This is a genomic window from Pseudomonas sp. SJZ077, from assembly GCF_007993905.1.
Lineage (GTDB): Bacteria > Pseudomonadota > Gammaproteobacteria > Pseudomonadales > Pseudomonadaceae > Aquipseudomonas > Aquipseudomonas mandelii.
The window spans coordinates 57,672-114,370 of the sequence record NZ_VIUJ01000017.1 but is presented as its reverse complement, the minus strand read 5'-3'; the positions used below and the strand labels follow the sequence as shown (position 1 = coordinate 114,370).

Sequence of the window (56,699 nt, the reverse complement as noted above, 5' to 3'; positions counted from 1 at the left end):
GACGCGTTCCTGCAATTGCTGGTTACCCAGCTGAAGAACCAGAACCCGCTCGAGCCGCAGGACAATGGTGACTTCGTGGCTCAGTTGGCACAGTTCAGTAGCCTGGAAGGTATCACCACGCTGAACGATACGGTCAGCGGCATTGCCGGCAACTACAACTCGTCGCAAGCGCTGCAAGCATCTTCGCTGGTGGGCCGCTCGGTGGTCGCGCAGACCGACACAGCGGTGGTCGATACCTCCAAGAGCTTCAACGGCACGGCCGTGGTTCCGGCATCGGTGGATCCGGTGACGATCAAGATCACCGACGCCGATGGCAAAGTGATTCGCACCATCGACATGGGCAGCCAGCAGGCCGGCAACGCCAGCTTCATCTGGGACGGCAAGAACGATGCGGGCGAAGTGGCCAAGGCGGGCACGTACAAATTTGCCGCCACCGCGACTTACGACAGTAAGGCGACCGCGCTGGTGACCTACCTGCCGGCCACCGTCAACAGCGTGACCATCAGCCAGACCGGCGGTGAGTTGATGCTGAACCTCGCAGGCCTGGGCAGTATCGCCCTGTCCAAAGTACAGACCATTGGTATATAGAGCCGACTAACACGGCACAAAGGAGTGGAATATGTCTTTCAATATCGGCCTTAGCGGTCTCTATGCAGCCAACAAACAACTGGACGTGACCGGCAACAACATCGCCAACGTCGCGACCACCGGTTTCAAATCGTCCCGTGCAGAATTCGAAGACGTGTACTCGGCCACTCGCCTGGGTACCGGCAGCAAGACCGTCGGCAACGGCGTGCGTCTGGCCAACGTTTCCCAGCAGTTCGGCCAGGGCGACGTGAACAACACCGGCAACGTGCTGGACATGGGCATCCAGGGCAGCGGTTTCTTCATCCTCAGCGACAACGGTTCCCTGAGCTACACCCGTGCCGGTGCGTTCAAGACTGACGCCGAAAACTACGTGGTCGACAACAACGGCAACCGCCTGCAAGGTTACGGCGTTGATGACAACGGCAAGATCATCAATGGCGTGCTGACCGACCTGAAAATCGACACCTCGAGCCTGTCGCCCAAGGCCACCACTCGCGTCGACCAGACGATTAACCTGAACTCCTCGGAAACCCTGCCGACCGTTACGCCGTTCAACCCGGCCGAGCCATTGAGCTACAACAAGCCGATCTCCACGCATATCTATGACAGCCAGGGTAACCAGCACAACCTGGACCAGTACTACGTGAAAACCGGTACCAACGACTGGACCGTGTACACCTACGTGGACGGTCGTTCGCCTTCCAATCCGGCCGCCGAGCCACCGGTGCCAGTGACGGCCAACGTGACCTTCAACTCTGACGGTACTGTCAACACCATGACCGGCAGTCCTGGCTTTGCTGTGACCGGTAAAGTCTTCCAGTTGACCGGTTGGGTGCCGGGCGTGGTGACCAATGCCAGCGTGACGCCGAAAGTCTGGGGGCCTAACGGTTCGGTTGCGGCCACTGGCGGCCTGTCCTTCGACATGACCAAGACCACCTCTTACAATTCGCCGACTGCTCGTACCCAGCAATTTCAGGACGGCTACGCCACTGGCCAGATTTCCAGCCTGACCATCGACGAAACCGGTGTCATGACAGCTAACTTCAGCAACCAGCAAACCAAGGCCATCGGCCAGGTGGCGGTCGCGAGCTTCGCCAACGAGCAAGGCCTGCAGCCCATCGGTGGTACGCGCTGGAAAGAAACCTTCGCCTCGGGCGAGGCGGGTGTCGATGCTCCGAAAACCGGTACGCTGGGTGCGGTGGTGTCCAACTCCCTGGAAGAGTCCAACGTCAACCTGACCAACGAACTGGTCGATTTGATCAAGGCGCAGAGCAACTACCAGGCAAACGCCAAGACCATCTCCACTCAGAGCACCATCATGCAGACCATCATTCAGATGACCTGATGCTGGTTCGCGCTGAATAAAGAGCCCCTCGTGAGAGGGGCTTTTTTTATGGGCGGGATTTGTCTCAGGCACTGGCATTCTGGTTGTCTGTGCTGGCCTCATCGCGAGCAGGCTCGCTCCTACAAAGGATCTTCAGTGCGGCGCCTGTCCAGTTCAGGAGCGAGCCTGCTCGCGAAGGCGTCAGCCCGGTCACCACTTTCCTTGGGGCAAAAGAAAACCCCCGACAATCCAGAGGACTGATCGGGGGTTATCCAGACGAGCGCCTTGCGGCGCTCACCGGCTCAGCTTATTGGCAAGCTTCGCAATCCGGCTCGTCGATGGCGCAAGCCTTCGGCACTGGAGCAGGGCCGGCTGGCGCTGCCAGGACCGAATCTTCACCGTGGTTGCCGCCGCTGGAAACAGCGTTCAGCTTGCCGGTGTTGATGGTCGACTTCTCGGTGCTGGTTGCGGCCAGGGCACGGAGGTAGTAAGTGGTTTTCAGACCACGGTACCAGGCCATGCGGTAGGTCACGTCCAGCTTCTTGCCCGAAGCGCCAGCGATGTACAGGTTCAGCGACTGAGCCTGGTCGATCCACTTCTGACGACGGCTTGCCGCGTCAACGATCCACTTGGTGTCCACTTCGAACGCGGTCGCGTAGAGCTCTTTGAGTTCTTGCGGGATGCGCTCGATCTGTTGCACCGAACCGTCGTAGTACTTCAGGTCGTTGATCATGACCGAGTCCCACAGACCGCGAGCCTTCAGGTCGCGAACCAGGTACGGGTTGATCACGGTGAATTCGCCCGACAGGTTCGATTTCACGTAGAGGTTCTGGTAGGTCGGTTCGATCGACTGCGATACGCCGGTGATGTTGGCGATGGTCGCGGTCGGTGCGATGGCCATGATGTTGGAGTTACGAATGCCTTTCTGCACACGGGCACGAACCGGTGCCCAGTCCAGGGATTCGTTCAGGTCAACGTCGATGTACTTCTGGCCTCGTTGCTCGATCAGGATCTGTTGCGAATCCAGCGGCAGGATGCCTTTGGACCACAGCGAACCCTGGAACGTCTCGTAGGCGCCGCGCTCGTCGGCCAGGTCGCAGGAAGCCTGGATCGCGTAGTAGCTGACCGCTTCCATCGACTTGTCGGCGAATTCGACGGCCGCGTCGGAACCGTAAGGAATGTGCTGCAGGTACAAAGCGTCCTGGAAGCCCATGATGCCCAGTCCGACCGGACGGTGCTTGAAGTTGGAGTTCTTCGCTTGTGGCACCGAGTAGTAGTTGATGTCGATTACGTTATCGAGCATGCGAACGGCGGTGTTCACGGTGCGTTCCAGCTTGGCGGTGTCCAGCTTGCCGTTGACGATGTGGTTCGGCAGGTTGATCGAGCCCAGGTTGCAAACGGCGATCTCGTCCTTGTTGGTGTTCAAGGTGATCTCGGTGCACAGGTTCGAGCTGTGAACCACGCCGACGTGCTGCTGCGGGCTGCGCAGATTGCACGGGTCTTTGAAGGTCAGCCATGGGTGGCCGGTTTCAAACAGCATGGACAGCATTTTGCGCCACAGGTCTTTGGCCTGGATGGTCTTGAACAGCTTGACCTTGCCCGGGTACTCGGTCAGGGCTTCGTAGTACTCGTAACGCTCTTCGAAAGCCTTGCCGGTCAGGTCGTGCAGGTCCGGTACTTCGGACGGCGAGAACAGGGTCCACTTGCCGTCATCGAAGACGCGCTTCATGAACAGGTCAGGGATCCAGTTGGCGGTGTTCATGTCGTGGGTACGACGACGATCATCACCGGTGTTCTTGCGCAGCTCGATGAACTCTTCGATGTCCATGTGCCAGGTTTCCAGGTAGGCACAGACAGCGCCTTTGCGCTTGCCACCCTGGTTAACGGCAACGGCAGTGTCGTTCACGACTTTCAGGAACGGGACAACGCCCTGGGATTTGCCGTTGGTGCCCTTGATGTACGAGCCCAATGCACGAACCGGCGTCCAGTCGTTGCCCAGGCCGCCTGCGAATTTCGACAACATGGCGTTGTCGTGGATCGCGTGGTAGATGCCCGACAGGTCATCCGGCACGGTGGTCAGGTAGCAGCTGGACAGCTGTGGACGCAGGGTACCGGCGTTGAACAGGGTCGGGGTCGACGACATGTAGTCGAAGGACGACAGCAGGTTGTAGAACTCGATGGCACGGTCTTCTTTCTGCTTCTCTTCAATCGCCAGGCCCATGGCCACGCGCATGAAGAAGATTTGCGGCAGTTCGAAGCGGATACCGTCCTTGTGGATGAAGTAACGGTCGTACAGGGTTTGCAGGCCCAGGTAAGTGAACTGCTGATCGCGCTCGTGGTTGATCGCCTTGCCGAGTTTTTCCAGGTCAAAGGTGGCCAGGACCGGGTTCAGCAATTCGAATTCGATACCCTTGGCGATGTACGCAGGCAAGGCCTTGGCGTACAGGTCGACCATCTCGTGGTGGGTCGCGCTTTCGGCGACTTCCAGGAAGCTCAGGCCTTCGGCACGCAGGGTGTCCATCAGCAGGCGAGCGGTCACGAACGAGTAGTTCGGCTCACGCTCGACCAGGGTACGGGCGGTCATCACCAGGGCGGTGTTGACGTCGGTCAGGGCCACGCCGTCGTACAGGTTCTTCAGGGTTTCGCGCTGGATCAGGTCGCCGTCGACTTCTTCCAGGCCTTCGCACGCTTCGGTGACGATGGTGTTCAGGCGGCCCATGTCCAGAGGCGCAAATGAGCCATCGGCGCGGGTGATGCGGATCGACGGGTGAGCGTTGACCGCTTCTTCGGCCGGTGCGTGGGCAGCGCGTTCTTTCGAACGACCGTCACGGTAGATCACGTAGTCGCGGGCCACTTTCTGCTCGCCGGCACGCATCAGGGCCAGTTCGACCTGGTCCTGGATTTCTTCGATGTGGATGGTGCCGCCCGAAGGCATGCGACGCTTGAAGGTTGCGGTGACTTGTTCGGTCAGGCGCGCAACGGTGTCATGGATTCGCGACGAGGCGGCAGCGGTGCCGCCCTCAACTGCGAGAAACGCTTTGGTGATCGCGACGGTGATCTTGTCATCGGTATAAGGAACGACAGTGCCGTTACGCTTGATCACGCGCAGTTGGCCAGGCGCGGTGGCGGACAGATCCGAAGTCGAATCAGCGGCCTGCGGCAAGGTGCCCTGCGGGTTCTCGCGAGTTGTGTCGGTTTGCATGGGGGAGTGTCTCCACATTCTCTATGTTTGTTTGAGCACCTTCATGGTGCCCACCGTTCTGTCCTGAAGCACTACAACCGAGGGGCCTCGGGCATAACAACTTCGGGACAGTAGGAAAAGGCTAATGATGCCGCTTCCTTGCCGAAGTCTTTGGTCTCGAGCCAGGGCCCGAAACCGGATTCCATTCAGGGTGACAGTAATGACTGCAACACCCGTACCGTTCCGGCTGTTCTGGCCTCAAAAAACGGTGCCATCCGCAGGTGCGGTTTGGGCTTTCAAATTCACGCTTGGTTCAACCGGAAACAGCAATAAAGCGCTTGAGTTTCTGGTCTGAAATGTGGTTAGGCTTTTTATGCCAAAACCCTACATGTAGGGTTTTTTTGGCGCCGGGCTACAAGATAATGCGTTTTGGAGGGTGTTGCAACGTACTACCTGTGGATAAACCTGTGCGTAAATTGTGTGTGAAAGAAGGAACAGGCGTGTAGGCCGCGACCTAGCGGGAGCGAACCGTTTTTCACTGATTTTCAGCGATTGAAAACAGTCATTCGGATTTTTAAGGGCGCGAACCCTATCACAAAAATCCGGGTTGTCCGAACGCATTTGCCGGCTTGTGTTCTCGGCGTTCGGCGTTTATACAATCGGCCAGTGTGTATGCATTCTTATCCTCCCCAATCATTACAAAAAGACGGGCGGATCCTTCCTTATAAGTGTTGTTGGCAAGCAGAGGTCACCGTGGAGCAAGAAGCCTGGCAGATATTGATTGTGGAGGACGACCAGCGTCTGGCCGAACTGACCCGCGATTACCTGGAAGCCAATGGCCTGCGCGTATCGATCGAGGGCAATGGCGCCCTGGCCGCGGCCCGCATCATTAATGAAAAGCCGGACCTGGTGATCCTCGACCTGATGCTGCCGGGCGAAGATGGCCTGAGCATCTGCCGCAAGGTCCGCAATAAATATGACGGCCCGATCCTGATGCTCACCGCCCGCACCGACGATACCGATCAGATTCTTGGCCTGGACCTGGGGGCCGACGATTACGTGTGCAAGCCAGTGCGTCCGCGCCTGCTGCTGGCGCGCATCCAGGCGCTGTTGCGCCGCAGTGAAGCCCCTGAGGTGGCCCCGGAAAAACAACGACGCCTGCAGTTCGGCCCGCTGGTGGTGGACAACGCATTGCGCGAGGCCTGGCTGAATGACAACGGCATCGAGCTGACCAGCGCCGAATTCGATCTGCTGTGGCTGCTGGTGGCCAACGCCGGGCGCATCCTGTCCCGGGAAGAAATTTTCACCGCCCTGCGCGGCATCGGCTATGACGGCCAGGATCGCTCCATCGACGTGCGCATCTCGCGCATCCGTCCCAAAATCGGCGACGATCCGGAGCATCCACGACTGATCAAGACCATCCGCAGCAAAGGGTATCTGTTCGTTCCGGAAGCCTGCACCCTGTGAACTCGATCTTCCTGCGCATCTACGGCGGCATGTGTGCGGCGCTGATTCTGGTCGCGGTGCTCGGCGTACTGGCCTTGCACCTGCTCAACCAGGTGCGCAGTGAGCAATACCGCGAACGCCTGGCCCACGGCACCTTCTCGCTGATGGCCGACAACCTGCAACCGATGAACGAAACCGAACGCCACCGGGCCTTGCTGGTGTGGGAGCGTTTGCTGGGGATTCCGTTGGCGCTGAAGACCTTCGCCCAGACCGACCTCGACCTGACGCAGCGTACCCGCGTGCTGCGCGGCCAGGCGCTGGTGGAACAGACCGGTCCGCATGCAGCGAAGGTGTATCGGCTGGTCAGCGACAAGGAGCAGTTGGTTTTGACGGGAGAAGTCCAGCAGATCAGCGAGCAACTGGCGCGAGCGACTATCTATCTGCTGGCCGACGAACTGGTGCGCGTGCCGGTGGCTGAGCAGCCCAAGCGCCTGGCGCAATTGAAACAAGACAAAGGCTTCGGTTTCGACTTGCGCCTGGTCACCGTCGACCAGGCGGACATGGACGAGGACCAGAGCCGCCGGATCTCCGAAGGCGACACGGTGATGGCATTGGGCAAGGGCGGTGACTCGATCCGAGTGTTTGCCGGCATGGTCGGCACGCCGTGGGTCCTGGAAATTGGCCCGCTGTACCAGATGAATCCTTATCCGCCCGAATGGTTGGTGCTGATCGCGGCCCTTGGTTTGAGCCTGATCGGCTTGATCGTCTATCTATTGGTGCGACAACTTGAGCGTCGCTTGCGTGGTCTCGAAGCCGCTGCCACGCGTATTGCCAAGGGCAGCCTGGAAACCCGCGTGCCGGCGCGCGGCGCGGATTCGGTGGGGCGGCTGGCCTCGGCGTTCAATGGCATGGCCGAGCACTTGCAACAGTTGTTGGCGATCCAGCGTGAACTGGTGCGCGCGGTGTCCCACGAATTGCGCACCCCGGTGGCGCGCCTGCGTTTTGGCCTGGAGATGATCGGCTCGGCCACCACGCCACAGGCCCTGGAGAAATACCGCGAAGGCATGGACCACGACATCGAGGACCTCGACAAGCTGGTGGACGAAATGCTGACCTACGCGCGTTTGGAGCAGGGCTCGCCCGCGTTGAATTTCCAGCGGATCGATCTGGATGCGTTGGTCAATCAAGTGATCGAGGAATTGGCACCGCTACGCGCCGACGTCACCGTGCAGCGCGGGTTGTGCCTGTCCGCCGCCGATTGCGACGATGCCTGGGTCGAGGCCGAGCCGCGCTATTTACACCGGGCGATCCAGAACCTGGTGAGCAATGCCATGCGCCATGCCTCGTCGCGGGTGACGGTCAGTTATCAGGTGGGGCAGCAGCGTTGCCGGGTGGACATCGAAGATGACGGGCCGGGCGTGCCAGAGTCGGCGTGGGAAAAAATCTTCACGCCGTTCCTGCGCCTTGATGACAGCCGTACCCGGGCATCGGGCGGGCATGGCTTGGGACTGTCCATTGTGCGGCGGATTATCCATTGGCATGACGGGCGGGCGTTGATCAGCAAGAGCAAGAGTCTGGGCGGGGCGTGCTTCAGCCTGAGTTGGCCGAGGAATCAGGAGAAGCGGTGAGATTTGCGGCGTCTGTACTGGCCTCATCGTCGGAACGCCGCCCGGAGCAGGCTCACTCCTACAATGGATCTGTGCGACACCGAAGATCCTCTGTAGGAGTGAGCCTGCTCGCGATGAGGCCCGAGCCAACACCAAAAATCCTCAGGCCTTGATGCTGACCAGACTCAACAACTGCCCATCCACCACCCCAAACTGCGCATCCAGCTCAGTGCCATTGCGCCACTCGCTGGACAGATCTGTCAGCAATCGCAGCCGCACCTCACCGCTCTCGCTCCACTCCAGCACTTCCGCATGTTCAAAATAAAACCGCTGCTGAACAATCGGATACAGCGCCTTGAACAGACTCTCCTTCACCGAAAACGTCAGCGTGACCAGCATCGCCAACTGATCACGATGGCCTGCGGCCATGCGCTGCAATTCCGCCGGGGTAAGGATTTCCCCGGCCAGGCGTTCGGCACGTTCAGGGTTTAGCAGGTTTTCCAGGTCCATCCCCAATCCACGCCAGTGGGTCTTGTTCGCGACAATCGCCGCGGCCCGGCCGGTGCTGTGGGTGATTGAGCCGCTGATATGCGCAGGCCAGACCGGCGCCCGGTCTTCACCGATGGCCGGGCTGAAACTCAGCCCTTCCAGCTTCTGCAACGCCGCCCGGGCACAGACCCGACCGGCCAGAAACTCGGCCTGACGCTTGGCAACCGAGCGCTGGATGCTCGCTGGCGGCTCGATGGCGCTGCGCTTGAAATCATCGAGGGCCAGTTGCGAGGTATCGAAGTGCGTGCTCAACAGCACCGTATCAGGCAGCACAAACGGCAGCGGCCAATGGGCATCGAGCGGGGTGCAGCAGACGGGCAGGGCGGGGGTGGAATTCATGTCGCGCATTTTGCCGGGTTGCCTTCGGGCTGGGTAGCCCTGACGTAGACCGCGTTTTCGTTCTTCGCGGGCAAGCCTCGCTCCTACAGGTTTGAGCCGATCACGAAATGGCGGAACGACACAAGCCCTGTAGGAGCGAGGCTTGCCCGCGAAGGCCACGCCTCGATCTTCTGCTTAACCGAAGATTTTTTTGAAGAACGCCTGCATATCCGCCCAGGATTTTTCATCCGCCGCCTTGCTGTACCCGATATCCGGCCCACCATGATCGCCATGGCCCAACCGATCCGCATCTGGATTGCTGAACCCATGCTTGGCGCCCTCAAGGCTGACGAATTGATAGTCGGCCCCGGCCTTGTCCATCTCAGCCTTGAACGCCGCGACGTTGTCCGCCGTCACCATGCTGTCCAGCGCACCATGCTCCACCAGGATTTTCGCTTTCACGCTGCCCGGTGTTGCGGGCGTTTTGGTCGCCAGCGCCCCGTGGAAACTCACCACGCCCGCCAGCGGAACGCCTTGACGCGCTGCATTCAGCACCACGGCACCGCCGAAGCAGTAACCGATGGCAGCGACTTTATCCGGATGGGTCTGTGGCTGTTTCTTCAGCAAATCGAGCCCGGCCTGGAAGCGGGCGCTGGACGCGGCACTGTCTTTCAACGCCGCTTGCATGAAGGCCATGGCGTCCTTGGGATGCTCGGTGTTCTTGCCATCGCCATACATATCAATGGCCAGCGCGCTGTAACCCAGTCCGGCCAAATCACGGGCGCGGCGCTTGGTGTAATCGTTGAGGCCCCACCATTCATGCACCACCACCACGCCCGGACGTTGACCTTTAATAGCATCGTCGTAAGCGTAATAGCCGATCAGCTTCGTGCCATCGGGGCTCTGATAGGGGATCTCCTGAGTCTTGATCTCGGCGTGGCTGAGCCCGCTCAAGGCCAGTAATACGAGGGCGAGGAACACGCGCATGGTCGGATCTCCTGCATAAAAGTCATCAAAACAGCCGGGTGGAGTTGATTCAGCTTAGGTTCAGAGTGCGTTCAGGGGGAGTTCAGGGGTGGGTGCGTAACCTTGCCCCGTACCCAAAAAGCAAATAGCGCATGAGGAAATTCCCCAATGACTCACTTCAAAAAACTGCTTCTGGCTTTCACCGTCATGGGCGCAAGCACCGCGGCTTTCGCTTCCAACGATAATTTCGCCAGCCTTACTCTTGGACAGACCAGCGACAAAGTCAAAAAGTCCCACGCCCTGAACGACAACCTCAACCACCCGAACGCCGACGGCGTGATCGGCAAGGACACCACCTGGGGTGTGCGTCTGGGCCAGCAAAACAGCGAGGGCCGCTACTACGCCACTTACGACAACGTGTCGGGTTCGCACAATGGCATTAAACTGCGTCAGGAAAACCTGTTGGGCAGCTACGATCTGTTCTACCCGGTAGGCGCCAGCACCAAATTGTTCGGCGGTGCCACGGCCGGCCTGACCAAAATGACCCAGGAGTCCCCAGGGTTCAGCCGCGACAGCAACATCGGCTACGCCATTGGCGGCCAGGTTGGCGTGTTGCAGCAAGTGTCGCAAAACACCTCGGTCGAACTGGGTTACCGTTACCTGCGCAGCAACGCCAGCACCGAGATGAGCGAGCGCGGTGGCAGCAAGCAGGGTTCGCTGGACCTGACCAGCAGCGCCCAGACCTACCTGTCGGCGAACTACGCTTTCTGATAAGTGCAATCCCTGTAGGGGTGAGCCTGCTCGCGATAGCGGCGTGTCAGTCGACATCAATGTCGAATGTGCTGGCGCCATCGCGAGCAGGCTCGCTCCTACAGGGTTCTGCGGTGTGACTGAGAGCTGTGCTGCTGGAGATAACGATTTGCCTAGGAGAGCGTTATGAAACTGCTGGTCGTCGAAGATGAAGCGCTGTTGCGCCATCACCTGCAAACCCGCCTGACGGACAGCGGCCATGTGGTCGAGTCCGTGGCCAACGCCGAAGAGGCGTTGTACCAGACCGAGCAGTTCAACCATGACCTGGCGGTGATCGACCTCGGCCTGCCGGGCATGAGCGGGCTCGACCTGATCCGTCATCTGCGCTCGCGTGGCAAGGCCTTCCCGATCCTGATCCTCACGGCGCGTGGCAACTGGCAAGACAAGGTCGAAGGCCTCGCCGCCGGCGCCGACGATTACGTGGTCAAGCCGTTCCAGTTCGAAGAGCTCGATGCGCGCCTGAATGCCTTGCTGCGCCGCTCCAGCGGTTTCACCCAGTCGACCATCGTCGCCGGGCCGCTGCTGCTCGACCTCAATCGCAAACAAGCGTCCCTCGATGAACAACCGCTGGCGCTGACCGCCTACGAGTACCGAATCCTCGAGTACCTGATGCGGCATCACCAGCAAGTGGTGGCCAAGGACCGCTTGATGGAGCAGCTCTATCCGGATGACGACGAGCGCGATCCGAACGTCATCGAAGTGCTGGTCGGCCGTCTGCGGCGCAAACTCGAAGGCCCGGCAGGTTTCAAACCGATCGACACTGTGCGTGGCCTCGGCTACCTGTTCAATGAGCGCTGCACTTGATTCGCTCCCTTCGTGTCCGCTTGATGCTGGCCGCCGCCACCCTGGCGGTGCTGTTCATGCTGGCGTTGCTGCCAGCGATGCAGGGCGCGTTCAGCCTGGCGTTGCAGGATTCCATCGAGCAACGCCTGGCGTCGGACGTAAACACGTTGATTTCCGCCGCGCGGGTGGAAAACAACGCCCTGCAGATGCCGGCGCAGTTGCCCGATGAGCGCTTCAACCTGACTGACAGCCGCTTGCTCGGTTACATCTATGACCGCGAAGGTCATTTGGTCTGGCGCTCGAAGGCCACCGGCGAAGAGAAGATCAACTACAAACCGCGTTACGACGGACGCGGCAACGAATTCGCGCGCATTCGCGAGGCCGATGGTCAGGAATTCTTCGTCTACGACGTCGAAGTCAAACTGCTCAGCGGCAAAAGCGCGGCATTCAGCATCGTCGCCCTGCAACCGGTGCACGAGTACGAAGTCACCCTCGAAGGCCTGCGCGAAAACCTCTACCTCGGTTTCGGTGCCGCGTTGCTGGTGCTGCTGGCGCTGCTGTGGATCGGCCTGACCTGGGGTTTGCAGGCCTTGCGTCGGCTCAGTCAGGAGCTGGACGAAATCGAAAGCGGCGCCCGCGAAAGCCTCAGCGAACAACACCCGCGTGAGCTGCTGCGCCTGACCGGCTCCCTCAACCGCTTGCTGCACAGCGAACGCGAGCAGCGCAGCCGCTACCGCGATTCCCTCGACGACCTGGCCCACAGCCTGAAAACCCCGCTGACCGTGCTGCAAGGCGTCAGCGAAGACATGGCCCAGCGCCCGGAAAACCGAGATCAGGCCTGGTTGCTGCAAACCCAGATCGAGCGCATGAGCCAGCAGATCGGCTATCAACTGCAACGCGCCAGCCTGCGTAAAAGTGGGCTGGTACGCCACCAGGTGCGCCTGCAGCCGGTGCTGCAAAGTCTGTGCGACACGCTGGACAAGGTCTATCGCGACAAGCGCGTGCGCGTTGCTTTCAACCTGCCGGAGCCGTGTTACGTGCCGATCGAACAGGGCGCGCTGCTGGAGATGATGGGCAACCTGCTGGAAAACGCCTATCGCCTGTGCCTGAGCGAAGTGCGCATCAGCGTGCGCGAAACCCTGAGCGGGGTCGAGTTGTGCGTTGAAGACGACGGGCCGGGCGTGCCGCCGGATCAGCGGGCGCGGATTCTGCAACGGGGCGAGCGGCTGGATCGCCAGCACCCGGGGCAGGGGATCGGGTTGGCGGTGGTCAAGGACATTATCGAGAGCTACAACGCGAAGCTGACGCTTGGGGATTCGCCGATGGGCGGGGCGGCGTTCCGGATTCATTTTCCGGTGGTTTGATCGAGGGGTTGGCGGTGTTTTTTCGGGCCTCATCGCGAGCAGGCTCGCTCCTACAATTGAATCTGCGGCGCTCGCGAAAAGTGCATGCTCCGCAGATCCCCTGTAGGAGCGAGCCTGCTCGCGATGAGGCGAGCCCCTACAACGCAAATCCCACAGATTTTCTGCAATAAACAGCGCTGTTTAAAACACATCTCCAGACACTCACGCAGCCTACACATCCTTGCGCCGCTGCCTACGACTGCGCCAGAATCCGCCGGCTTGTGCGCCTGGGACGTGGGTTCTATCGTTTGCGGGTCGCTGACGAATCAGCGATCGGGTTTAGCGATCCGATCCCCTACACAGACGCAAAAGCGCCCAAGTTCGATTGCAGTTTTCAGTGCCTGCAATTCGCATAATGGTGGCTGTGCGTGGGAGACCTTCGAGGTCTACCCGGGGTTTCTGTGACCCGGATCGCTAACCTGCGTACAGCCGCCACCTTTACTTGTTTAGCGATAAGTCGTGGCGGCTCAACCAACCACGGAGCTTCACATGTTCAAAATTACGCCCAACCCACCCGAAACCGACGACGTTTCGCCCTACGATTCCACCGACCCCAAAAAACTCAACGAAGCCGCCGACCGCGCCCTCGATTACTACTTCAAACCGGTCATTCCCAAAGACACCCCGCGCAAACCCAGCACCATTTATTCCGTGGTCCCTGATACCGATGACGAAACACTGCTGGTCAACGCCTGTGAATCCATGGCGTCGGCGAGCGTAATGCTGAGTAATTTTGCAGGGTTGATGGAGGGGCCGCATCGCAACACCGTGCTGGGGATTCAGCAGGTGGTGATGCTGGGAGAGCTGGCGGTGAATCGGATGCTGGACAGGCTAGATCCGCCGTAGTCGTTTAGTCAGGTAGACCGCGTCATCGTTCATCGCGAGCAGGCTCGCTCCCACAGGAGATCTTCAGTGAATGCATCATTTGCGTTCACACCGATCACCTGTAGGAGCGAGCCTGCTCGCGATGAGGCCGGCCAATTCAACGCAGATTCAGTTCTCTTGCGCGCGATAGGCGCCCGGCGTCAACCCGGTCCATTTCTTGAACGCCCGATGAAACGCCGAAGGCTCGGAAAACCCCAATTGCTCGGCAATCTGCTGTAACGACAGATCTGCTCGCCCCAGGTGATAAATCGCAATGTCCCGGCGCAACTGATCCTTCAATTCCTGAAAACTCGACCCTTCTTCGCGCAAGTGCCGACGCAACGTCTGCGGGCTGATGTGCAGGTGCGCAGCCACCGCTTCCAGGTCCGGCCAGCGTGCACTGTCGCGGCTGAGCAAGCGGCGCAACTGGCTGCTCAGACTGTCGCCGTCATCCGGGCGCGAGAGCAGGTCGGCGGGAGAATGTTGGAGGAAATGCTTGAGCGTGCGCTCGTCCTGCAACAACGGCATGTGCAGGTAGCGGCTGTGAAACAGCAAACTGCTCTGCTCCGTGGAAAACTCCATGGGGCAGGGGAACAGCAAATCGTATTCGGCGCCGTGTTCGGGCTTTGGATAACTGAACGTCGCCTGCTCCAGCCGAATGCGCTGGCCGATCAGCCAACTGCCAAGCCGGTGCCAGACCATCAGTTGGCTTTCGGTGAGGAAATGATCAGGGTCCTGGAACTTCGAATCGTCGAGGCTCAGGCGGACCCATTCGTCTTCGCGGGTCAGGGTCAGGCGCGGACCGTCAGGGAATAGGCTGTAAAACAATAAGCCGCGATGCAGCGCCTTATCGAGGTTGCGGCAGTGAATCACGGCGTGGCACATCATTGCGAAGGTCCCGGTTTTACTGGGCGTCGGCCCGAAACCGAGGTATTCGTCGTCGAGGGCTTGCCACAACGCCTGGATCAATCGCGTGAACTGCTCCGGCGCAATTCGCGCCCGTGGCTCATCCAGCAACTCGGGGCTGATGCCGAGTTGTTGCAGCAGATTTGAATAGTCATAACCCAACCGACGCGCGCCCCCTAATGCGGCACGGGCGAAATGACTGGCGATGGTGCGTTCACGCATGGCAGGCAGGTCCGACCCAATGAACGACGGATGGTAGCTGTCGACCCTCGTTATGAACAGGCGGATATCCGCCAAATTGTAGGACGAGACCTGGTCGATGGGCGGAAATCCGCCACATTGTGGTAACCCGTCAGTGGCAAGGCTGGACCTGTAACCCTTGATGTCAAAAGGCATGCAGGCATTTTTTTAAAGGTGGCACGGGCCTTGCGATACAACAAGCAGATGCCTGCCGTTGCGCAGCTCGACAAAACAAATCCCTCCAGTGCAGGAGGGTTCGCAATTGAAGTGTCTTGGGCAACAGACGGATGTTGTCACGGGGCACTCTTGAGGAACTTTGCAATGACGACTCGTCAGCCACTGTATAAATCCCTGTACTTCCAGGTGATCGTTGCTATCGCCATCGGCATCCTGCTCGGTCACTTCTATCCGCAGACCGGTGTGGCCCTCAAGCCACTGGGTGACGGGTTCATCAAACTGATCAAAATGGTCATCGCGCCAATCATCTTCTGTACGGTCGTCAGCGGTATCGCCGGCATGCAGAACATGAAATCGGTCGGCAAGACCGGTGGCTATGCGCTGCTGTACTTCGAAATCGTCTCCACCATTGCCTTGCTGATCGGTCTGGTCGTGGTCAACGTCGTGCAACCGGGCGCCGGCATGCACATCGATGTGACCACTCTGGACACCAGCAAAATCGCTGGTTTCATCTCGGCCGGTAAAGACCAGAGCATCGTTGCCTTTATCCTCAATGTGATCCCGAACACCATCGTCGGCGCCTTCGCCAACGGCGACATCCTGCAAGTGCTGATGTTCTCGGTGATCTTCGGTTTCGCCCTGCATCGCCTGGGTGCCTACGGCAAGCCGGTTCTGGACTTCATCGATCGCTTTGCCCACGTGATGTTCAACATCATCAACATGATCATGAAGCTCGCTCCAGTCGGCGCGTTCGGTGCGATGGCCTTCACCATCGGTGCCTACGGTGTTGGCTCGCTGGTGCAACTCGGTCAGCTGATGATCTGCTTCTACATCACCTGCATCCTGTTTGTGGTTGTTGTCCTGGGCGCCATCTGCCGCGCGCATGGTTTCAGCGTTATCAAACTGATTCGCTACATCCGTGAAGAACTGCTGATTGTGCTGGGTACTTCCTCTTCGGAATCCGCTCTGCCTCGCATGCTGATCAAAATGGAACGCCTGGGTGCACAGAAGTCCGTTGTCGGCCTCGTAATCCCGACTGGCTACTCGTTCAACCTCGACGGTACTTCTATCTACCTGACCATGGCGGCTGTGTTTATCGCTCAGGCGACTGATACCCCGATGGACCTGACTCACCAGATCACCTTGCTGCTGGTGCTGCTGTTGTCCTCCAAAGGTGCAGCGGGTGTGACTGGTAGTGGCTTTATCGTCTTGGCGGCTACCCTGTCGGCTGTAGGTACTCTGCCGGTGGCCGGCCTGGCGCTGATCCTCGGTATCGATCGCTTCATGTCTGAAGCCCGCGCCCTGACCAACCTCGTTGGTAATGCTGTTGCGACCCTGGTCGTGGCCAAGTGGGTCAAAGAGCTGGACGAAGACAAGCTGCAAATCGAGCTGGCTTCCGGCGGTCGCGGTATCTCCGACACCCGTGAAGAAGACGACCTGGGCGTGGCCGAAGGCCCAACCCCAAGCAGCGTCAAGTAAGACTGGCCGCATTGAAAAACCCGCTTCGGCGGGTTTTTTCTTGCCCGGGATTTGAGCGCAACGGTCACAGCTGCTGACACTTCAGGTGATTGCTGCAATGCGTTTGCCTGCCTAGGCTGAAGGCATCGTTCACGGAGGTCGCTCATGCCCGGTCCACTGGCATCACTCAAAGTTCTGGATTTCTCGACGCTGCTGCCGGGGCCGTTTGCCTCGTTGTTGCTGGCGGACATGGGCGCGCAAGTCCTGCGCATCGAATCGCCGACCCGTATGGATTTGCTCCGGGTGTTGCCGCCGCACGATCACGGGGTGTCGGCCAGCCACGCCTACCTCAACCGCAACAAGCGCAGCCTGGCGCTGGACCTCAAGCAGCCCGAGGCGCTGGAGGTGATCAAGCAATTGCTGGCGGATCACGACATCGTGCTGGAACAGTTCCGCCCCGGTGTGATGGAACGCCTGGGCCTGGGTTATGACGCGTTGAAGGCGATCAATCCGCGGCTGATCTACGTGTCGATTACCGGTTATGGCCAGAGCGGCCCCTACAAGGACCGCGCCGGTCACGACATCAACTACCTGGCGCTGGCGGGGCTGGCGAGCTACACCGGCCGCACCGAGAGCGGGCCGCTGCCATTGGGCATGCAGGTGGCAGATGTCGCCGGCGGCTCGTTGCACGGAGTGATCGGGTTGCTGGCGGCGGTGATCGCTCGCCAGCACAGCGGGGTGGGGCAGCATCTGGATGTGAGCATGACCGACTGCGCCTTCAGCCTGAACGCCATGGCCGGCGCCGGGTACCTGGCCTGTGGTGTCGAGCCGGGCAGGGAGGATCAGATGCTCAATGGCGGCAGCTTCTACGACTACTACCGTTCGCGGGACGGGCGCTGGTTATCGGTGGGCAGTCTGGAACCGGCCTTCATGCAGCAACTGTGCAGCGCGCTGGGGCGGCCGGAGCTGGCGGCCAAGGGCCTGTCGCCCAAACCCGCCGAGCAACAGGTACTGAAGAACGAGTTGAAAGCCGAATTCGAGAAACATGACTTTGCGCAACTGTGCGAGTTGTTTGCCGGGCTCGATGCGTGTGTCGAGCCGGTGCTGAGTTTGGCCGAGGCGGTGCAGCATCCGCAGTTGCAGGCGCGGGAGTTGGTGACGCAGGTGCCGCGGGGGGACGGTTCTGCGCAGGCGCAGATGGCGTGCCCGTTGAAATTCTCAGAGGGATTGCCGGAGCCGCGGCATATCGGCGCGGTGTTGGGACAGCATACGGATCAGGTGTTGGGGGAGTTGGGGATGAGTGCTGAGCGGATTGCAGAATTGCGCCGTGCCAAGGTGATTCTCTAGCGTCTGTACCGGCCTCTTCGCGGGCAAGCCTCGCTCCCACAGGATCTGTGTCGTTCACAAAGCTTGTGCTCGAAATCAATACCTGTGGGAGCGGGCTTGTCCGCGATGAGGCCAGACCAGACTCCACAAATCTGACTACTCGACCCGCATCTCCCCACTGAACACCAACGTGCTGCGGCACCGCCGGCACAAATACCGCCGCCCTTGCCGTACCAGGCCATGGCGCTGGGCCGAAAACGGGAAATCGCTGTCGACGCACGGGCATTTGTAGATGTAGCGCGTCACGCTGCGGCGTTTGACGTCGTAGGTGTGGCAGCGATTGGGCGGCAGTTCGTACACGCCGCGCATGATCAATTGCCACTCTTCACCGTGCGGCTGAATGCGGTCGCCGAACAGTTGATGGGCGATCAGGTGCGCGACTTCGTGGGCCACGGTCTGCTTGAGGAAGTCTTCAGTGTTTTCCCGGTACAGCTGCGGATTGAAGCGCAGCAGGTTCTCGTGCAAATGCGCGACACCGGCTTTTTGACCGCGCAGCTTGAGGCTCACCACGGGGCGTTTGAAAGTTCGTTTGAAAAAGGATTCGGCCAGCTGATAACAGTCTTCGACGCGGGTATTGAGTTGCTCGGGCATGCTTGATGGATCTCCAGAGACGTCGAGTATGCCGCAACCCCGGGGCCTTGCGAATCGCCGAGGCGCCGAATGGTCGTTACCCCTCACACATTAGAAGGCCGCCTTGCGGCGGCCTGTGTTGGCAGATCTTGTTTTTGGGTGGTGAGTTGCTAATTGGTGTAGACCGGCCCCACGCCGAGTCCCCAGACAATCACTGTAAACGCCATGATGGCGACCAGCACCACCAGGCCTACGGCAAGTACCGAACTGGAAAACAGAAAGCCCTCGTCTGATGGAATGTTCATGAAAGTGGGTAGCCCCACATACAGCAAGTACACCGTGTAGCAGATGGCCGCCGTTCCGACGATCATCCCCAGCCACATATGTGGGTACAGCGCCGCCAGACCGCCGATGAACAGCGGGGTCGCGGTATAGGTCGCAAATGCAACGCAGCGTGCCAGGCTTGGATTGGCGTCATAAGTACGGGCCATCCAGTGGATGAATGCGCCCATGACCGCGACGCCGCCGAGCATCGCCAGGTACGACATGATCGTCATCCATAGCGCGCTTTCCTGGGTCAACATGACCGGCGCTCGATTGCCGATGACCCAGCCGACCTGAGTGGTGCCGATAAACGCCGACACAGCGGGAATTGCCGCCAGAATCAGCGTGTGAGTCAGGTACATGTGGCTGATGCTTTCCTCTTGGTCGCCACGAATTTCTTTCCATTCCTGGTCGGGGTGGGTGAAGAGCCCCACTACGTGATGGATCATGCCAGTCACTCCTCTTGTTTTTACCGTCGCCCCCCAGTGGAGCGCCTACAGGCCAAAGTGGCCAAGTAAGTAAAAGGTCTGGATATGTATGCGACCTTATGTCGCAGTATAGAAAGGTCTTCACGGCGCAGGTTGTAGGGCGTTAGAGCAAATTGCGCTGTAAACCCTGCTGTTAATCGCCGTAGGGTCTTGCGCGACCTATGTGGCGAGGGATCTTGCTCCCGTTCGGCTGCGCAGCAGTCGCAAAAACGGCCGACGGGGTTTGACTGACCCGATGGTGCAGGATGGTTTTGGGGCCGCTGCGCGACCCGGCGGGAGTAAGCTCCCTCGCCACAGGGGTATGCTCAGCTCAGATAAAGTGCAGTCGCCAGGCACTTCGCCGACGATGGGTTTTTGCGTAAAATGCCGGCCTTTCGTCACACCTTACGGATCTCGCGTCATGGGCACTCTCACGGTCAACCAGAACAAACTGCAAAAGCGCCTTCGCCGTCAGGCGGGTGAGGCTGTTGCCGATTTCAACATGATTGAAGACGGCGACAAGGTCATGGTCTGCCTGTCCGGTGGCAAGGACAGCTACACCATGCTCGACGTGCTCTTGCACTTGCAGAAGGTCGCTCCGATCAAGTTCGAGATCGTGGCCGTGAACATGGACCAGAAACAGCCAGGCTTCCCTGAACACGTGTTGCCGGCCTATCTGAAAACGCTGGGCATCGAGTACCACATTGTCGAGAAAGACACTTACTCGGTGGTCAAGGAGCTGATCCCGGAAGGCAAGACCACCTGCTCGTTGTGCTCGCGCCTGCGTCGCGGCACGCTCTACACCTTTGCCGACGAAATCGGCGCGACCAAAATGGCCCTCGGTCACCACCGCGACGACATCGTCGAGACGTTCTTCCTTAATATGTTCTTCAACGGTTCGCTCAAGGCCATGCCGCCGAAGCTGCGCGCCGACGACGGCCGCAATGTGGTGATCCGGCCACTGGCCTACTGCAAAGAAAAAGACATTCAGGCCTACTCGGACTTCAAGCAATTCCCGATCATCCCGTGCAACCTCTGCGGCTCCCAGGAAAACCTGCAACGTCAGGTGGTCAAGGACATGCTGCAAGAGTGGGAACGCAAGACCCCGGGCCGCACCGAAAGCATTTTCCGCAGCTTGCAGAACGTGCAACCGTCGCAACTGGCGGACCGTAACCTGTTCGACTTCACCAGCCTCAAGATCGACGAAACCGCCGCTTCGCGGTTCGTCAACGTGGTCAACCTCTAATCAGAAACTGTAGGAGTGAGCCTGCTCGCGATTGCGTCGTGTCAGTCGACATCAACGTTGAATGACACACCGCTATCGCGAGCAGGCTCACTCCTGCAATTGTTTTTGTTTCAACCTCCAGGAGAGGGCATGCGCGATTACAAGTGGCTGCACGAATACTGTCTGAATCGCTTCGGTTCAGCAGCTGAACTGGAAGCCCATCTGCCCGTTCCCAAGACCCCGGCGCAACTGCGCAAGATCAGCGACGATCGTTATCTCTCGACCATGGCCCTGCGCGTGTTTCGCGCCGGCCTCAAACACAGTCTTGTGGACGCCAAGTGGCCGTCGTTCGAAGAAGTGTTCTTCAAGTTCGACCCGGAAAAGGTGGTGCTGATGAGCGCCGAACACCTTGAGCGCCTGATGCAGGACGCGCGGATCATCCGTCACCTGGGCAAGCTCAAGAGCGTGCCGCGCAATGCGCAGTTCGTGCTGGACGTGGCGCATGAGAAGGGCAGCTTCGGCGCATTGATCGCCGATTGGCCGGTGACGGACATCGTCGGGCTGTGGACGTACCTGAAAAAGCGCGGCCATCAATTGGGCGGGTTGTCGGCGCCGCGTTTCTTGCGCATGGTCGGCAAGGATACGTTTGTGCCGAGCTATGACGTGGTGGCGGGGCTGAACGCGCAGAAGATTGTCGACAAGGTGCCGACCAGCCAGCGGGACCTGGCGTTGGTGCAGGATGTGTTCAATCAGTGGCATGAACAGAGTGGCGGCCGGCCGATGAGCCAGATTTCGATGATGCTGGCGTACACCGTCAATCATTAAGACCGAGTCGTGGCCTTCGCGAGCAAGCTTTGCTCCTACAGGTGCGGTGCAGCCCTTGTAGGAGCGAGGCTTGCCCGCGGGCGTCAGATCAGGCGGCGGAGATCTCGCCTTCACCCGCCAACTTGCGATTCAACTGAAACCGCCACCGCACATACAACAGCGCCGAGCAAAACACCGCCAGGCTCGCGCCCATTTCCAGCAAGCCAAACAGCTGCCGATTGGGGTCATACGCGGCCAGTGCGCCCTTGATGAAATACAGATTCACCACAAAGCACATCCACGAATGCCCGCGTGCGCTGCCGATGATCATCCCCGGTGCGAGCAATAGCAGGGGCACCAGTTCGATCAGCAAAATCACCCACGGCCGGGCGCCGTGCAGGTCGGCAAATACCAGATAATAGGCGCACAGCAGCCCCACCAGCCCGAAAAAGCACAGCAGGCTGATCGCGCGCATCGCCCGGACCCGCGGTTCGAGCCATTCGATCGAGGGCAGAATCTTCGGCTTTTTCGCCACGTCAGTTCCCCAGTTTCTGCGCAGTCTTCGCCAGACGCAGGCCCAAGGCCCGGCATAGCGCGACTTCATGTTCGTTCAAACCGCTTTTGCCATCCGCCCCGGCGTGATGACTGGCGCCATACGGCGTGCCGCCGCCCCGGGTTTCCAGCAGGGCCGATTCGCTATACGGCAGGCCGGTAATCAGCATGCCGTGGTGCAGCAACGGCAACATCATCGACAGCAGCGTGGTTTCCTGACCACCGTGCAGGCTTGCGGTGGAGGTGAATACCCCGGCCGGTTTGCCCACCAGCGCCCCCGTCAGCCAAAGATTGCTGGTGCCGTCGAGGAAGTACTTGAGCGGCGCGGCCATGTTGCCGAACCGGGTCGGACTGCCCATGGCCAGGCCCGCGCAGTGCTTCAGGTCGTCGAGGCTGGCGTACAGCGCGCCTTCATCGGGGATGTCCGGCGACACGGCTTCGCATTCGGTGGAGATCGGCGGCACGGTGCGCAAGCGCGCTTCCATCCCGGCCTGCTCGACGCCACGGGCAATTTGCCGGGCCATTTCATTGGTCGAACCGCTGCGGCTGTAATACAGAACCAGAATGTAAGGCGCGCTCACGGCAGCAACTCCAGCACATTCTCCGGCGGACGGCCGATGATGGCTTTGTCGCCGACTTCCAGAATCGGTCGCTCCATGAGTTTCGGGTTGACGGCGATGGCGGCGATCAATTGCTCCTCGCTCAAACTGCTGTCGGCCAGGTTGAGAGTCTTGTATTCGTCCTCGCCGGTGCGCAGCAGTTGCCGGGCGCTGATGCCGAGTTTGGTCAGCAGGCTCTGGATTTGCGCGGCGTCCAGCGGCGTTTCCAGGTAGCGGATCACGGTCGGGGTCAGGCCACGGGCTTCCAGCAGTTCGAGCGCACCGCGGGATTTCGAGCAGCGCGGGTTGTGATAAAGCGTCAGATCGGTCATGTGCGGGTCGCATCTTGCGTAAGGTGGCGGCTATTCTAACTGTGCAGCGCGTAATCCAGAACCTCGGGAGGCGATGGGTCGCAGGCGCATTCAATTTTGAACAAGGATTACGACATGACAAGACGACTGGCAGCAGCATTGGCGATCATCGGTGCGTTGATGCTGGGGGGCTGTGGCAACGACTATGGCATCGACCAGAACGGCCAGAAAGTCGCCGCCGAACGTCTGGACAACCAATGGGTGGTGCTCAACTACTGGGCGGAATGGTGCGGCCCGTGCCGTACCGAGATCCCGGAGTTGAATACGCTGGCGGATCAGTTGAAGGACAAGAAGATAGGTGTGTTCGGGGTCAATTTCGACAATGTGCAGGGGGAAGAGCTGAAAAGCGCCAGCGAGAAACTGGGGATCAAGTTCACCGTGCTGGCGTCGGACCCGGCGGATCTTTTCGAGTTGCCGCGCAGCGAAGCGTTGCCGGTGACCTACATCATCGATAACAAGGGCAAGGTACGCGAGCAGTTGATGGGCGAGCAGACGGCGGCGGGGGTGATGGCCAAGCTTGAGGCGTTGCAAGCGGTCAAGTGACTGCGCATGGATCTTGTGGCGAGGGAGCTTGCTCCCTCGCCACAGGTATTCACTTGGCCACAGCTCGGGGTTATCAACCCTCTTCAAGCCACCAACGCAACGGCTTGCCTTCGGCCGGCCAGAAGCGCATCTGTTCGATCGGCGAAACATCCCAGCGCTGCACATTTTCCAGGGCCTGCATGAAGCGCTTTTCCTGCTCCATCACGGCTGGTGCGCACATTTTGCGGGTGCTGCCGATTTTGCCGAAGCTCAGCTTGTCGCCTTCGAGCGTGTACGGCGCAAACCAGTGGTTGCAGCCGCCATTGCCGTAAGCCCGACCGTCTTCACCGAGGGTGATGGTCAGGTGGCTGTAATCCATCAGTGGACGTTCGCCGATCCATTCCAGGATGTAGCTGCGATTTTGTTGTAATTTCACCGGCTCGGCGGCGCAGCCCAGCAGGCTGGCACCAACCAGGGCGGTCAGGGCGAGGCGTTTCATCACGCGGGCTCCTGGCAGGTCGGGCACAGGTGCTTCTCGCCAACGGTGGTCCAGCCCAGCTCGGCAATCCGCGCAGTGGCGGCAGGTTTTTCTGCCTTGTTGCCCAGTTTGGCATCGACCGCAAACTCAAAGCTCAGCTCTTTGGCGCAGCTGTCGCAGTTGACTTTCCAGGTGTGGATCGCCAATTCGCCGAACACCGGACCACTGGCCACTGCGACCCATTGGCCGGGCGGGTTGATCAAGTGGCGAACCGTTTCCACAGTCAGGCGCATGGACAGGTCCTTGGCACCTTTGAGGGTCACGACCAGCACGTCGTTATTACGAATCGAGCCGCCGTTGCCGGTGACTTGATAACGCCCCGGCACAAGGGCGCGGCATTCGGTGAGGGTGTGTTGCGGGTTCATCAGGCTATAGCGGAAATCGTGTTCGACCATGGGTCCTCCAAATATGCGCGGTATGCTATCACGGGCCTGCTCGCAGCATGGCGCGCGCAGATGACCTTCGATCTGGTTCAAATCACCGGTCGACTCATGGCACACTGCCGCTTTTGCATTTCTAAGGAACGGACATGGCGTTAATCGAATGTTATGAGTGCAAGCAACGCATCAGCTCCACGGCGCCTGCTTGCATTCATTGCGGTGCACCGGCGGGAACGGTGCAAGCGGCCACTTCGACGGCAGCGCCTGTGCAGGCACCCCTTTCTTTCGGGCGTTTACCGGAGGATGAGAAAGTGGCCAGGGTGACCCCGGCCGCATTCGGGCGTAAACGCAAAACCGCAGCCCCAATCGAGATGGCGGCGTCGATGCCCGCCTCCAACGGCGTGCGTCCGGTGGAACTGTGGCTGAAGCTGATGATTTTCTTTCTGCCGCCGTTTTTTGTCTGGTTCCTGCTGCGTCGCGGGCATTCCGTGGGGCAACGCTTGCTGGGTTTCGGCTGGCTGGGCCTGATGATTCTCTTGTCCAAGGCCTGACCGGCTCAGCCCTCGACCTGATTCTGCGGCGTGCCAGCGGCCCATGCTGCGATGTTCTGCAGGGTGGTCGTGGCAATTGCGTCCAGCGCTTCGCGCGTCAGGAAGGCCTGGTGCGCGGTGATGATCACGTTCGGAAAGGTCAGCAGCCGCGCCAGCACATCGTCCTGCAGCGGCAGGTCGGAGCGGTCCTCGAAGAACAGCTGCGCTTCCTCTTCATAGACATCCAGCCCCAGATACCCCAATTGGCCGTCCTTCAGTGCATCAATCAGCGCCGGCGTGTCCACCAGGCCGCCGCGTCCGGTGTTGATCAACATCGCGCCGGGCTGCAAGTGCGCCAGTGATTCACGGTTGATCAAGTGTTTGCTCTGCTCATTGAGCGGGCAGTGCAGGCTGATGATCTGCGACTCGGCCAGCAATTGCGGCAAGCTCAGGTAGCGGGCGCCGAGGGCTTCGACCTGCGGATTGGGGTAGGGGTCGTAGGCCAGCAACCGGCAACCGAAACCGTTCATGATTTTCGCGAAGGTTGCGCCGATCTGCCCGGTGCCGACCACGCCGACCGTCTTGCCCACCAAATCGAAACCGGTCAGGCCGTGCAGGCTGAAATCCCCTTCGCGGGTACGGTTGTAGGCACGGTGCAGGCGGCGGTTGAGCGCCAGGATCAGCGCCACCGCGTGCTCGGCCACCGCGTGCGGCGAGTATGCCGGGACCCGCACAATTGACAGCCCTAAACGCTTCGCCGCCGCGAGATCGACATGGTTGTAACCGGCCGAGCGCAGGGCGATCAAGCGTGTGCCGCCCGCTGCCAGACGTTCCAGCACCGGCGCGCTCAAGTCATCATTGATGAACGCGCAGACCACCTCGTGATGCTCCGCCAGCGCCACCGTATCGAGGCTCAGCCGCGCCGATTGAAAGTGCAGCTCGATACCGGCAGGGAGCTCGGTGCCGAGAAAACTGTCACGGTCGTAGGTCTGGCTGCTGAAAAGAATCGTGCGCATACGGTCCTCCTGATATTTTTCGAGTCCTGTGTGGCCGCGCACCGTTCCATTGTGCGAACGGCTGTGGCGAGGGGCTCCCACACCTGGAATGATGCCGCGACGAACAGAACCCGGTGAGCTTAGCGCCGATGCTGGCCGGCGCCATTGCGCTGTATCAAGCGTTTATCCGGGCATGGGCGGCCAGGCGGTTGATCGCACGGTCGAGTTCTTCCAGGGCGCCGGGGGCTTTGGGGTCCTGTTGCTTGAGCAGGGTTTCGCTGCGCTGGCAGGCGGCACGCAGTTGCGGGACGCCGCAATAACGAGTCGCGCCGTGCAGGCGGTGGACGCGCTCGATCAAGGCGTTGTTGTCATTGGTTTCCCGGGCCAGGCGAATGGCCTCGCGATCAGCTTCCAGGGAGGCCAGCAACATCGCCAGCATGTCCGCGGCCAGATCGGCCTTGCCGGCGGCCAGGCGCAAGCCTTCGTCGTGGTCGAGCACCTGCAATTCATGGGCGCCGCCATGGCTGTCGCTGGAGCGCTCCGGCCCGTGATTGCGCAACGCCAGGCCTGTCCACTTCAACACCACCTGGGCCAGTTGCCGTTCGCTGATCGGTTTGGTCAGGTAGTCGTCCATGCCGCTTTGCAGCAGCGCGCGTTTTTCGTTGGCCATGGCGTGGGCGGTGAGGGCGACGATCGGCAGCGGCGTGCAATGCCGCTCGCTTTCCCACTGACGAATCGCCTCAGTGCTTTGACGTCCGTCCATGCCGGGCATTTGCACGTCCATCAACACCAGGTCAAAAGTCTCGCTTTGCACTGCTTTGACTGCCGCGTAACCGCTTTCGACCGCGAGCACCTTGGCACCCATGTCTTCGAGCAGGGTTTGCACCAGCAACAAGTTGGCCGGGTTGTCGTCGACGCACAGCACCTTCGGTGCGCGGCTCGATACCGGTTCGCCGGGCTCGCTGCGCTGCTGGCGCGGGTTGACCAGATCGGACAAAGCCCGACGCAACTTGCGGGTGCAGGCCGGTTTGGCCTGAAGCTGACTGTGCGGGTTGGGCACCGAGAGGTGGAACAGCGTCTGTTCGGTGGTCGGGCACAGCACCAACACTTTGCAGCCCAGGTGTTCGAGATCCCAGATGTGCTGGTTGAGGCGCTCCGGTGGCATGTCGTTGCTGGTGATGCCGAGCACCGCCAGATCGATCGCCTGATCGGTCTGATGCGCGCCGGTCACGCCATTGGTCAGGCTTTCCAGGGTATTGAACGGCGTGACGGCCAGGCCGCAATCTTCCAGCTGATGCTGCAAGGCCTGACGGGCCAGTTCATGGTTTTCCAGCACCGCCACGCGGCGCCCGAGCAGCGGCGGGCCGGGCAGGTCTTCGGCGTCGTCGCGGGTCTTGGGCAGGCTGAGGCTGATCCAGAATTCCGAACCTTCGCCCGGCGTACTGTCGACACCGATCTCGCCGCCCATCTGTTCGATCAGGCGCTTGGAAATCACCAGACCCAGGCCCGTGCCTCCTGGCTGTCGGGACAGCGAATTGTCAGCCTGGCTGAACGCCTGGAACAGCGCGCGCACATCCTGGTTCGACAGGCCGATGCCGGTGTCCTGAATGCTGATGCGCAGTTGCACGCTGTCTTCGTGTTCCTCTTCGAGCATGGCCCGGGCGACGATGGTGCCTTCGCGAGTGAACTTGATCGCGTTGCTCACCAGGTTGGTGAGGATCTGCTTGAGCCGAAGCGGATCGCCCACCAGCGACAACGGCGTGTCGCGATACACCAGGCTCACCAACTCAAGCTGTTTGGCATGGGCGGCCGGGGCGAGGATGGTCAGGGTGTCCTGCAGCAGGTCGCGCAGGTTGAACGGAATATTGTCGAGCACCAGTTTGCCGGCCTCGATTTTCGAGAAGTCGAGGATCTCGTTGATGATCCCCAGCAGGCTGTCGGCGGACTTTTCGATGGTGCCCAGGTAGTCGAGCTGACGCGGGGTCAGCTCGCTTTTTTGCAGCAGGTGCGTAAAGCCGAGAATGCCATTGAGCGGGGTGCGGATTTCATGGCTCATGTTGGCCAGGAACTCGGATTTGATCCGGCTCGCTTCCAGGGCTTCCTTGCGCGCCAGGTCCAGTTCGATGTTCTGGATCTCGATGGTTTCCAGGTTCTGGCGCACGTCTTCGGTGGCCTGGTCGACACTGTTCTGCAACTCTTCCTGCGCGTTTTGCAACGTGCCGGCCATGCGGTTGATGCCGGACGCGAGCTCATCCAGTTCCTGACTGCCAAGGGGTGGCAGACGGGTTTCCAGATGGCCGTCCTTGAGTTGCGCTACCGCCAGTTTGATCTGGCTGATCGGCCGGTTGATGGTCCGGCCCATGCGCAAGGCGAGCAGCGCTGCGCCGGCCAGGCCCGCGCCGATCAGCAGCAGGCTGGCGAACAGGCTGCGGTAACCGCGCAGCAGCATGCCGCTGTGGGACAGTTCGAGTTCGACCCAGCCCAACAGTCGGTCGGCTTCATCCGGTATCAGGTCGCCGGCAAGGTTGCGGTGCTTGCCAAAGACCGGCAGCAGATAGCGTGTCGCATCGTTGCCACTGTGGCGCAGCATTTTTGAGCCATTGCCCAACGGCGCCGGGTTGAGCATGGTCGGGCCGGCGTGGGCTACGGGCGTACGGTCGGCGGCGAGGAAGGTCACGGCGCGCACGTCCGGTGTTTCCAGCGACTGGGTGGCGATACGCTCCAGCAGCTCGTTGTCTTTGCGACCCATGGCCGGGGCCACCAAGGGCGCGAGCTGTTCGGCGATCATCTCACCGCGCTGCATCAGTTGGGTTTGCAGGTCGGATTGCTGCATCCAGGTGAAATAGCCACCCAGGATCAGCGCCATCAGGCTGGTCGGCAACAGGGTCAGCAACAGCACGCGGCCTTTAATTCCCAGTTTCTTGAGCACGCATCTCTCCTGCATCCAGCTATTGATTGACCTGCACGTGCGTCCGGCACGCGCCATCGGGCCAGTGTAGCGATTTGCAGGCAGGCAATCTTCGTAAAATTGATGTCGTCATTCGTCGGCCGGACCGGCGCTTTCGCGCCACGGGCAAACCTTGGGTTGCCCAACGTCAGGCAATCTTGAATAATCTCCAACTGAGAATTATTTGCAGATACTCATGACTCCCATCTCTGTTGGCCATCCTCGCATCCTGTCCATTGAAGACGATCTCGTGCTCGGCGCTTATGTGCACGAGCATCTGGGCCGGTGCGGTTTTCAGGTGACCTGGTGCCAGAACGGCCAGGAAGGCCTGGACATTGCCCGCCAGCAACCCTTCGACGTGGTGCTGATGGACATTTTGCTGCCAGGGCTGAACGGGTTGAACGTGCTGACGCAACTGCGCCAGAGCCATTCGACCCCGGTGGTGCTGATGTCGGCGCTGGGCGCCGAGGCGGATCGCATCAGCGGTTTTCGCCTGGGGGCCGATGATTACCTGCCAAAGCCTTTCAGCATGGCCGAGTTGCGTGTGCGCATCGAAGCGATCCTGCGCCGGGTGGCGCTCGACCGCCGGCCGGAGCCGGCAGCGGCGGGGTCCTCGGTCGACAGCCTGCGTTTCGATGACGAACTCTGTGACGTTTCCTATGGCGAGCTCGCCGCGGGCCTGACCCGCAGCGAGTATCGATTGCTGGACACCTTGAATCGCAATGGCGATGAAGTGCTGAGCAAAGCCTTCCTTTATCAGCACGTGCTGCAACGCGGTTTTGCCGCCCATGACCGCAGCCTCGACATGCACATCAGTCAGATCCGCCGCAAACTCAAAGGCATCGGCTACACCCAGCGGCAAGTGCGTACGGTCTGGGGCAAGGGTTACGTGTTGAGTGCCGGCGATGAAATGGTCTGACTTGCCGGGCCGACACTCGCTGTTCTGGAAACTGGCATGTCTGTTGGTGGCGTTCTGTCTGCTGATGATCTGGCTGAGCTGGTCCTGGGGGCGCTACATGGAGCAGCGAAACCAGTTTTTGTCGGATCAGGCCCGAGTCACGCTGACGGGGTATGCCGCCGAGGCCGAGCAGGCGTGGCGTTCGGAGCAGAGCGCGGGCGTCGATGCCTGGCTGCAAGGCATGAAACAGCGTGAAACAGGCTGGGTTGGCGTCATCAGCGGTGATTTGCAGTCCCTAAGCAGCCAGCCGCTCACTGACCAGGAAATCGAGCGACTGACTTTCCTGCGCGGCCTGGATTGGCCCATTCACAAGAAACGCCTGCCGTGGCTGCGCGTGCCGTTTCCCGGCGATTCGACGGCTGGCAGCCTGGTCATCGAACTGCCCCAGCGCTTCATGCCCGGCCAATACAGGCTGTTCTGGCGCGTGATCACCAACGGCATCATCCCGGGATTGTTCACGCTGTTGCTGTGCGTCGGCCTGTATCGGCTGCTGGTCGTACCGTTGAATCAATTGCGCGAGCAGGCCAATGCCTGGCGCGCCGACCAGTTGAATGTGCGTCTGTCGAGCAGCACCACCAAACGTTCGGATGAACTCGGAGAGCTGGGTCGGGCCTTCGATCACATGGCCGAGCGTCTGCAAAGTACTGTGGCCCTGCAGCAGCAATTGCTGCGCGACTTGTCCCACGAACTGCGTACGCCGCTGAGCCGTCTGCGGGTCGCCAGCGAAAGCGAGCAGGGGCTGGCGCAATTGCGCGAGCGCATCGGTCGGGAAGTCGATGGCATGCAGCGGCTGGTAGAAGACACTCTGCAACTGGCCTGGCTCGACACCGAGCGCGCCCCGTTGCCCGACGAAGCGATCCAGGTCCAGGCGCTGTGGGAAATGCTCACGGAAAACGCTTGTTATGAAAGTGCGTGGCCGGCGAGCCAGTTGCAGTGCGCGGTGGATTCGTCCTGTTGGGTTCGGGGCAATCTCAACACCTTGGCGCAGGCGCTGGAGAACATTCTGCGCAATGCCATTCGTCATTCGCCGAGTGGCGGTATCGTGCGTTTCGGCGGGGAACGTGACGGCGACTTCTGGCATTTGTGGCTGGAGGATGAGGGTGGAGGAGTGGCTGAGGCGGATCTGGAGCGGATCTTCTGTCCGTTCATTCGACTCGACGGCTCGCGGCCGGGGGATGGCGGATTCGGCTTGGGGTTGAGCATTGCGAGGAATGCGGTGAAACGTCAGGGCGGGAGTCTTTGGGCACAGAACACTGGGCGTGGGCTGCGGCTAAATATTCGGTTAGTGGCTGAGAGTGATGGCGTCAGTGACGACGCCATCGCGAGCAGGCTCGCTCCCACAGTGGATCTTTGCCGACCACAAATCGTCTGATCAACCCCGCACCCTGTGGGAGCGTAACGCTGAAACAGCCCCTTATTCCCATAAGCCATAAGCACCGCACTTTGCGTGATATGGCCTGCTCGCGTTTGCCGGTATGATAGGCGCCCCCGCAGTCTGGATTGCGAATACGCCATGACCTTGCAGTACCCAACCATCGCCGATTGCGTCGGCAACACCCCGCTGGTCCGTTTGCAGCGCCTGCCTGGCGCCACCAGCAATACCCTTTTGCTCAAGCTCGAAGGGAATAACCCGGCGGGTTCGGTCAAGGACCGGCCGGCGCTGTCGATGATTACCCGCGCTGAATTGCGTGGGCAGATCCACGCCGGCGATACGCTGATCGAAGCGACTTCGGGTAACACCGGTATCGCGCTGGCCATGGCTGCCGCGATCAAGGGTTACAAGATGATCCTGATCATGCCGGACAACTCCAGCGCCGAACGTAAGGCCGCGATGACGGCCTATGGCGCCGAGCTGATCCTGGTCACCCAGGAAGAAGGCATGGAAGGCGCGCGCGACCTCGCTCAGCGAATGGAAGCCGAAGGCCGTGGCAAGGTGCTGGATCAGTTCGCCAACGGCGATAACCCCGAAGCGCACTACACCACCACCGGCCCGGAAATCTGGCGCCAGACCGAGGGCACCATCACTCATTTCGTCAGTTCGATGGGCACCACCGGCACCATCATGGGTGTCTCGCGCTACTTGAAAGAGCAGAACGACAACGTGCAGATCATCGGCCTGCAACCGATGGAAGGCTCGGCGATTCCGGGTATCCGTCGCTGGCCGCAGGAATACCTGCCGAAGATTTATCAAGCCGATCGTGTCGACCGCATTGTCGACATGGCGCAAAGCGAAGCTGAAGACGTGACCCGTCGTCTGGCCCGCGAAGAAGGCATCTTCTGCGGCGTGTCCTCGGGCGGTGCGGTGGCAGCGATGCTGCGCCTGTCCCGGGAAGTTGAAAACGCGGTGATCGTCGCGATTATTTGCGACCGTGGCGACCGTTACTTGTCGACCGGCATTTTCGACGCGCCCAACTGATGGCCAAGCAAGAGAGAGGCCTGCGCTTCCAACCCACTGGCGGCAGCAAGGCCCCGCAAATTCCGACCGGCAAAAAGCAGCGCTTGAGCATCGAGCGCCTGGCCAATGACGGTCGCGGTATCGCGTTTTTCGAAGGTCGCACCTGGTTCGTCCTCGGCGCGCTGGCGGGCGAAGACGTCGAGGCGCGCGTGTTGGGTGCCCACGGCAAAGTGGTCGAGGCGCGCACCGAACGGGTGTTCCAGGCCAGCGAGTTGCGTCGTCCGGCGCCGTGCCCGCATGCCGGCCGCTGTGGCGGTTGCAGCGTGCAACATCTGCCGCACACTGAACAACTTGCCCTGAAACAGCGCATGCTCGCCGAACAACTGTCCAAGGTCGCCGGTGTCGAACCCCAAGAGTGGGCAGCGCCGTTGAGCGGTCCGGAATTCGGTTACCGCCGTCGCGCTCGAGTGGCGGTGCGTTGGGACATGAAAGCGAAGAAGCTCGAAGTCGGTTTCCGCGCGGCGGGCAGTCAGGACATCGTGGCCATCAACGAATGCCCGGTGTTGGTCCAGCCCTTGCAGCCGATCATGACCCGCTTGCCGGAAATGCTTCGACACTTGAGCAAACCTCAGGCGCTGGGGCATGTGGAATTGTTCAGCGGTTCGTCGTTGGCGGTGTTGCTGCGGCACATGGCGCCGCTGTCCGACGCCGACATGACGATCCTCAAGGATTTCTGCGCGTTCCATGAAGCCCAACTGTGGCTGCACGGAGACGGTGAACCGCAACCGGTCGAGACTGACCAGTCGTTGGGTTATCGACTTGAACAGTGGGACTTGAATCTGGCGTACCGACCGGGAGATTTCATCCAGGTCAACGCCGGGGTCAATGAAGCGATGATCGCCCAGGCGTTGGAGTGGCTGAAGCCGACAGCGGAGGAACGGGTTCTCGATCTATTCTGTGGGTTGGGTAACTTTGCCTTGCCGCTGGCCAAGGTCGTTCGCGAAGTGGTGGCAGTGGAAGGTGTGCAGGCGATGGTCGAGCGAGCAGCCGCGAATGCAGCTAGCAACAATCTTCATAATGCGACTTTTTTTCAGGCCGATTTATCCCAGCCTTTGACCGATGCCGAATGGGCGCGCGAAGGCTTTTGTGCGGTACTCTTGGACCCACCGCGTGACGGTGCTTTCGAGGTCGTGCGCAAGCTGGCGTCCCTGGGCGCCAAACGGTTGGTGTACGTATCGTGCAACCCGGCAACGCTGGCGCGCGATACGGTCGAATTGATCAAGCAGGGCTACCGGTTAAAACGTGCCGGGATTCTCGATATGTTTCCTCAGACGGCACATGTCGAGGCCATGGCGTTATTTGAAGCGAGCTAGGACGGCTCGTCTGGTCCGACTGGCCGCCCGTGCCGCTCTTGCAGTAGCCCCGTGAGGGCAATCGGGCAATGAAGGTCAGCGAATTGACGCATTGAATCTGCGTCGTAGGGAAGGTAAGCAAGATGGTACAGGTGAGAGCACACCAGCCGATCAACACTGACGGCAGTATCAATCTCGAGGCTTGGCTCGATCATGCGGTCAGTGTCGATCTGGCACTGGATCGCGAAGCCTTGAAGGAAGCGTGCGAGTTCGCTCGCGTGTCTGAACAACAGGCCAATGCGGCGAAGAATCTATGGTCCGAAGGGACCTCGAGTTTCCGCACCGGCCTTGAGATCGCCGAGATTCTCGCCGACCTCAAACTCGATCAGGATTCGTTGGTCGCGGCGGTCCTGTACCGCGGCGTGCGCGAAGGCCAGATCGAACTGCCGGCGGTCAGCCAGCGCTTCGGTCCGGTGGTCGCCAAACTCATCGACGGCGTGTTGCGCATGGCGGCGATCAGCGCCAGCCTGAGCCCCCGTCAATCGTTGGTGCTGGGCACCCAGGGCCAGGTCGAAAACCTGCGCAAAATGCTGGTGGCCATGGTCGACGACGTGCGCGTCGCGCTGATCAAACTGGCCGAGCGCACCTGCGCGATCCGTGCGGTGAAAACCGCCGACGACGAAAAGCGTAATCGCGTTGCCCGTGAAGTCTTCGACATCTACGCGCCGCTGGCTCACCGTCTCGGTATCGGTCATATCAAATGGGAACTGGAGGATTTGTCCTTCCGTTACCTTGAGCCCGATCAGTACAAGCAGATCGCCAAGTTGCTGCACGAGCGGCGTCTGGATCGCGAGCGTTTCATTGCCGATGTGATGAACCAGCTGAAAGTCGAGTTGCAGGCCACCGGCGTCGATGCCGACATCAGCGGCCGGGCCAAACACATCTATTCGATCTGGCGCAAAATGCAGCGCAAGGGGCTGGAGTTCAGCCAGATCTACGACGTGCGCGCCGTTCGTGTGCTGGTGCCGGAAATGCGCGACTGCTACACCGCGCTCGGCATCGTCCATACGTTGTGGCGGCACATCCCGAAGGAATTCGACGACTACATTGCCAACCCGAAAGAGAACGGCTACCGCTCGCTGCACACCGCGGTGATCGGCCCTGAGGGCAAGGTGCTGGAAGTGCAGATCCGCACCCACGCCATGCACGAAGAAGCCGAGCTGGGCGTTTGCGCGCACTGGCGCTACAAGGGCACCGACGTCAAATCCGGCTCCAACCACTACGAAGAGAAAATTTCCTGGCTGCGCCAGGTCCTCGAGTGGCATGAAGAATTGGGTGATATCGGCGGTCTGGCTGAACAGCTGCGGGTCGATATCGAGCCGGACCGGGTCTACATTTTCACCCCGGACGGTCACGCCATCGACCTGCCGAAGGGCGCGACCCCGCTGGACTTCGCCTACCGCGTGCACACCGAAATCGGTCACAACTGCCGTGGCGCGAAGATCAACGGGCGCATCGTACCGCTCAACTACAGCCTGCAAACCGGTGAACAGGTCGAGATCATCACCAGCAAGCACGGCACTCCGAGCCGCGACTGGCTGAACCCGAACCTGGGTTACATCACCACCTCGCGGGCACGGGCAAAGATCGTTCACTGGTTCAAGTTGCAGGCGCGTGATCAGAACGTCGCGGCCGGCAAAACCCTGCTCGAACGTGAGCTCAGTCGTCTCGGCTTGCCAGCGGTGGACTTCGACAAGCTGGCCGACAAGGCCAACATGAAGACCGCCGAAGACATGTACGCCGCGTTGGGCGCGGGCGATCTGCGCCTGGCGCAACTGGTGAACCTGGCGCAACAACTGGTCGAGCCGGAACGCGGCAATGAGCAGCTGGAACTGATCCCGCGCAAAGCCACCGGCTACAAACCGGGCAAGCGCGGCGACATTCAGATTCAGGGTGTCGGCAATCTGATGACGCAAATGGCCGGCTGCTGCCAGCCGTTGCCGGGTGATGCCATTGTCGGTTACATCACCCAGGGCCGTGGCGTGAGCATTCACCGTCAGGACTGTGCCTCGGTGCTGCAACTGGGCGGGCGCGAGCCGGAGCGGATCATTCAGGTCAGCTGGGGCCCGGTGCCGGTACTCACCTACCCGGTGGACATCATCATCCGCGCCTACGACCGTTCCGGTTTGCTGCGTGACGTGTCGCAGGTATTGCTCAACGAGCGGATCAACGTGCTGGCGGTCAACACCCGCTCGAACAAGGAGGACAACACCGCGCTGATGTCCCTGACCATCGAGATTCCGGGGCTGGATGCATTGGGGCGGTTGCTGGGACGGATTTCCCAGTTGCCGAACATCATCGAAACCCGGCGTAACCGTACACCGTGATGATGATCCTTGTAGGAGCGAGGCTTGCCCGCGAAGGCGGTGTGTCAGGTATGACGCCTTCGCGGGCAAGCCTCGCTCCTACGGGGTTACGGTTGGGCCGACATACCGCATTGCAGATGTAGAGATTGATTGATGTATTCACTTGAAGACTTGCTGCACCTGATGAACCGTCTGCGCGACCCGCAGTTCGGTTGCCCGTGGGACATCAAGCAAACCTACGCCACCATCGTCCCGCACACCCTTGAGGAAGCCTACGAAGTCGCTGACGCCATCGAGCGCGGTGACTTCGATCACTTGCAGGGCGAGTTGGGTGATTTGCTGTTCCAGGTGGTTTATTACAGCCAGCTGGCCCGGGAAGAAGGGCGCTTCGAATTCGCCGGTGTGATCGACAGCATCACCCGCAAGCTGATCCGTCGCCATCCTCACGTATTTCCAACCGGTGATCTGTACGCGCCGCTGGATGTTCCGCGTCTGAGTGAAGACCAAGTCAAGCAGCGCTGGGAAGAGATCAAGGCTGAGGAGCGCGCCGAGAAATCATCCGCGCCCGAACAGCTGTCCTTGCTCGACGATGTGCCTGCCGCGCTGCCTGCATTGTCCCGCTCGGCGAAGTTGCAGAAGCGCGCGGGGCAGGTCGGTTTCGACTGGCCGGACGCCTTGCCGGTGCTGGACAAGGTCCGCGAAGAACTCGATGAAGTGCTCGAAGCCATGGCCGACAATGACTCGGCAGCGATTGCCGATGAGGTGGGTGATTTGCTGTTTTCCGTGGTCAATCTGGCGCGTCATCTGAAAGTCGACCCGGAAACTGCACTGCGTGGCGCCAACAGCAAGTTTGAAAGACGCTTCCGTTTTATCGAACAGGCATTGCGCGACACCCACCGTCCCATGGAAGATTGCACCCTCGAAGAGTTGGACGCCTTGTGGGGCGAAGCCAAACGTCAGGAAAAGAATTTGCCCAGCTGCAGTTGAGCAGTGGCCTAAGTGAGAAATAAGCACCATGAGCATTTCCCTTCGCGACCAGTTGCTCAAAGCAGGGCTGGTCAACCAAAAGCAGGCCAAACAGGTCGGCAAAGAGAAGCAGAAGCAGCAACGCCTGGCCCATAAAGGCCAGATTGAACTCGATGACTCGCAGCAGCGTGCCGCCCAGGAAGCCATGGCCGAGAAGGTCAAGCGCGACCAGGAGCTGAACCGTCAGCAACAGGAGAAAGTCGAGGCCAAGGCTCGCGCGGCGCAGATCAAGCAATTGATCGAAGTCTCGCGCCTGCCGAAGCTGACGACCGAGGACTACTACAACTTCGTTGACGACAAGAAGGTCAAGCGTATCTCCGTCAACACGCTGATGCGCAACCAGTTGAGCAATGGCTTCCTGGCGATCGTGCACCATGCCGGCGGCTACGAAGTGATCCCGCGTGAGGCGGCCCTGAAGATTCAGGAGCGCGATCCTCGGCGCATCGTGCAGCTGAACGTCAAGACTGAAGAAGTCGCTGCCGAAGATGATCCATACGCGGCCTATCAGATCCCTGATGATCTGATGTGGTAAGCCTTTAACGGCTTCAACAACGACAAACCCCGCTCATGGCGGGGTTTGTCGTTTTCAATGCTGTCATTGCTTATGCAGATCGGAGCGCTCGTTGCTGCTCCTGTTTTTCCAGTTCAGCCTTGTAGCTGTGGGCGTCGGTTTCGGAATGAAACATCCCCACCAGCATGTCTTGTTGATGTACATCCCAGATACGGATACCGGCGGCTATGCCTTCATGGGATTTATGTGAATCGTCGCGTTCAGTTACTTTTACAGTCATCTGCTAGCTCCAATCTCTGTTATCTGCAGCAAGGCGTGTGCAGGACTCTGTTATATGTTTGGTTAGCCTGCTAAGTAAACGACTGAGTTCGGTAACGAATTTTTGCGAAACCGACAATAGTCCTGCAGCCCGCCAAACACGTGGCATTCGGTCGCAGGGCATTGAGTTTCATGACAAAAGCTTCATGTTTGCCGTGAATATCTCGCTGGTAGAACACGGTATCTGTAGGAGCCAGGCTTGCCGGCGAAAGCGTCCTTCGGTGCGCCTTCGCCGGCAAGCCTGGCTCCTACAAAAAGCATCGCAGTGCACATTTTTTCAGGCATAAAAAAACGCCCCGAACCAGTCGGGGCGTTTTTGTGTGCTGCGAGACGGCGGAGTATTACTTGCCGGTCCAGCGCTTCAGTACCAGGGTGGCGTTGGTGCCACCGAAGCCGAAGCTGTTGCTCATCACGGTGTTGATGGTGGCGTCTTCGCGAGTCTTGGTCAGGATCGGCATGTCTGCCACTTCCGGGTCCAATTCTTCGATGTTGGCGGAGCCCGCCATGAAGTTGCCTTCCATCATCAGCATGCAGTAGATCGCTTCGTGAACGCCGGCGGCGCCCAGGGAGTGACCCGACAGGCTCTTGGTGGAGCTGATGGCCGGGGCCTTGTCGCCGAACACTTCACGCACACCTTTCATTTCCGCGACGTCGCCGACCGGAGTCGAGGTGCCGTGGGTGTTCAGGTAGTCGATCGGAGTATCGACGGTGGACATGGCCATCTGCATGCAGCGGATGGCGCCTTCGCCGCTTGGGGCGACCATGTCGTAGCCGTCGGAGGTCGCGCCGTAGCCAACGATTTCCGCGTAGATCTTCGCGCCGCGGGCCAGAGCGTGTTCCAGCTCTTCGACCACGACCATGCCGCCACCGCCGGCGATGACGAAACCGTCACGCTTGGCGTCGTAGGCACGGGAAGCTTTTTCCGGGGTTTCGTTGTACTGGCTGGACAGTGCGCCCATGGCGTCGAACAGGAACGATTGGCTCCAATGCTCTTCTTCACCGCCGCCGGCGAACACGACGTCCTGCTTGCCCATCTGGATCTGTTCCATGGCGTTGCCGATGCAGTGAGCACTGGTGGCGCAGGCAGAAGCGATGGAGTAATTCAGGCCCTTGATCTTGAACGGTGTGGCCAGGCAAGCGGAAACGGTGCTGCTCATGGTCCGCGTGACGCGGTATGGGCCAACGCGCTTCACGCCTTTCTCGCGCAGGATGTCCAGCGCTTCCATCTGGTTCAGCGTGGAGGCGCCACCGGAACCGGCGATCAGGCCGGTACGCGGGTTGGAGACTTGCTCATCAGTCAGGCCGGAGTCTGCGATGGCGTCTTTCATGGCCAGGTAGGCGTACGCCGCCGCGTGGCCGACGAAGCGATAGATCTTGCGATCAATCAGCTCTTCGAGGGGAAGGTCAATGGAGCCGGAAACCTGGCTACGCAGACCCATTTCGGCATATTCCGGGTTGAACCGGATGCCAGGGCGGCTTGCACGCAGGTTAGCGGAGACGGTCTCTTTGTCATTGCCCAGGCACGATACGATGCCCAGACCAGTGATAACGACGCGGCGCATGCGGATAACCCTTAGAAGTTGTCAGTGGAGGTGAAAACGCCGACCCGAAGGCCTTCGGCGGTGTAGATCTCGCGGCCGTCGACACTGACCGAACCATCGGCGATGGCCAGGTTCAGCTTGCCCTTCAGCACGCGCTTGATCTGAATGTTATAGGTGACTTTCTTGGCGGTCGGCAGGACCTGGCCAAAGAATTTCACTTCGCCCGAACCCAGCGCACGGCCACGGCCCGGCAGACCTTGCCAGCCGAGGAAGAAACCGACCAGTTGCCACATGGCGTCGAGGCCCAGGCAGCCTGGCATCACCGGATCACCTTCGAAGTGGCAGGCGAAAAACCACAGGTCAGGAGTGATATCCAGCTCGGCGACCAATTCACCTTTGCCGTACTTGCCACCCTCGGCACTGATATGGGTGATGCGATCCACCATCAGCATGTTCGGGGCGGGCAGTTGTGCGTTACCCGGGCCGAACAGCTCACCGCGACTGCAGCGCAGCAGGTCTTCCCGAGTAAAGGCGTTTTGTTGGGTCATGCGAGCTCCTCAATAGTCCCATGCGGCAGGGTGGGGCAAATCTTCCCGGCCGACCGAGGCGTTCATGCCTCGAGTCAGCAGCCTACTCATAGACTATTGCGTTGTGGTGAAAGTCACAGCACCAAGGACATGAATGTACACTTGTGCACTGAAATTATTATTCAAGCCCCTTTTCGGGCCTGTTCGGGTGCCTAAGACTGCCGCACTTTCGCCTTTCACGCCAGTCGCAGATGGTCGAAAGGCCTGTACTACTGCACCCAGCGCTGCAAAATTTGCTGCAGATCAGTGCGTTTGAAGGGCTTGGCCAGGTAATCGTTCATTCCAGCTGATAAACACGCTTCACGGTCGCCCTGCAAGGCATTGGCGGTCAGGGCGATGATCGGCAAGTCTGCGCAGCCGGGGAGCAGGCGGATCTGGCGGGTTGCTTCGTAGCCGTCGATGATCGGCAGTCGGCAATCCATCAGAATCGCTTCAAATATCAGGCTTTTGGCGCTTTGCACCGCCTGCGCGCCATCGGTCGCGACGCTGACAGTAAAGCCCAGACTGCGCAACATTGCTTCGATCACCGTCTGGTTGACCGGGTTGTCCTCCACCAGCAGCATATTGCGTCCTTCACCATGGCCGTCGCCGCTCTGTGTCCGTGGTTTCAACTCCGGCAGTGACTGCTTATAAAGGGCCAACGGAATTTCCAGGGTAAACACCGAGCCCAGGCCTTCTTCGCTCTGGGCGCGCAAGGTGCCGCCCATCCGTTCGGCCAGGGTGCGGGCAATCGGCAATCCCAACCCGGTGCCGCCGTAACGCCTTGAAATAGAACTGTCGGCCTGCTGGAACGCGTTGAACATCAACTCCAGGCTTTCGGCCGAGATGCCAATGCCGCTGTCGCGCACGGTGCAGGTGAACCACAGCAGTTCGTGATCCAGTGACTGCCATTGCGGTTCGATACTGACGCGGCCTTGCTCGGTGAACTTCAGCGCATTGCCCACCAGGTTGACCAGAATCTGCCGGATCCGCGTCGGGTCGCCTTGAACCTGCAAGGCGCGCATGTCCTCGGGAATCGCCAGGGCCAGATCGAGCCCGCGTTGCGCCGCGCTGTGCTGGAACGACTGCGCGCAGCTGCTGATCAGGTCAGCGAGGTTGAACGGAATGTGTTCCAGCTCCAGTTCAGAACGCTCGATGCGCGAGAAGTCGAGAATGTCGTTGATGACTTTGAGCAGGTGTTCGGTCGACTCCGAAGCCAGCGCCGCATACTCGATCTGCTCCTCGGTCATGTCGGTGGTTTCCAGCAGTTGCAGCATGCCCAGCACGCCATTCATTGGGGTGCGCAGTTCGTGGCTCATCATCGCCAGGAAGTCGGATTTGGCGTTGTTGGCCTTTTCCGCTTCTTCGCGGGTCTGGATCAATTGCGCCATGGCCTGCTGCTGCTCACGGCTGGCCTGCTCGAGGCCTTGCGCGAGGTTATTGATGTGCTGCGACAACGCGCCCAACTCAGTGTCATCGACGATCGGCAGCGGCGTTTTGTAATCACCCTCCTGAATCGCCTTCACGGCGTGGCCGATGTCGCGGATCGGCTGCGACAGGCTGCCGGCCAGGCGTCGGGCCACCAGAAAGGTAAACAGCAGCGCGAACAAGGCGAGAATCCCGGCCTTGAACAGGATTTCCTGCTGACGCTGGCTGAAGGCGTCATTGGACAAGCCGACGATCACCCGGCCCAGATAGTCCTCGGGCGGGGCCGTGTTGGCGACGTTGCTGCCCTGGAAGAAATCATTGTTCAGCGCGATCCGTTGCAGCCGCACCGGCGCCTGGAACACTTCGACCTGATGCGAGCGGGCATGGGTTTCCGACGGTTGCTCGACGTACACCAGAATCCGGTTGGCGCTGTCCTGGACTTCGAGAAAGCGCACGTTGGGCGTGGCCAGCGTCGCCTTGAGCAAACTTTCGAGTACCTCGTTGTTGCCCGAGATCACCCCGTATTCCGTGGCGGGGGCCAGTTGGTTGGCGATCAGCTGGCCGGTGTGGTTGAGCTCCTGGCGCAGGTCCTGGATCCGCACGAAGGTGAAGAAACTGATCAGCAGCAACGTCAGCAACAGGGCGGGGCCGAGGCTGATGATCTGCGTGCGGGTGTTGATGTCCCAACCGCGACGGAAGGTCATGGGCGGCTTTCTCCTTCGGCCAACTGTGCTGCGACAAATGCTTCAGTCACCTGTTCAATACCCAATGAACGAGCCACCTGCGCATTACTTAACACTTTGAAGTGTTTTGGATACAACGCACGGGGCCAGCCTGTCTGCGGCCGATCGAGCAATTCGTCGAGCACTTCCAGCCAATCGTTCTGATCGCTGTAGGTGCTGGCCAGGCTACCAGCCTTGACGAACGCAGCGTTCGGGCCGACCAGCGCCAGTTGTCGCGAATAGCTGCTCAACAGCAGGTTTTTTGCGGTTTTCGGGTTGTACAGATCGGCGTCGTCGAGGCCCAGCAGCACGTCGCAGTTCTTCAGCAAATTCTGTAAAGGGCGGCTGTCGTTGGTGTTGTCCCATCGCTCGGCGATCACTTCAAGGCCCAACGCTTGTGCCGACAGCCGCAATTCCTTGAGCAGGAATTCGCTGTGACTGTCGTACAGCACGCCGATGCGTCGGGCCTCGGGCAGGATGAGCCGGGTCAGGCGCAATTGCCGATCCAGCGGCGGATCGCTCCAGAGCAGGCTGAGGTGCGATGGAAAGTCAGCGCCGAAACGATGATGGGCTTGCAGGCGACTGATGCGCAGTACCAGCGTCGGCGGGCCTTGTGTCTCTTGCAGGCGCCAATCGAGGCTCGGCAGATCGAGCAGGATCAAACGGGTATCGCCGGGTAGTGCACCCGGCCTCGGCAAGCTGTCCAGTACTTGGAAGCGAACGCTGTCGGCCGGGCGCATGCCGCTCAGCGCCTGCACAAAGGATTGCACGCCCGGGCTGTCTTCGGCGCCGGTCAGCAGAATGTCGGCGGCCTGAATCGTCAGGCTGCCAAGCAGGCCGGCAAACACCAGGCACACCCCTGCCAGCAGGCGGCCAAGGGTTGGCGACTTCCGCGACAGGCGATGCAGCATTTAAAACGTCAGCTCCGCGCTGAAGTAGAGCACCCGACGCTCGTCATAGTTGTTGTCGACGAAGGTGGTGGGTTGATGGTCGAGGCGCTGCTGGAGCACGCCGGCCAGTTCCAGATTGGCCTTGCCCAGGCCGATGCGTTTGGCGATGCGCGTGTCGACGCGTTCGAAGCGGTAACCGTTGAGGGCGTCGTCCCCGTAATAGAAGAGGGCGCTGTTCCAGCCGTGGCCCCAGTTGCGCAGCCAACCGGCGGAACCGCTGTTGCGCGCCGTCAGTCGCTCATCCTGCGGGTTGCTCGCCTCGGCGTCGACGTAGGCGTAAGTCAGGCGCAGCCGGTCGGCGCTGCTCAGGCGCCAGTCCAGCTGGGTTTCCGTGCCCTTGAAGCGCGAGCTGTTGGAATTGCTGGCGATGTACTGATTGTTGCGCAGGGGTTCGCTGATCATGCCGCTGATTTCGTCGTAGAACAGTTTCACATCGACCGTCAGCCCAAGCTCCGCGAAGTAGCCGTTGTAGCCCAGCTCGCGCGAGCGCATGCGTTCTTGTTCGAGGTCGCCGGGGCCGCGGGTCTTGACGAAATACCGGGCGCTGGTCTGGCCGTAGGCACTGGGCCGCAGGTTGGTCACCTGGTAACTCCAGTTGACGTTGTTCTCGAACATGTCCGGTGAGCGGATGGCTTCCGAATACACCGCGCGCAAGCCGTGACGCGGGTTGATCAGGTAATTGACCGCTACCCGCGGGGTCAGCGAGCTGCCGGTCAATTGCGTGTCTTCGAACATGGCGCCGCCCTGCAGCAACCAGTGCTCGGTGGCGCGCCACTCGAGTTGGCCGAATGCGCGCCAAGTGGTGTCGTCGAGCGTGCCATTGAAGTAGGTCTCGGAATTTGCCCGGTCGTAACGATAGTTCATGCCGCTGACCAGTCGCAGACTGTCGGACAGGCTGAGGGTGTCTTGCAGTTCCAGGTCGTAGCGAGTTTCCCGGGCGCTCTGGTCGATGTCGCCACAGAGGGTTTGCCGGGCACCGTTGCGCCATTGCGCCAGCACTTGATTGCCCAGCGCTTGTTCCGCCGCCGTGCCGGCCGGCGCGCCGGGACCGGTGAAGCGCTCGATGTTGCGCGCCAGGCGTTCGGTGTAGTTCGGGTTGAGCTGCCAGAGCTCGGTCAGTTGCGGGCTGAACGAAACTTCCGCATCACAGGCGCGCCAGGTCTGCTGACGGTCCCAGTGCTGAGCCGAACCCTGGATATAAAGGCTGTGATCAGGATTGATGTCCAGGTTCCAGCGCAACGAACCGGCGTAGTCCTTGGCAACGACGTCGGAATTGTTCCCGGCTGCGGTAATCCCGGAGAACACCGGGCGGTAGGTATAAGGCCGCTGGTTGGTTCCGTCCTTGGCGTTCAACTGCCAGTCGATGCTCTGGTTTTCACTCAGGGTCTGGCTGACGGCAAGGTTGAAGCGGTTCAAGCGGCGACTGTCGCGATAATCAGCACCGTTGCTGTCGGTGTCGAAGCCGTCGTCCTGCTGGCCGGACAGTGACAGACGCAGGTCGCCGCCGTCCCAGCCCACACCCTGGCTGGCGTAAAAATCATCGATGCCGCGCTGGCCACGGGTGACTTTCATCCGCGTGCCGTGGCTGTCGGCCGGGTTGCGGGTGATGATGTTGACCACCGCCATCAACGCATTGGCGCCGTAGCTGACCGTGTTGGGGCCGCGGAAAACCTCGATGCGCTCGATGTCTTCCATGGCCACCGGGATATCACTCCAGTCCACCGTGGCCAGGCCAGCGCGGTACACCGAGCGGCCGTCGATCAGCACCTGCATGCGCCGCGCTTCCGTGGCGTTGGTGCCGTGGTAATTCACCGCCGCCTGATTACCGCTGATATTGCCGACCATCATGCCCGGCACTAGGCGCAGCAATTCGCTGATGTCCCGTGCACCGCTGGCATTGATCAATTCGCTGTCGATCACCGTCATGCTTCCCGGGACTGCGGCCGGCGACTGCTTCAGGCGGGTGGCCGTGAGCACTTGCGGCAGCGATTCGTTGTCGAGGAACAAGTCGTCGGCCAGCAATGGCGAGCTGAAAAGCAATGCCAGAACCAGCGGAGAGGAGGGTGAAGGAGAGCCAAACGACACGAAACGTCCTTGATAACGATGAGATGGCGCGCATGTTAACCGAGCTGTTCGACTTTTCCATTCACGATGCCGGCATTTTCCTAGGATTTATTGGTCTTCTTCCTACAAGTGCCGGTAATTGATACGGGGGCTGGCCGCCACTGGGACGCTCCGTATAATGCCGACATCGCCACTGGTATGGATTAACGGATTGCATATGACTGAACAGCGCCCAATTGCGGTCCTGGGAGGCGGAAGTTTTGGTACCGCCGTGGCTAATCTGTTGGCCGAGAACGGGCATCAGGTCCGGCAGTGGATGCGTGACCCCGAGCAGGCTGAGTCCATGCGGGTCAATCGCGAAAACCCGCGTTACCTCAAAGGCATCAAGATTCTTCCCCTGGTAGAACCGGTGACTGATTTGCAAGCGACCCTGGACGCTTGCGACCTGTGCTTTGTTGCGCTGCCGTCCAGCGCGCTGCGTTCGGTATTGGTTCCGCACGCCGCACGGTTGAGCGGCAAATTGCTGGTCAGCCTGACCAAAGGCATCGAAGCCCACACGTTCAAGCTGATGAGCGAGATCCTCGAAGAAATCGCCCCGCAAGCGCGCATCGGCGTGCTGTCCGGGCCGAACCTGGCCCGTGAAATCGCCGAGCACGCCCTGACCGCCACCGTGGTCGCCAGCGAAGACGAAGAACTCTGCCAGCGGGTCCAGGAGGCGTTGCATGGCCGGACCTTTCGCGTGTACGCCAGCGCCGACCGCTTCGGCGTGGAGTTGGGCGGGGCGCTGAAAAATGTGTACGCGATCATCGCCGGCATGGCGGTGGCGCTTGGCATGGGTGAAAACACCAAGAGCATGCTGATCACCCGGGCGTTGGCGGAAATGACCCGCTTCGCGGTGAATCAGGGCGCCAACCCGATGACCTTCCTTGGGTTGGCTGGCGTGGGCGACTTGATCGTCACGTGTTCGTCGCCGAAAAGCCGCAATTACCAGGTCGGGTTTGCCCTCGGCCAGGGGTTGAGCCTGGAAGAGGCGGTGACCCGCCTGGGCGAAGTCGCCGAAGGCGTGAACACGCTGAAGGTGCTCAAGGCCAAGGCTCAGGAAGTGGGCGTCTATATGCCGCTGGTCGCCGGGTTGCACGCGATTCTGTTCGAAGGGCGCACGCTCAATCAAGTGATTGAACTGTTGATGCGCGGCGAACCCAAAACCGATGTGGACTTCATTTCCACCAGCGGTTTCAACTGATCACGCTTTCGAGATAAAGCAGGGAGTTGCACATGAACGATCCGAAAACAGAGGCCACCTACGAGTCCATTCTGCTGCGGGTGTTATGGATGATCGTCTTCTTGCTGGTCTGGCAAGTGGCGCAGTTCATCCTGGGGGCGGTGGTGCTGGTGCAACTGATCTATCGTTTGATTTATGGCGCCCCGAGCGCCAGCCTGATGAACTTCGGCGACAGCCTGAGCCAGTTCCTGGCGCAGATCGGTCGTTTCGGCACCTTCCACAGCGACCAGAAACCCTGGCCGTTCGCCGACTGGCCGACGCCGCGTACACCGGAAGGCGAAGCGCCGCACGCCGTGCCGCCAGCGCCACATCCGGCCCGAGATGAGGAGCCGAAACTATGAAACTCTGGGTATTGCGTCATGGTGAAGCCGAGCCACACGGTTCCAAACCACACGATTCGGAGCGCGCACTGACGGAACATGGTCGTTCAGAGGTGCTGAGCATCGCTGCTGAACTGATCGGTCAGCCGATTACAGCCATCTATGCCAGCCCGTTTCTGCGAGCGCAGGAGACCGCGCAGCTGGTGCGCGAGGCGCTGGGTTTCGAACCGGAGATTCGCACTGTCGAGTGGCTGACCCCGGACACTGATCCAGACAAGGTGGCCGAGCAACTCGTGTCGGTGAGTGACGTCCTTCTGGTCAGTCACAACCCGTTGGTGGGGAACTTGTTGAGTTACTTGCAGCATGGCGCCGGCTATCCACCAGAGAGGGTCAGCACCGCTGGCCTGGCCGAGCTCGAGAACGCTGAACTGCTGATAGGTTCGATGAAGCTCAACAGCATCAAACACCCGTAACCGCATTTGCTTTGGCTTTTTGCAGGCGCGAGGCTTGCCCGCGAAGCTGTTGCCGTCGTTGAAAGCCCTTCGCGTGCAAGCCTCGCTCCTACAGGGGGCGGCGGTGTTGCGGGATTTTGTGTGAAATAGTCAACCAAGCAACCGCTTGGTTGACTACGCTTGCTCCAGACCAAAAATAAAGGAGCGAGTCGCATGTCTGCTGCTTTTCGTTTGCCGCTGGACGTCTTTTACGAGCGTGAAGCCCGTCATCCCCGCCAGCGATTTCTGGTCCAACCTACCGGCGGCGGACACGTCGAGACCCTGACCTGGGCCGACGTCGGCCATCAGGTTCGCTGCGCCGCGCATTGGCTGCGCGCACGCGAACTGCCCCAAGGCAGCCATATCGCCCTGATTTCGAAAAACTGCGCGCACTGGATCATCGCCGACCTGGCAATCTGGATGGCCGGGCACGTTTCGGTGCCGTTGTACCCCAACCTCACCGCCGAGTCGGTGGCGCAAGTGCTCGAACACTCGGAAGCGGCGCTGGCGTTCATCGGCAAGCTCGATGACTGGCCAGGCATGTCTCGCGGGGTCAGTGCCGATCTGCCGACCATCAGCCTGCCATTGCATCCGCCCGGCACCTTCGATTACAGCTGGGCCGATCTGCAAAAGAGCTCACCGATCCAGGACGATCCCAAGCCGTCCGCCGACCAGTTGGCGACCATCATTTACACCTCCGGCACCACCGGGGTGCCCAAAGGCGTGATGCACAGCTTCGGCAATCTGGGCTTTGCCACCACGCGCGGCACTCAGCTGTTCGGTCTCAACGAGTCGGATCGACTGCTGTCTTACCTGCCGCTGTGCCATGTCGCCGAGCGGATGTTCGTCGAGCTGGCGTCGATCTACACCGGGCAAACCGTGTTCTTTGCCGAAAGCCTCGACACCTTTCTCACCGATTTGCAGCGCGCGCGGCCGACCGCGTTGTTCGGCGTCCCGCGGATCTGGACCAAATTCCAGATGGGCGTGTACAGCAAGATTGCGGCAAAACGCCTCGACTTCCTGCTCGGCCTGCCCTTTATCGGCAAACGGGTCGGGCACAAAGTGCTCGTCGGGTTGGGGCTGGATGCGTTGCGCGTGGCGTTGTCCGGCGCCGCGCCTGTGCCGCAGACCTTGCTGTTGTGGTACCGCAAGCTTGGACTGGATGTGCTGGAGGTCTACGGCATGACCGAAAGCTGTGGTTACTCCCACATCGGCCGGCCCGGCGAGAACAAACCCGGCTGGATCGGCAAGCCTTGCCCGGAGGTTGAAGTGCGGATCGCCGATTCGGGCGAAGTCATGGTGCGCAGCGGTGCGACCATGCTTGGCTATTTCAAGGAGCCCGAGAAAACCGCAGAAACCATCACCGAGGACGGCTTCCTGCGCACCGGCGACAAGGGCGAACAAGATGCCGAAGGCAACCTGCGCCTGACCGGGCGACTGAAGGAGATCTTCAAGACCAGCAAAGGCAAATACGTCGCGCCGGCACCGATCGAAAATCGGCTGGCGGTGCATTCGCGGATCGAACAGGTGTGCGTGGTCGGTGATGGCTTGAGTGCGCCGCTGGGGTTGTGCGTGCTCTCGGCGGTCGGTCAGCAGGACGCCGGGGGAACGGCGCGGGCAGGGTTGCATGCAAGCCTGGAAAAGCTGCTGGAGGAGGTCAATGGCGGCCTCGACAAACACGAACGCTTGCGCCAGTTGGTGGTGGTCAAGGACAGTTGGGCGGTGGAAAACGGCTTCCTGACACCGACCCTGAAGATCAAGCGCAACGTGATCGAAGCGTCTTACGGCGCTCGGTTCGAAGAATGGAGCGAGCGCAGCGAGACGGTGCTGTGGCAGGATTGAGCCACCAATAAAACCAACAAAGGAAAGCAAGATGAGTCTGTGGCGTACCATTCCCGACGTCGAGCAGTTGAACGTAATCCAGAAAAACACTATTGGCGAAGTGCTGGATATTCGCTTCGAAGCCTTTGATGACGAGTCCCTGACCGCGAGCATGGTCATCGACCACCGCACCCACCAGCCTTACGGTTTGCTGCACGGCGGCGCGTCGGTGGTGCTGGCCGAGACGGTCGGTTCCATGGCCAGTTACTTGTGCATCGATGCCAGCAAATTCTATTGTGTGGGTCTGGAAATCAACGCCAATCACTTGCGCGGATTGCGCAGCGGGCGAGTGACGGCAGTGGCCAAGCCGATTCACATTGGGCGCACGACTCATGTCTGGGATATCCGTTTGAGCAGTGACGAGGGCAAGGCCAGTTGCGTGTCGCGGTTGACCATGGCGGTCGTGCCGTTGGGCGAGAATCCACCGGCCCGCTGATTGTCGAGCGAACCACATCTTCCGGCCCGATGATTACCTGTGGCGAGGGAGCTTGCTCCCGTTGGCTGCGACAGCAGCCCTTGCCGGCACGCCTCTCGCGGCGTGCACCGGTTTTGGGCCTGCTGCGCAGCCGAACGCGAGCAAGCTCGCTCGCCACAGGGTTCGGCGATGTCTGAATGCTCATGCCCCTGACCGGACTGTCATCATTCCTGGCACTTACAGTCATTGCCGCCGCCTCGCGTCTTACGGACAATCAACCCTTGTTTTCGCTCATGGATTTGCCGGTATGTCGCAACAGATATTTTTCGCCCACGCCAATGGCTTTCCTTCGGGCACCTACGGCAAGTTGTTCGCGGCGCTGGCGCCCGAGTACCAGGTGACGCATCTGGAACAGCACGCCCACGATCCGCGTTTTCCGGCGGACGACAATTGGCGCAACCTGGTGGATGAGCTGATCCATCACCTCAAAGAGCAACCGGAGCCGGTCTGGGGCGTCGGCCATTCCTTCGGCGGCGTGCTGCACCTGCACGCGGCGTTGCGTTGCCCTGAACTGTATCGGGGCGTGGTGATGCTCGATTCGCCGGTGCTGACCCGCGCCGATCAATGGGTGATCCGTGCGGCCAAGCGTTTCGGTTTCATCGACCGCCTGACCCCCGCCGGCCGTACATTGGGGCGCCGGGAAGAGTTCGCTGACCTGGACGCGGCACGGCTCTATTTCGCCGGCAAAACCCTGTTCCGCAGCTTTGATCCCGAGTGCTTCGACGCTTACCTGCAACACGGTTTGCAAAAAGTCGGCGACAAGCTGCGCCTGCGTTTCGACCCGGCCACGGAGATCAGCATCTACCGTGGCGTCCCGCACACCAGTCCAGGCCAGGCACGCCAGTTGAAAGTGCCGCTGGCGGTGGTGCGCGGGCACAAGAGCCGGGTGGTGATGCGTCACCATGCAAGCTCCGTCGGGCGTATGCCGCTGGGTGAGTCCCTGACCATGCCGGGTGGCCACATGTTCCCCCTCGAACGTCCGCAAGACACCGCCACGCTGCTGAAAAACCTGTTCAGCCGCTGGGAAGGTCGTCGCCAACAGGATTGCGCATGAGCCACGTTGTCGAAGAAGTTCGCCTGAGCCTGCCGCACATCGAGCTGGCCGCGCACCTGTTCGGTCCCGAAGACGGCCTGCCGGTGATCGCCCTGCACGGCTGGCTGGACAACGCCAACAGCTTCGCCCGGCTGGCACCGAAGCTCAAAGGCCTGCGCATCATCGCCCTCGACATGGCCGGTCACGGACATTCCGGGCATCGCCCGACCGGCGCCGGTTACGCGATGTGGGACTACGCTCACGACGTGCTGCAAGTCGCCGAGCAGTTGGGCCTGAAGCGTTTTGCACTGATGGGGCACTCGATGGGGGCGATCGCTTCGTTGATTATTGCCGGGTCGATGCCGGAACGTGTCACGCATCTGGCGTTGATCGACGGCATCATTCCTCCGACAGACAAAGGCGAAAATGCCGCCGAACGCATGGGCATGGCCCTGCAAGCCCAGCTGGATCTGCGGGAAAAGCGCAAACCGGTCTACAACACCCTGGATCGAGCCATCGAGGCACGCATGAAAGGCCTGGTGGCGGTCAGTCGCGAAGCCGCCGAGCTGTTGGCCCAGCGTGGACTCATGCCGGTGCCGGGCGGTTACACCTGGCGCACTGACAACCGACTCACGCTGCCATCGCCCCTGCGTCTGACAACCGAACAGGCGATGGCCTTCGTCCAGCGGGTCAGTTGCCCTGCGTTTTTGGTGGTAGCAGCTGACGGCATGCTCGCCAAACATCCCGAGTTGCTGGAGCGTCTACCCTTTAGCCGTGAACAGCTGCCTGGCGGCCATCATTTGCACCTGAATGACGAACCCGGCGCCGACCTTGTCGCAGACTGTTTCAATCGGTTCTTCGCCGTTCCTTGACTTGCGCCGGGCAACTGTCGAGGCTGGGCGGGTTGAAATGGGAGACAACCATGATAGATCTCTACACCGCTGCGACCCCGAATGGCCACAAGGTCTCTATCGTGCTCGAGGAACTCGGCCTGCCCTACACGGTGCACGCCTTGAGTTTCGACAAAAAGGAACAGAAGTCACCGGACTTCCTCAAGATCAATCCCAATGGCCGGATTCCGGCCATTGTCGACCGCGCCAACGGCGATTTTGCCGTGTTCGAATCCGGCGCCATCCTGATTTACCTCGCTGAGCTGGGCGGCAAATTGCTGCCCCAGGACCCGAAAGGGCGCTCGGTCGTCCTGCAATGGCTGATGTTCCAGATGGGTGGGATCGGGCCGATGCAGGGGCAGGCCAACGTGTTTTTCCGTTACTTTCCAGAAAAACTCCAGGGCGCCATCGACCGCTATCAACATGAAACACGTCGCCTCTATGAGGTGCTCGATACTCGCCTGCAAGCCGTGGAGTTTCTGGCGGGCGAGTACAGCATTGCCGACATTGCCACCTATCCGTGGGTGCGTGGCCATGAGTGGTCGGGCGTCGAGGTTGACGGTTTGCCGGCCTTGCAGCGCTGGATGGCATCCATGGAAGCGCGTCCGGCGGTCCAGCGTGGTTTGCTGGTGCCCGAGCGCTTCGATGATGCCAGTGTCGTCAAGGGTGCCCAGGCCATGCTGATCCGATGAGTCTATCCATGCGTTCATTCAATGTGCTGGTGCTGTGTTGTTTCAGTCCCTTGTTATTTGCCGCCGATGTCCCGGGCAGTCAGGACTTGCCGATCGTGCCGCGCATGGCCGACGCGCAGATCGTCGACTATCGCCCCGGCGTTGAGCTCGAGCGGATTTATCCGCTGGGTTCGATCCGTAAGATCAGCGGCCAGTTGCGCTTCGATGGTCAGGTCAGCGCCCGGGGAACGGCGACATCGGTGACCTATGAGTTGCCGCCGGAGCATTCGTCAACCGACGCCTTCACTGCCGCGCGTGAAGCGTTGCAAGAGCAGGGTGCCGGCTTGCTGTTCTGGTGTCAGGCACGTGATTGCGGTGAAAGCAGCCTCTGGGCCAATGAGGTCTTTGGGAACGCCAAGTTGTACGGTGCCGACGATCAACAGGCGTACTTGCTCTTGCGTCTCGCGGCGCCCCGGGACAATACGTTGGTGGCGCTTTACAGCATCACTCGCGGCAATCGCAAAGCCTACCTGCACGTCGAGCAGTTCGACGCTGCCGCGCCGCTGGGTGATTTGCTGCCGACGTCGGCGACCTTGCTGCGAGAGCTGAAAAGCACGGGCGAACTCGATTTCCCCACATTGAGCGCCGATCCTGATGCCACCTGGCTGCGCCTCATTTCTCGCGGCTTGAACCTCGACACCACCTTGCGGGTCAGTGTTTCCGGGCCAAACGCCGAAGCGTGGCGCCAGGCGCTGATCGGGCAGGGCGTGCGGGCGGCGCGAATGGAAACCGGCAGCGCCAAAAGCCCTGGCCTGCACATCGAACTGTTGCGATAAGCTTCATCAGGCAAACGCGGCTGGCGCGTTTGCCTGCTCTTTGTTGACTGATTTTTTCGAGAACCTACATGCTCAATAACGATCGGCTGTTGGTGCAGATCCTGCTCCTGGTGCTGTTTGGCGCGAGCCTCTGGGTGATGGCGCCGTTCTGGTCGGCCTTGTTCTGGGGCGCGGTGCTGGCGTTCGCCAGTTGGCCGCTGATGCGGTTGTTGACCCGCTGGCTCAACGGCCGGGAATCCCTGGCCGCGCTGGTGCTGACACTGGGCTGGATGTTGCTGGTGGCGGTGCCGCTGGTCTGGCTCGGGTTCAACCTGGCGGATCACGTGCGTGATGCCACTGCGTTCATCAAGGATGTGCAGATGGACGGTTTGCCCGAAGCACCGACCTGGCTGGGCGGCGTTCCTTTGGTGGGCGAGCGGTTGATGGTGATCTGGAACAGCATCGATGAGCAAGGCGCGGCGATGATGGTGGCGGTCAAACCGTATCTGGGTCAGGTCGGCAACTGGCTGCTGGCACGCAGTGCGCAGATTGGCGGCGGGATTCTCGAGCTGACATTGAGCATTGTGTTCGTGTTCTTTTTCTACCGTGACGGGCCGCGGCTGGCGGCGTTTGTCCATGGGCTGCTGGAGCGCCTGATCGGTGATCGCGCCGGGTACTACATCGAACTCGTGGCCGGGACGGTGCAGCGTGTGGTGAACGGGGTGATCGGCACAGCGGCGGCGCAGGCGGTCCTGGCATTGATCGGGTTCCTGATTGCCGGGGTGCCCGGGGCGCTGGTGCTGGGCATCGTGACGTTCATGCTCAGTCTGATTCCGATGGGGCCACCGTTGGTATGGATTCCGGCCACCGTGTGGCTGGCCTGGAAGGGTGAGTACGGGATGGCGGTGTTCCTCGGGTGCTGGGGCACGTTCATCATCAGCGGCGTCGACAACGTGCTGAAGCCGTACCTGATCAGCCGGGGCGGGAATCTGCCATTGGTGATCGTGTTGCTCGGCGTGTTTGGCGGGTTGATTGCGTTCGGGTTTATCGGGCTGTTCATCGGGCCTACGTTGCTGGCGGTTGCGTACAGTCTGTTGACGGACTGGAGCAAGAGTCATGCGCGGGTAGACGATCGCCGGCCCTGAGATTTTCGGCGGGGCTGAGGGCCTCATCGCGAGCAGGCTCGCTCCCACAGGGGATTTGTGAAGGGCGCAGATCCACTGTGGGAACGGGCTTGCTCGCGAAGCTTTTGACTCAGGTCGATACGTTCAAGTATTTACCCACGCTCGCCACGTTATCGAGCGAATACTGCTTGCTCAGGTTGGCGATCATTTTGTTCAGCGCTTCATTGACGTTGAATTGAGCGGTGGAGTTGTCGCTGGTTTTCTCGCGACCTGCTTGCAGCGCCGCGTTCAGTTCATCGCTGCTGACCTCACCGCTGCCGTCACTGTCCAACTCCTTGAGCAACGCAGCGCTGGTGTCGGTGCTGGTCGATGAGGTGCTGTTGCTGGCCTGCAGCACGCTGCTCAGTTCGGTGGCGGTCACGCTGCCATCGCTGTCCGTATCCAGCTGGCTGAACAATTCTTCGCTGGACACCTGCTGCTGTGGTGGCGGCGGGGTCAGGCTGGCGGCGAGTTCGTCCTTGCTGACGGTGCCGTCCTGGTTCTTGTCCAGGGCCGAGAAGATTTCTGTACTGTCGGCGCTGCTGCCAGCGTTGTTCAGGCCGTTGCTCAATTCGTCGCTGCTGATGGCGCCGTCACCGTCGGCGTCCAGGGCGCTGACGAGCGCGTCGGCCAGTTCGGTGTTGGGTGCCTGGTCATGCGGCGGTGGTGGCGGCGGTGCCATTGCCGCCATTTCCTCGCTGCTCAAGCTGCCGCTGTCGTCACTGTCCAGATCACCAAAGTTTTTGCTCAGGCTGACCAGCAGGCCGTCATCGGTTTTCTGCGACAGGGCACTTTCAAGTTCGCCCTGATCCACCGCGCCGTCGCTGTTGCTGTCGAGCTTGGCGAACAGTTCTTTCTGGAATTGCTGGCTGCGGGCGCTGTTGGTCGAGGCACTGCTGGTGCTGGTATAGCTCGTGTAGTTGCTGACACTACCAATCATTGGACTCACTCCCTGGAATGGAAAACCGGTGGGTGCACCGGCTTATGCAGCGTCAAGGGGCAAGGTGTCGTGGGTGTGTGAGGTTTGTACCGATTGGTACACACAAGTCTCAGGCCAGGCTCGGATCATGTAGGCGTGAGCCTGCTCGCGAAAGCGGCGGGTCAGTCGACATCAATGTTGAATGATCGACCGCTTCGCGAGCAGGCTCACTCCTGCAGGAATTGGTGTGTGGTTCAGGCGCGGGGCAGGCGTATGACGGCGGTGAGACCGCCGCCGGGTGTTTCTTCCAGGCTCAACTGCCCACCCAGTCGTTCCGCCGCCTCGCGAGCGATGGTCATACCGAGCCCGACGCCGCCCGAATTGCGATTACGCGAACCTTCCAGCCGAAAGAACGGCTCGAACACCGCTTCACGTTTGTCCGCCGCAATACCCGGGCCGTGGTCGATGACGCGGATCACCAGTTGCTCACGGTTGTCTTCGAGCGTGATCCGCGCGTGCCCGGCATAGCGCAGGGCGTTGTCCAGCAGATTATTGATGCACGAGCGCAACGCCATCGGCTGCACTTGCAGCGGCGCGCAGTGGCCGCTGGCCTGGACATCTGCCCCCTGGTCCTGGGCGTTTTCGCTCAAGGACTCCACCAGCGCCTGCACGTCCATCCATTGCCCGGCTTCGCTGGTGCGCTGCTCGTGCAAATAGGTGAGGGTGGCATCGAGCATGCTGATCATGTCGTCCAAGTCCTGGCGCATCTGGCCCTGCAGCTTGTGGTCTTCGATCTGCTCCAGCCGCAGCTTGAGGCGAGAGAGCGGCGTGCGCAGGTCGTGGGACACCGCGCCGAGCATCCGTGAGCGCTGCTGCACCTGTTCGATAATGCGTTTCTGCATCAAATTGAAGGTGTAGGCCGCTTGTCGAGCTTCCCGTGGGCCGGATTCATCCAGCGGCGAGCTGTCGAGGTTTTCGCTCAAGCGTTCGGCGGCATCGCTCAGCCGCTGGATCGGCCGGCTGAGCAGTTTGGCGCCGTACCAGGCGGCAATGATCAGCGTGACAAACTGGAACGTCAGCGGCACCAAGGGGCCGCCGAACCACGGCCGCGGTGGCCGGTTTTCGAAGCGCGGGTCCATCGGCGGGCGCTGTCCGCCCATGCCTTCGGAAAATCCCGGCGGCGGTGGAGGCGGGGGAGGACCGTAATGGTGAAACCAGGCAAACGCCAACAGGTGCGCCAGGATGATCGCCAGCAGCAGCACGCCAAACAGGCGGCCGAACAGCGTATCGAAGCGCGCCCGCATCAGCCGATGTCTCGTGCGTCGAACAGATAACCCTCACCGCGAACGGTCTTGATCAACTGCGGGGCTTTCGGGTCATCACCGAGCTTCTGGCGCAGGCGCGAGACCAGCAAGTCGATGCTGCGATCAAACGCCTCGATGGAACGACCACGGGCAGCGTCCAGCAGTTGTTCACGGCTGAGCACCCGGCGCGGACGCTCAATGAACACCCAGAGCAGGCGGAATTCGGCGTTGGACAGCGGCACCACCAGACCGTCGGCGGCGATCAATTGCCGCAGCACGCTGTTCAGGCGCCAGTTGTCGAAGCGAATATTCGCACGCTGTTCGGTGCGATCGTCGCGCACTCGACGCAGAATGGTCTGAATCCGCGCGACCAGTTCCCTTGGTTCGAAGGGCTTGGCCATGTAGTCGTCGGCGCCCAGTTCCAGGCC

Annotated in this window: 53 protein-coding genes (2 of these 53 cut by a window edge); 31 read left to right on the top strand and 22 right to left on the bottom strand. The window is 60.6% G+C overall.

Annotated elements, in window-relative coordinates:
• Positions 1–588: the 3' portion of a flagellar hook assembly protein FlgD gene (flgD, locus tag FBY01_RS23330; protein WP_145309724.1), read on the top strand. 138 nt of this gene lie to the left of the window's left edge; the window shows 588 of its 726 coding nt (coding positions 139–726); its start codon lies beyond the left edge, outside the window; it ends in the stop codon at positions 586–588.
• A 31-nt stretch (positions 589–619) separates the two neighbouring features.
• Positions 620–1,933 carry a flagellar hook protein FlgE gene (gene flgE, locus FBY01_RS23325; protein ID WP_145309723.1) on the top strand — a complete coding sequence of 438 codons (1,314 nt, stop codon included), beginning with the start codon at positions 620–622 and terminating at the stop codon, positions 1,931–1,933.
• Between the two features lie 286 nt (positions 1,934–2,219).
• On the opposite strand, the gene FBY01_RS23320 is transcribed toward flgE, so the two are convergent.
• Positions 2,220–5,114, bottom strand: coding sequence for a ribonucleoside-diphosphate reductase subunit alpha (locus FBY01_RS23320; protein ID WP_010457148.1), 2,895 nt, complete (start codon positions 5,112–5,114; stop codon positions 2,220–2,222).
• A gap of 732 nt (positions 5,115–5,846) precedes the next feature.
• Between FBY01_RS23320 and FBY01_RS23315 the strand changes: the two genes are divergently transcribed.
• Both FBY01_RS23315 and FBY01_RS23310 read left to right on the top strand, forming a co-directional pair.
• Positions 5,847–6,560 (top strand): response regulator, encoded by a 714-nt coding sequence (locus FBY01_RS23315; RefSeq protein ID WP_010457146.1) that lies wholly within the window; start codon positions 5,847–5,849, stop codon positions 6,558–6,560.
• Entirely contained in the window at positions 6,557–8,167 is a 1,611-nt protein-coding gene (locus FBY01_RS23310) for an ATP-binding protein (RefSeq protein ID WP_010457144.1), read from the top strand. Before FBY01_RS23315 ends, FBY01_RS23310 begins: the two co-directional genes overlap by 4 nt.
• Before the next feature lie 141 nt (positions 8,168–8,308).
• Here the strand turns inward: FBY01_RS23310 and FBY01_RS23305 are convergent, their stop codons facing one another.
• Together FBY01_RS23305 and FBY01_RS23300 are read right to left on the bottom strand one after the other, a co-directional pair.
• Positions 8,309–9,034, bottom strand: coding sequence for a 4'-phosphopantetheinyl transferase (locus tag FBY01_RS23305; protein WP_218571011.1), 726 nt, complete (start codon positions 9,032–9,034; stop codon positions 8,309–8,311).
• A 174-nt stretch (positions 9,035–9,208) separates the two neighbouring features.
• Positions 9,209–10,000 (bottom strand): dienelactone hydrolase family protein, encoded by a 792-nt coding sequence (locus FBY01_RS23300; protein ID WP_010457140.1) that lies wholly within the window; start codon positions 9,998–10,000, stop codon positions 9,209–9,211.
• A gap of 147 nt (positions 10,001–10,147) precedes the next feature.
• Between FBY01_RS23300 and FBY01_RS23295 the strand changes: the two genes are divergently transcribed.
• The 4 genes from FBY01_RS23295 to FBY01_RS23280 all read left to right on the top strand — a co-directional run bounded on the left by FBY01_RS23295 (position 10,148) and on the right by FBY01_RS23280 (position 13,821).
• The gene (locus FBY01_RS23295; protein WP_010457138.1) at positions 10,148–10,750 is read left to right on the top strand and encodes a membrane protein; all 603 of its coding nucleotides are present in this window, start codon (positions 10,148–10,150) and stop codon (positions 10,748–10,750) included.
• Positions 10,751–10,915: 165 nt separating this feature from the next.
• Entirely contained in the window at positions 10,916–11,593 is a 678-nt protein-coding gene (locus FBY01_RS23290) for a response regulator (protein WP_077749196.1), read from the top strand.
• Complete coding sequence (locus tag FBY01_RS23285) at positions 11,590–12,936, top strand: ATP-binding protein (protein WP_010457134.1); 1,347 nt, start codon at positions 11,590–11,592, stop codon at positions 12,934–12,936. Before FBY01_RS23290 ends, FBY01_RS23285 begins: the two co-directional genes overlap by 4 nt.
• A 528-nt stretch (positions 12,937–13,464) precedes the next feature.
• Entirely contained in the window at positions 13,465–13,821 is a 357-nt protein-coding gene (locus tag FBY01_RS23280) for a DUF6124 family protein (RefSeq protein ID WP_145309719.1), read from the top strand.
• Between the two features lie 147 nt (positions 13,822–13,968).
• Here the strand turns inward: FBY01_RS23280 and FBY01_RS23275 are convergent, their stop codons facing one another.
• Positions 13,969–14,967: an AraC family transcriptional regulator gene (locus FBY01_RS23275; protein ID WP_145309717.1), complete on the bottom strand. Its 999-nt coding sequence runs from the start codon at positions 14,965–14,967 to the stop codon at positions 13,969–13,971.
• A 339-nt stretch (positions 14,968–15,306) separates the two neighbouring features.
• On the opposite strand from FBY01_RS23275, the gene FBY01_RS23270 reads away from it, so the two are divergent.
• Positions 15,307–16,641: a dicarboxylate/amino acid:cation symporter gene (locus FBY01_RS23270; RefSeq protein WP_145309715.1), complete on the top strand. Its 1,335-nt coding sequence runs from the start codon at positions 15,307–15,309 to the stop codon at positions 16,639–16,641.
• Positions 16,642–16,785: 144 nt separating this feature from the next.
• Positions 16,786–17,967, top strand: coding sequence for a CaiB/BaiF CoA-transferase family protein (locus FBY01_RS23265; RefSeq protein WP_145309713.1), 1,182 nt, complete (start codon positions 16,786–16,788; stop codon positions 17,965–17,967).
• A gap of 135 nt (positions 17,968–18,102) precedes the next feature.
• Here the strand turns inward: FBY01_RS23265 and FBY01_RS23260 are convergent, their stop codons facing one another.
• Complete coding sequence (locus tag FBY01_RS23260) at positions 18,103–18,597, bottom strand: SprT family zinc-dependent metalloprotease (protein ID WP_010457127.1); 495 nt, start codon at positions 18,595–18,597, stop codon at positions 18,103–18,105.
• Positions 18,598–18,746: 149 nt separating this feature from the next.
• Positions 18,747–19,349, bottom strand: a complete 603-nt coding sequence (locus tag FBY01_RS23255) for a Yip1 family protein (RefSeq protein ID WP_010457124.1) — start codon at positions 19,347–19,349, stop codon at positions 18,747–18,749.
• A gap of 439 nt (positions 19,350–19,788) precedes the next feature.
• On the opposite strand from FBY01_RS23255, the gene ttcA reads away from it, so the two are divergent.
• The gene (ttcA, locus tag FBY01_RS23250) at positions 19,789–20,613 is read left to right on the top strand and encodes a tRNA 2-thiocytidine(32) synthetase TtcA (RefSeq protein WP_145309711.1); all 825 of its coding nucleotides are present in this window, start codon (positions 19,789–19,791) and stop codon (positions 20,611–20,613) included.
• A 129-nt stretch (positions 20,614–20,742) separates the two neighbouring features.
• A complete protein-coding gene (locus FBY01_RS23240; protein WP_077749200.1) occupies positions 20,743–21,417 on the top strand; it encodes a DNA-3-methyladenine glycosylase I in 675 nt (224 codons plus the stop codon).
• Positions 21,418–21,505: 88 nt separating this feature from the next.
• On the opposite strand, the gene FBY01_RS23235 is transcribed toward FBY01_RS23240, so the two are convergent.
• From FBY01_RS23235 to arsC, 3 genes are read right to left on the bottom strand one after another with little or no spacing between them, the layout of a single operon-like run.
• Positions 21,506–21,931 carry a DUF2069 domain-containing protein gene (locus tag FBY01_RS23235; protein WP_010457118.1) on the bottom strand — a complete coding sequence of 142 codons (426 nt, stop codon included), beginning with the start codon at positions 21,929–21,931 and terminating at the stop codon, positions 21,506–21,508.
• Between the two features lies 1 nt (position 21,932).
• Positions 21,933–22,529 (bottom strand): NAD(P)H:quinone oxidoreductase, encoded by a 597-nt coding sequence (gene wrbA / locus FBY01_RS23230; protein WP_010457117.1) that lies wholly within the window; start codon positions 22,527–22,529, stop codon positions 21,933–21,935.
• Positions 22,526–22,879: an arsenate reductase (glutaredoxin) gene (gene arsC / locus FBY01_RS23225; RefSeq protein ID WP_145309709.1), complete on the bottom strand. Its 354-nt coding sequence runs from the start codon at positions 22,877–22,879 to the stop codon at positions 22,526–22,528. The genes wrbA and arsC overlap by 4 nt, the downstream gene beginning before the upstream one ends.
• Before the next feature lie 114 nt (positions 22,880–22,993).
• On the opposite strand from arsC, the gene FBY01_RS23220 reads away from it, so the two are divergent.
• Positions 22,994–23,461, top strand: coding sequence for a TlpA disulfide reductase family protein (locus FBY01_RS23220; RefSeq protein ID WP_010457113.1), 468 nt, complete (start codon positions 22,994–22,996; stop codon positions 23,459–23,461).
• 73 nt (positions 23,462–23,534) lie between these two features.
• Here FBY01_RS23220 and FBY01_RS23215 read toward each other — a convergent pair whose 3' ends face one another.
• Both FBY01_RS23215 and FBY01_RS23210 read right to left on the bottom strand, forming a co-directional pair.
• Positions 23,535–23,939 carry an META domain-containing protein gene (locus FBY01_RS23215; protein WP_010457111.1) on the bottom strand — a complete coding sequence of 135 codons (405 nt, stop codon included), beginning with the start codon at positions 23,937–23,939 and terminating at the stop codon, positions 23,535–23,537.
• Entirely contained in the window at positions 23,939–24,373 is a 435-nt protein-coding gene (locus tag FBY01_RS23210) for a hypothetical protein (RefSeq protein ID WP_010457109.1), read from the bottom strand. The genes FBY01_RS23215 and FBY01_RS23210 overlap by 1 nt, the downstream gene beginning before the upstream one ends.
• 134 nt (positions 24,374–24,507) lie before the next feature.
• Between FBY01_RS23210 and FBY01_RS23205 the strand changes: the two genes are divergently transcribed.
• Complete coding sequence (locus tag FBY01_RS23205) at positions 24,508–24,909, top strand: hypothetical protein (protein WP_077749205.1); 402 nt, start codon at positions 24,508–24,510, stop codon at positions 24,907–24,909.
• 5 nt (positions 24,910–24,914) lie between these two features.
• Here the strand turns inward: FBY01_RS23205 and FBY01_RS23200 are convergent, their stop codons facing one another.
• Together FBY01_RS23200 and FBY01_RS23195 are read right to left on the bottom strand one after the other, a co-directional pair.
• Entirely contained in the window at positions 24,915–25,904 is a 990-nt protein-coding gene (locus tag FBY01_RS23200) for a 2-hydroxyacid dehydrogenase (RefSeq protein ID WP_102595526.1), read from the bottom strand.
• 154 nt (positions 25,905–26,058) lie between these two features.
• Positions 26,059–28,812, bottom strand: a complete 2,754-nt coding sequence (locus tag FBY01_RS23195; RefSeq protein ID WP_010457103.1) for a response regulator — start codon at positions 28,810–28,812, stop codon at positions 26,059–26,061.
• Between the two features lie 214 nt (positions 28,813–29,026).
• Here FBY01_RS23195 and FBY01_RS23190 point away from each other — a divergent pair, with 214 nt between their 5' ends.
• The 7 genes from FBY01_RS23190 to FBY01_RS23160 all read left to right on the top strand — a co-directional run bounded on the left by FBY01_RS23190 (position 29,027) and on the right by FBY01_RS23160 (position 37,459).
• Complete coding sequence (locus FBY01_RS23190) at positions 29,027–29,749, top strand: response regulator transcription factor (RefSeq protein ID WP_145309707.1); 723 nt, start codon at positions 29,027–29,029, stop codon at positions 29,747–29,749.
• Positions 29,736–31,160 (top strand): sensor histidine kinase, encoded by a 1,425-nt coding sequence (locus FBY01_RS23185; RefSeq protein WP_145309705.1) that lies wholly within the window; start codon positions 29,736–29,738, stop codon positions 31,158–31,160. Before FBY01_RS23190 ends, FBY01_RS23185 begins: the two co-directional genes overlap by 14 nt.
• Positions 31,161–31,301: 141 nt before the next feature.
• Positions 31,302–32,204: a cysteine synthase CysM gene (gene cysM, locus FBY01_RS23180; RefSeq protein WP_042932649.1), complete on the top strand. Its 903-nt coding sequence runs from the start codon at positions 31,302–31,304 to the stop codon at positions 32,202–32,204.
• Entirely contained in the window at positions 32,204–33,556 is a 1,353-nt protein-coding gene (rlmD, locus tag FBY01_RS23175; protein WP_145309704.1) for a 23S rRNA (uracil(1939)-C(5))-methyltransferase RlmD, read from the top strand. Before cysM ends, rlmD begins: the two co-directional genes overlap by 1 nt.
• Positions 33,557–33,678: 122 nt before the next feature.
• A complete protein-coding gene (gene relA, locus FBY01_RS23170) occupies positions 33,679–35,922 on the top strand; it encodes a GTP diphosphokinase (RefSeq protein ID WP_010457093.1) in 2,244 nt (747 codons plus the stop codon).
• A 132-nt stretch (positions 35,923–36,054) separates the two neighbouring features.
• Entirely contained in the window at positions 36,055–36,888 is an 834-nt protein-coding gene (gene mazG, locus FBY01_RS23165) for a nucleoside triphosphate pyrophosphohydrolase (RefSeq protein WP_145309701.1), read from the top strand.
• Between the two features lie 28 nt (positions 36,889–36,916).
• Positions 36,917–37,459: a DUF2058 domain-containing protein gene (locus tag FBY01_RS23160; protein ID WP_010457087.1), complete on the top strand. Its 543-nt coding sequence runs from the start codon at positions 36,917–36,919 to the stop codon at positions 37,457–37,459.
• A 70-nt stretch (positions 37,460–37,529) separates the two neighbouring features.
• On the opposite strand, the gene FBY01_RS23155 is transcribed toward FBY01_RS23160, so the two are convergent.
• The 6 genes from FBY01_RS23155 to FBY01_RS23125 form a co-directional block, all read right to left on the bottom strand.
• Positions 37,530–37,718: a hypothetical protein gene (locus FBY01_RS23155; RefSeq protein ID WP_010457086.1), complete on the bottom strand. Its 189-nt coding sequence runs from the start codon at positions 37,716–37,718 to the stop codon at positions 37,530–37,532.
• A gap of 379 nt (positions 37,719–38,097) precedes the next feature.
• Positions 38,098–39,318 carry a beta-ketoacyl-ACP synthase I gene (fabB, locus tag FBY01_RS23145; protein ID WP_010457084.1) on the bottom strand — a complete coding sequence of 407 codons (1,221 nt, stop codon included), beginning with the start codon at positions 39,316–39,318 and terminating at the stop codon, positions 38,098–38,100.
• Positions 39,319–39,329: 11 nt separating this feature from the next.
• Positions 39,330–39,845, bottom strand: coding sequence for a 3-hydroxyacyl-[acyl-carrier-protein] dehydratase FabA (gene fabA / locus FBY01_RS23140; RefSeq protein ID WP_008148022.1), 516 nt, complete (start codon positions 39,843–39,845; stop codon positions 39,330–39,332).
• Between the two features lie 248 nt (positions 39,846–40,093).
• Positions 40,094–41,995, bottom strand: a complete 1,902-nt coding sequence (locus FBY01_RS23135; RefSeq protein WP_145309697.1) for an ATP-binding protein — start codon at positions 41,993–41,995, stop codon at positions 40,094–40,096.
• Positions 41,992–42,924, bottom strand: a complete 933-nt coding sequence (locus FBY01_RS23130) for an ABC transporter substrate-binding protein (RefSeq protein WP_145309695.1) — start codon at positions 42,922–42,924, stop codon at positions 41,992–41,994. The genes FBY01_RS23135 and FBY01_RS23130 overlap by 4 nt, the downstream gene beginning before the upstream one ends.
• Entirely contained in the window at positions 42,925–45,048 is a 2,124-nt protein-coding gene (locus FBY01_RS23125) for a TonB-dependent siderophore receptor (RefSeq protein WP_145309693.1), read from the bottom strand.
• 196 nt (positions 45,049–45,244) lie between these two features.
• On the opposite strand from FBY01_RS23125, the gene FBY01_RS23120 reads away from it, so the two are divergent.
• From FBY01_RS23120 to FBY01_RS23075, 10 genes are all read left to right on the top strand, one after another.
• Positions 45,245–46,270 carry an NAD(P)H-dependent glycerol-3-phosphate dehydrogenase gene (locus tag FBY01_RS23120; protein ID WP_010457075.1) on the top strand — a complete coding sequence of 342 codons (1,026 nt, stop codon included), beginning with the start codon at positions 45,245–45,247 and terminating at the stop codon, positions 46,268–46,270.
• A 32-nt stretch (positions 46,271–46,302) separates the two neighbouring features.
• Positions 46,303–46,650: a DUF4389 domain-containing protein gene (locus FBY01_RS23115; protein ID WP_010457073.1), complete on the top strand. Its 348-nt coding sequence runs from the start codon at positions 46,303–46,305 to the stop codon at positions 46,648–46,650.
• Positions 46,647–47,102, top strand: a complete 456-nt coding sequence (gene sixA / locus FBY01_RS23110; RefSeq protein WP_145309691.1) for a phosphohistidine phosphatase SixA — start codon at positions 46,647–46,649, stop codon at positions 47,100–47,102. The genes FBY01_RS23115 and sixA overlap by 4 nt, the downstream gene beginning before the upstream one ends.
• Positions 47,103–47,294: 192 nt before the next feature.
• A complete protein-coding gene (locus FBY01_RS23105) occupies positions 47,295–48,962 on the top strand; it encodes an AMP-binding protein (protein ID WP_145309689.1) in 1,668 nt (555 codons plus the stop codon).
• A gap of 31 nt (positions 48,963–48,993) precedes the next feature.
• Positions 48,994–49,437: a hotdog fold thioesterase gene (locus FBY01_RS23100; protein ID WP_145309687.1), complete on the top strand. Its 444-nt coding sequence runs from the start codon at positions 48,994–48,996 to the stop codon at positions 49,435–49,437.
• A gap of 202 nt (positions 49,438–49,639) precedes the next feature.
• Positions 49,640–50,530, top strand: coding sequence for an alpha/beta fold hydrolase (locus tag FBY01_RS23095; protein ID WP_370654446.1), 891 nt, complete (start codon positions 49,640–49,642; stop codon positions 50,528–50,530).
• On the top strand, positions 50,527–51,381 hold the full coding sequence (locus FBY01_RS23090) for an alpha/beta hydrolase (RefSeq protein WP_083375956.1): 855 nt from the start codon (positions 50,527–50,529) through the stop codon (positions 51,379–51,381). The genes FBY01_RS23095 and FBY01_RS23090 overlap by 4 nt, the downstream gene beginning before the upstream one ends.
• 50 nt (positions 51,382–51,431) lie before the next feature.
• Positions 51,432–52,091: a glutathione S-transferase family protein gene (locus FBY01_RS23085; protein WP_077749213.1), complete on the top strand. Its 660-nt coding sequence runs from the start codon at positions 51,432–51,434 to the stop codon at positions 52,089–52,091.
• 8 nt (positions 52,092–52,099) lie between these two features.
• Positions 52,100–52,906, top strand: coding sequence for a DUF4892 domain-containing protein (locus FBY01_RS23080; RefSeq protein ID WP_145309685.1), 807 nt, complete (start codon positions 52,100–52,102; stop codon positions 52,904–52,906).
• 68 nt (positions 52,907–52,974) lie between these two features.
• Positions 52,975–54,030 carry an AI-2E family transporter gene (locus FBY01_RS23075; protein ID WP_010457056.1) on the top strand — a complete coding sequence of 352 codons (1,056 nt, stop codon included), beginning with the start codon at positions 52,975–52,977 and terminating at the stop codon, positions 54,028–54,030.
• A 109-nt stretch (positions 54,031–54,139) separates the two neighbouring features.
• Here FBY01_RS23075 and xopAW read toward each other — a convergent pair whose 3' ends face one another.
• From xopAW to FBY01_RS23060, 3 genes are all read right to left on the bottom strand, one after another.
• Complete coding sequence (gene xopAW / locus FBY01_RS23070; protein WP_145309684.1) at positions 54,140–54,988, bottom strand: EF-hand domain-containing protein; 849 nt, start codon at positions 54,986–54,988, stop codon at positions 54,140–54,142.
• Positions 54,989–55,221: 233 nt separating this feature from the next.
• Entirely contained in the window at positions 55,222–56,271 is a 1,050-nt protein-coding gene (locus tag FBY01_RS23065; protein WP_145309682.1) for a HAMP domain-containing sensor histidine kinase, read from the bottom strand.
• Positions 56,271–56,699: the 3' portion of a response regulator gene (locus FBY01_RS23060; protein ID WP_077749216.1), read on the bottom strand. 330 nt of this gene lie beyond the right edge of the window; the window shows 429 of its 759 coding nt (coding positions 331–759); its start codon lies off the right edge, out of view; the stop codon is at positions 56,271–56,273. The genes FBY01_RS23065 and FBY01_RS23060 overlap by 1 nt, the downstream gene beginning before the upstream one ends.

Coding starts and splice junctions, on each gene's coding strand:
- flgE (WP_145309723.1), top strand. CDS start 620: ATGTCTTTCAATATCGGCCTTAGCGGTCTCTATGCAGCCAACAAACAA.
- FBY01_RS23320 (WP_010457148.1), bottom strand. CDS start 5,114: ATGCAAACCGACACAACTCGCGAGAACCCGCAGGGCACCTTGCCGCAG.
- FBY01_RS23305 (WP_218571011.1), bottom strand. CDS start 9,034: ATGAATTCCACCCCCGCCCTGCCCGTCTGCTGCACCCCGCTCGATGCC.
- FBY01_RS23300 (WP_010457140.1), bottom strand. CDS start 10,000: ATGCGCGTGTTCCTCGCCCTCGTATTACTGGCCTTGAGCGGGCTCAGC.
- FBY01_RS23295 (WP_010457138.1), top strand. CDS start 10,148: ATGACTCACTTCAAAAAACTGCTTCTGGCTTTCACCGTCATGGGCGCA.
- FBY01_RS23290 (WP_077749196.1), top strand. CDS start 10,916: ATGAAACTGCTGGTCGTCGAAGATGAAGCGCTGTTGCGCCATCACCTG.
- FBY01_RS23280 (WP_145309719.1), top strand. CDS start 13,465: ATGTTCAAAATTACGCCCAACCCACCCGAAACCGACGACGTTTCGCCC.
- FBY01_RS23275 (WP_145309717.1), bottom strand. CDS start 14,967: ATGCGTGAACGCACCATCGCCAGTCATTTCGCCCGTGCCGCATTAGGG.
- FBY01_RS23270 (WP_145309715.1), top strand. CDS start 15,307: ATGACGACTCGTCAGCCACTGTATAAATCCCTGTACTTCCAGGTGATC.
- FBY01_RS23265 (WP_145309713.1), top strand. CDS start 16,786: ATGCCCGGTCCACTGGCATCACTCAAAGTTCTGGATTTCTCGACGCTG.
- FBY01_RS23260 (WP_010457127.1), bottom strand. CDS start 18,597: ATGCCCGAGCAACTCAATACCCGCGTCGAAGACTGTTATCAGCTGGCC.
- FBY01_RS23255 (WP_010457124.1), bottom strand. CDS start 19,349: ATGATCCATCACGTAGTGGGGCTCTTCACCCACCCCGACCAGGAATGG.
- ttcA (WP_145309711.1), top strand. CDS start 19,789: ATGGGCACTCTCACGGTCAACCAGAACAAACTGCAAAAGCGCCTTCGC.
- FBY01_RS23240 (WP_077749200.1), top strand. CDS start 20,743: ATGCGCGATTACAAGTGGCTGCACGAATACTGTCTGAATCGCTTCGGT.
- arsC (WP_145309709.1), bottom strand. CDS start 22,879: ATGACCGATCTGACGCTTTATCACAACCCGCGCTGCTCGAAATCCCGC.
- FBY01_RS23220 (WP_010457113.1), top strand. CDS start 22,994: ATGACAAGACGACTGGCAGCAGCATTGGCGATCATCGGTGCGTTGATG.
- FBY01_RS23215 (WP_010457111.1), bottom strand. CDS start 23,939: ATGAAACGCCTCGCCCTGACCGCCCTGGTTGGTGCCAGCCTGCTGGGC.
- FBY01_RS23210 (WP_010457109.1), bottom strand. CDS start 24,373: ATGGTCGAACACGATTTCCGCTATAGCCTGATGAACCCGCAACACACC.
- FBY01_RS23205 (WP_077749205.1), top strand. CDS start 24,508: ATGGCGTTAATCGAATGTTATGAGTGCAAGCAACGCATCAGCTCCACG.
- FBY01_RS23200 (WP_102595526.1), bottom strand. CDS start 25,904: ATGCGCACGATTCTTTTCAGCAGCCAGACCTACGACCGTGACAGTTTT.
- FBY01_RS23190 (WP_145309707.1), top strand. CDS start 29,027: ATGACTCCCATCTCTGTTGGCCATCCTCGCATCCTGTCCATTGAAGAC.
- FBY01_RS23185 (WP_145309705.1), top strand. CDS start 29,736: ATGAAATGGTCTGACTTGCCGGGCCGACACTCGCTGTTCTGGAAACTG.
- cysM (WP_042932649.1), top strand. CDS start 31,302: ATGACCTTGCAGTACCCAACCATCGCCGATTGCGTCGGCAACACCCCG.
- rlmD (WP_145309704.1), top strand. CDS start 32,204: ATGGCCAAGCAAGAGAGAGGCCTGCGCTTCCAACCCACTGGCGGCAGC.
- relA (WP_010457093.1), top strand. CDS start 33,679: ATGGTACAGGTGAGAGCACACCAGCCGATCAACACTGACGGCAGTATC.
- mazG (WP_145309701.1), top strand. CDS start 36,055: ATGTATTCACTTGAAGACTTGCTGCACCTGATGAACCGTCTGCGCGAC.
- FBY01_RS23160 (WP_010457087.1), top strand. CDS start 36,917: ATGAGCATTTCCCTTCGCGACCAGTTGCTCAAAGCAGGGCTGGTCAAC.
- FBY01_RS23155 (WP_010457086.1), bottom strand. CDS start 37,718: ATGACTGTAAAAGTAACTGAACGCGACGATTCACATAAATCCCATGAA.
- fabB (WP_010457084.1), bottom strand. CDS start 39,318: ATGCGCCGCGTCGTTATCACTGGTCTGGGCATCGTATCGTGCCTGGGC.
- fabA (WP_008148022.1), bottom strand. CDS start 39,845: ATGACCCAACAAAACGCCTTTACTCGGGAAGACCTGCTGCGCTGCAGT.
- FBY01_RS23135 (WP_145309697.1), bottom strand. CDS start 41,995: ATGACCTTCCGTCGCGGTTGGGACATCAACACCCGCACGCAGATCATC.
- FBY01_RS23130 (WP_145309695.1), bottom strand. CDS start 42,924: ATGCTGCATCGCCTGTCGCGGAAGTCGCCAACCCTTGGCCGCCTGCTG.
- FBY01_RS23120 (WP_010457075.1), top strand. CDS start 45,245: ATGACTGAACAGCGCCCAATTGCGGTCCTGGGAGGCGGAAGTTTTGGT.
- FBY01_RS23115 (WP_010457073.1), top strand. CDS start 46,303: ATGAACGATCCGAAAACAGAGGCCACCTACGAGTCCATTCTGCTGCGG.
- sixA (WP_145309691.1), top strand. CDS start 46,647: ATGAAACTCTGGGTATTGCGTCATGGTGAAGCCGAGCCACACGGTTCC.
- FBY01_RS23105 (WP_145309689.1), top strand. CDS start 47,295: ATGTCTGCTGCTTTTCGTTTGCCGCTGGACGTCTTTTACGAGCGTGAA.
- FBY01_RS23100 (WP_145309687.1), top strand. CDS start 48,994: ATGAGTCTGTGGCGTACCATTCCCGACGTCGAGCAGTTGAACGTAATC.
- FBY01_RS23090 (WP_083375956.1), top strand. CDS start 50,527: ATGAGCCACGTTGTCGAAGAAGTTCGCCTGAGCCTGCCGCACATCGAG.
- FBY01_RS23085 (WP_077749213.1), top strand. CDS start 51,432: ATGATAGATCTCTACACCGCTGCGACCCCGAATGGCCACAAGGTCTCT.
- FBY01_RS23080 (WP_145309685.1), top strand. CDS start 52,100: ATGCGTTCATTCAATGTGCTGGTGCTGTGTTGTTTCAGTCCCTTGTTA.
- FBY01_RS23075 (WP_010457056.1), top strand. CDS start 52,975: ATGCTCAATAACGATCGGCTGTTGGTGCAGATCCTGCTCCTGGTGCTG.
- xopAW (WP_145309684.1), bottom strand. CDS start 54,988: ATGATTGGTAGTGTCAGCAACTACACGAGCTATACCAGCACCAGCAGT.
- FBY01_RS23065 (WP_145309682.1), bottom strand. CDS start 56,271: ATGCGGGCGCGCTTCGATACGCTGTTCGGCCGCCTGTTTGGCGTGCTG.